Source organism: Pseudomonas sp. MS15a(2019), assembly GCF_013277805.1.
GTDB classification, from domain to species: Bacteria; Pseudomonadota; Gammaproteobacteria; order Pseudomonadales; family Pseudomonadaceae; genus Chryseomonas; species Chryseomonas benzopyrenica.
Genome location: NZ_VBTN01000008.1, coordinates 1 through 55348 on the forward strand (window position 1 = coordinate 1; position 55348 = coordinate 55348).

The 55348-nt window shown below is 66.0% G+C and carries 54 protein-coding genes (1 of these 54 cut by a window edge); 28 read left to right on the top strand and 26 right to left on the bottom strand.

All coding sequences use genetic code 11. From position 1 onward, the window contains the following. Positions 1–318: 318 nt before the first annotated feature. A complete protein-coding gene (locus FEZ61_RS11730) occupies positions 319–1416 on the bottom strand; it encodes a hybrid-cluster NAD(P)-dependent oxidoreductase (protein ID WP_173148746.1) in 1098 nt (365 codons plus the stop codon). 328 nt (positions 1417–1744) lie between these two features. Between FEZ61_RS11730 and gbcA the strand changes: the two genes are divergently transcribed. Further along, complete coding sequence (gene gbcA / locus FEZ61_RS11735) at positions 1745–3037, top strand: glycine-betaine demethylase subunit GbcA (RefSeq protein ID WP_017641523.1); 1293 nt, start codon at positions 1745–1747, stop codon at positions 3035–3037. 119 nt (positions 3038–3156) lie between these two features. Here gbcA and FEZ61_RS24685 read toward each other — a convergent pair whose 3' ends face one another. Beyond that, positions 3157–3354 (bottom strand): hypothetical protein, encoded by a 198-nt coding sequence (locus tag FEZ61_RS24685; protein ID WP_346342864.1) that lies wholly within the window; start codon positions 3352–3354, stop codon positions 3157–3159. Between FEZ61_RS24685 and FEZ61_RS11740 the strand changes: the two genes are divergently transcribed. From FEZ61_RS11740 to FEZ61_RS11755, 4 genes are all read left to right on the top strand, one after another. Then, positions 3262–4836 (top strand): methyl-accepting chemotaxis protein, encoded by a 1575-nt coding sequence (locus FEZ61_RS11740; RefSeq protein ID WP_231356102.1) that lies wholly within the window; start codon positions 3262–3264, stop codon positions 4834–4836. The genes FEZ61_RS24685 and FEZ61_RS11740 overlap by 93 nt on opposite strands. Positions 4837–4961: 125 nt before the next feature. After that, positions 4962–6587 (top strand): methyl-accepting chemotaxis protein, encoded by a 1626-nt coding sequence (locus tag FEZ61_RS11745; protein WP_064307117.1) that lies wholly within the window; start codon positions 4962–4964, stop codon positions 6585–6587. Positions 6588–6684: 97 nt separating this feature from the next. Beyond that, a complete protein-coding gene (locus FEZ61_RS11750) occupies positions 6685–7317 on the top strand; it encodes an HAD hydrolase-like protein (protein ID WP_173148747.1) in 633 nt (210 codons plus the stop codon). A gap of 10 nt (positions 7318–7327) precedes the next feature. Beyond that, entirely contained in the window at positions 7328–7738 is a 411-nt protein-coding gene (locus FEZ61_RS11755) for a DUF2141 domain-containing protein (protein ID WP_064307115.1), read from the top strand. A 731-nt stretch (positions 7739–8469) separates the two neighbouring features. Here the strand turns inward: FEZ61_RS11755 and trpA are convergent. Both trpA and trpB read right to left on the bottom strand, forming a co-directional pair. After that, positions 8470–9276 carry a tryptophan synthase subunit alpha gene (gene trpA / locus FEZ61_RS11760; protein WP_007160173.1) on the bottom strand — a complete coding sequence of 269 codons (807 nt, stop codon included), beginning with the start codon at positions 9274–9276 and terminating at the stop codon, positions 8470–8472. Then, a complete protein-coding gene (gene trpB, locus FEZ61_RS11765; protein ID WP_133860257.1) occupies positions 9273–10481 on the bottom strand; it encodes a tryptophan synthase subunit beta in 1209 nt (402 codons plus the stop codon). Before trpB ends, trpA begins: the two co-directional genes overlap by 4 nt. Before the next feature lie 92 nt (positions 10482–10573). Here trpB and FEZ61_RS11770 point away from each other — a divergent pair, with 92 nt between their 5' ends. Further along, positions 10574–11470, top strand: coding sequence for a LysR family transcriptional regulator (locus FEZ61_RS11770; RefSeq protein WP_160922164.1), 897 nt, complete (start codon positions 10574–10576; stop codon positions 11468–11470). 39 nt (positions 11471–11509) lie between these two features. Here FEZ61_RS11770 and FEZ61_RS11775 read toward each other — a convergent pair whose 3' ends face one another. Continuing rightward, complete coding sequence (locus FEZ61_RS11775; protein WP_007160170.1) at positions 11510–11833, bottom strand: DUF883 family protein; 324 nt, start codon at positions 11831–11833, stop codon at positions 11510–11512. A gap of 218 nt (positions 11834–12051) precedes the next feature. Here FEZ61_RS11775 and FEZ61_RS11780 point away from each other — a divergent pair, with 218 nt between their 5' ends. Together FEZ61_RS11780 and FEZ61_RS11785 are read left to right on the top strand one after the other, a co-directional pair. Then, entirely contained in the window at positions 12052–12267 is a 216-nt protein-coding gene (locus FEZ61_RS11780) for a dodecin (RefSeq protein ID WP_017641514.1), read from the top strand. Between the two features lie 44 nt (positions 12268–12311). After that, positions 12312–12539, top strand: coding sequence for a DUF1161 domain-containing protein (locus FEZ61_RS11785; protein ID WP_017641513.1), 228 nt, complete (start codon positions 12312–12314; stop codon positions 12537–12539). An 87-nt stretch (positions 12540–12626) separates the two neighbouring features. Here the strand turns inward: FEZ61_RS11785 and hmpA are convergent, their stop codons facing one another. Next, on the bottom strand, positions 12627–13796 hold the full coding sequence (hmpA, locus tag FEZ61_RS11790) for an NO-inducible flavohemoprotein (RefSeq protein WP_173148749.1): 1170 nt from the start codon (positions 13794–13796) through the stop codon (positions 12627–12629). Positions 13797–13927: 131 nt separating this feature from the next. On the opposite strand from hmpA, the gene norR reads away from it, so the two are divergent. Continuing rightward, the gene (norR, locus tag FEZ61_RS11795) at positions 13928–15466 is read left to right on the top strand and encodes a nitric oxide reductase transcriptional regulator NorR (RefSeq protein ID WP_173148751.1); all 1539 of its coding nucleotides are present in this window, start codon (positions 13928–13930) and stop codon (positions 15464–15466) included. Between the two features lie 18 nt (positions 15467–15484). On the opposite strand, the gene FEZ61_RS11800 is transcribed toward norR, so the two are convergent. Together FEZ61_RS11800 and betC are read right to left on the bottom strand one after the other, a co-directional pair. Next, the gene (locus FEZ61_RS11800) at positions 15485–16402 is read right to left on the bottom strand and encodes a choline ABC transporter substrate-binding protein (protein WP_064307110.1); all 918 of its coding nucleotides are present in this window, start codon (positions 16400–16402) and stop codon (positions 15485–15487) included. A 13-nt stretch (positions 16403–16415) separates the two neighbouring features. Beyond that, positions 16416–17930, bottom strand: coding sequence for a choline-sulfatase (gene betC / locus FEZ61_RS11805; protein ID WP_173148912.1), 1515 nt, complete (start codon positions 17928–17930; stop codon positions 16416–16418). Between the two features lie 118 nt (positions 17931–18048). On the opposite strand from betC, the gene FEZ61_RS11810 reads away from it, so the two are divergent. Beyond that, complete coding sequence (locus tag FEZ61_RS11810; RefSeq protein WP_173148752.1) at positions 18049–19035, top strand: LysR substrate-binding domain-containing protein; 987 nt, start codon at positions 18049–18051, stop codon at positions 19033–19035. 7 nt (positions 19036–19042) lie between these two features. On the opposite strand, the gene FEZ61_RS11815 is transcribed toward FEZ61_RS11810, so the two are convergent. From FEZ61_RS11815 to FEZ61_RS24400, 3 genes are all read right to left on the bottom strand, one after another. Continuing rightward, a complete protein-coding gene (locus tag FEZ61_RS11815) occupies positions 19043–19432 on the bottom strand; it encodes a VOC family protein (protein WP_173148754.1) in 390 nt (129 codons plus the stop codon). Continuing rightward, positions 19432–20598, bottom strand: a complete 1167-nt coding sequence (locus tag FEZ61_RS11820; protein ID WP_093252904.1) for a lactonase family protein — start codon at positions 20596–20598, stop codon at positions 19432–19434. The genes FEZ61_RS11815 and FEZ61_RS11820 overlap by 1 nt, the downstream gene beginning before the upstream one ends. A 262-nt stretch (positions 20599–20860) precedes the next feature. Next, entirely contained in the window at positions 20861–21319 is a 459-nt protein-coding gene (locus FEZ61_RS24400; RefSeq protein WP_068384377.1) for an anti-virulence regulator CigR family protein, read from the bottom strand. A 192-nt stretch (positions 21320–21511) separates the two neighbouring features. Here FEZ61_RS24400 and FEZ61_RS11830 point away from each other — a divergent pair, with 192 nt between their 5' ends. Continuing rightward, positions 21512–21670, top strand: coding sequence for a hypothetical protein (locus tag FEZ61_RS11830; protein ID WP_160329276.1), 159 nt, complete (start codon positions 21512–21514; stop codon positions 21668–21670). 13 nt (positions 21671–21683) lie between these two features. Here FEZ61_RS11830 and FEZ61_RS11835 read toward each other — a convergent pair whose 3' ends face one another. Continuing rightward, on the bottom strand, positions 21684–21956 hold the full coding sequence (locus FEZ61_RS11835; protein ID WP_017641503.1) for a YheV family putative zinc ribbon protein: 273 nt from the start codon (positions 21954–21956) through the stop codon (positions 21684–21686). Further along, positions 21953–24049 (bottom strand): oligopeptidase A, encoded by a 2097-nt coding sequence (prlC, locus tag FEZ61_RS11840; RefSeq protein WP_173148755.1) that lies wholly within the window; start codon positions 24047–24049, stop codon positions 21953–21955. The genes FEZ61_RS11835 and prlC overlap by 4 nt, the downstream gene beginning before the upstream one ends. A 44-nt stretch (positions 24050–24093) precedes the next feature. On the opposite strand from prlC, the gene FEZ61_RS11845 reads away from it, so the two are divergent. Continuing rightward, positions 24094–24645 (top strand): gamma carbonic anhydrase family protein, encoded by a 552-nt coding sequence (locus FEZ61_RS11845; RefSeq protein WP_173148757.1) that lies wholly within the window; start codon positions 24094–24096, stop codon positions 24643–24645. Between the two features lie 178 nt (positions 24646–24823). Here the strand turns inward: FEZ61_RS11845 and FEZ61_RS11850 are convergent, their stop codons facing one another. Beyond that, a complete protein-coding gene (locus FEZ61_RS11850; RefSeq protein WP_068384381.1) occupies positions 24824–25174 on the bottom strand; it encodes a MerR family transcriptional regulator in 351 nt (116 codons plus the stop codon). Positions 25175–25245: 71 nt separating this feature from the next. Between FEZ61_RS11850 and FEZ61_RS11855 the strand changes: the two genes are divergently transcribed. Continuing rightward, entirely contained in the window at positions 25246–25671 is a 426-nt protein-coding gene (locus FEZ61_RS11855; protein ID WP_173148759.1) for a hypothetical protein, read from the top strand. Between the two features lie 103 nt (positions 25672–25774). On the opposite strand, the gene aroE is transcribed toward FEZ61_RS11855, so the two are convergent. Both aroE and hemF read right to left on the bottom strand, forming a co-directional pair. Beyond that, entirely contained in the window at positions 25775–26590 is an 816-nt protein-coding gene (gene aroE / locus FEZ61_RS11860; protein ID WP_173148761.1) for a shikimate dehydrogenase, read from the bottom strand. 4 nt (positions 26591–26594) lie between these two features. Further along, positions 26595–27524 carry an oxygen-dependent coproporphyrinogen oxidase gene (gene hemF, locus FEZ61_RS11865; RefSeq protein WP_173148763.1) on the bottom strand — a complete coding sequence of 310 codons (930 nt, stop codon included), beginning with the start codon at positions 27522–27524 and terminating at the stop codon, positions 26595–26597. A gap of 118 nt (positions 27525–27642) precedes the next feature. Here hemF and FEZ61_RS11870 point away from each other — a divergent pair, with 118 nt between their 5' ends. Together FEZ61_RS11870 and FEZ61_RS11875 are read left to right on the top strand one after the other, a co-directional pair. After that, positions 27643–28620, top strand: a complete 978-nt coding sequence (locus tag FEZ61_RS11870) for an NADPH:quinone reductase (protein WP_017641496.1) — start codon at positions 27643–27645, stop codon at positions 28618–28620. Between the two features lie 158 nt (positions 28621–28778). Next, positions 28779–32162 (top strand): PAS domain S-box protein, encoded by a 3384-nt coding sequence (locus tag FEZ61_RS11875; protein WP_068384389.1) that lies wholly within the window; start codon positions 28779–28781, stop codon positions 32160–32162. A gap of 1 nt (position 32163) precedes the next feature. On the opposite strand, the gene FEZ61_RS11880 is transcribed toward FEZ61_RS11875, so the two are convergent. The 3 genes from FEZ61_RS11880 to FEZ61_RS11890 all read right to left on the bottom strand — a co-directional run bounded on the left by FEZ61_RS11880 (position 32164) and on the right by FEZ61_RS11890 (position 34950). After that, on the bottom strand, positions 32164–32718 hold the full coding sequence (locus tag FEZ61_RS11880) for a Sua5/YciO/YrdC/YwlC family protein (protein WP_017641494.1): 555 nt from the start codon (positions 32716–32718) through the stop codon (positions 32164–32166). Between the two features lie 64 nt (positions 32719–32782). Beyond that, a complete protein-coding gene (dprA, locus tag FEZ61_RS11885; protein WP_173148765.1) occupies positions 32783–33868 on the bottom strand; it encodes a DNA-processing protein DprA in 1086 nt (361 codons plus the stop codon). Between the two features lie 50 nt (positions 33869–33918). Further along, positions 33919–34950, bottom strand: coding sequence for a LysM peptidoglycan-binding domain-containing protein (locus tag FEZ61_RS11890; RefSeq protein ID WP_026083893.1), 1032 nt, complete (start codon positions 34948–34950; stop codon positions 33919–33921). A 229-nt stretch (positions 34951–35179) separates the two neighbouring features. Between FEZ61_RS11890 and def the strand changes: the two genes are divergently transcribed. The 4 genes from def to FEZ61_RS11910 are packed head-to-tail and all read left to right on the top strand — an operon-like array spanning position 35180 to position 38316. Then, entirely contained in the window at positions 35180–35686 is a 507-nt protein-coding gene (def, locus tag FEZ61_RS11895) for a peptide deformylase (protein ID WP_160922151.1), read from the top strand. Between the two features lie 58 nt (positions 35687–35744). Next, on the top strand, positions 35745–36689 hold the full coding sequence (gene fmt, locus FEZ61_RS11900; RefSeq protein ID WP_173148767.1) for a methionyl-tRNA formyltransferase: 945 nt from the start codon (positions 35745–35747) through the stop codon (positions 36687–36689). Continuing rightward, entirely contained in the window at positions 36686–37987 is a 1302-nt protein-coding gene (rsmB, locus tag FEZ61_RS11905) for a 16S rRNA (cytosine(967)-C(5))-methyltransferase RsmB (protein ID WP_173148769.1), read from the top strand. The genes fmt and rsmB overlap by 4 nt, the downstream gene beginning before the upstream one ends. Positions 37988–37998: 11 nt before the next feature. Then, complete coding sequence (locus FEZ61_RS11910; RefSeq protein WP_064307093.1) at positions 37999–38316, top strand: tetratricopeptide repeat protein; 318 nt, start codon at positions 37999–38001, stop codon at positions 38314–38316. Here the strand turns inward: FEZ61_RS11910 and FEZ61_RS11915 are convergent. The 3 genes from FEZ61_RS11915 to FEZ61_RS11925 form a co-directional block, all read right to left on the bottom strand. Next, positions 38307–38579: a PilZ domain-containing protein gene (locus FEZ61_RS11915; protein ID WP_173148771.1), complete on the bottom strand. Its 273-nt coding sequence runs from the start codon at positions 38577–38579 to the stop codon at positions 38307–38309. The genes FEZ61_RS11910 and FEZ61_RS11915 overlap by 10 nt on opposite strands. A gap of 168 nt (positions 38580–38747) precedes the next feature. Beyond that, on the bottom strand, positions 38748–39635 hold the full coding sequence (locus tag FEZ61_RS11920) for a lysophospholipid acyltransferase (RefSeq protein WP_017641485.1): 888 nt from the start codon (positions 39633–39635) through the stop codon (positions 38748–38750). A 90-nt stretch (positions 39636–39725) separates the two neighbouring features. After that, the gene (locus FEZ61_RS11925) at positions 39726–40310 is read right to left on the bottom strand and encodes a DNA-3-methyladenine glycosylase I (RefSeq protein WP_173148773.1); all 585 of its coding nucleotides are present in this window, start codon (positions 40308–40310) and stop codon (positions 39726–39728) included. Positions 40311–40654: 344 nt separating this feature from the next. Here FEZ61_RS11925 and glyQ point away from each other — a divergent pair, with 344 nt between their 5' ends. Genes glyQ through FEZ61_RS11945 form a run of 4 tightly spaced genes read left to right on the top strand, consistent with a single transcriptional unit; the run spans position 40655 to position 44971 of the window. Beyond that, entirely contained in the window at positions 40655–41620 is a 966-nt protein-coding gene (gene glyQ, locus FEZ61_RS11930) for a glycine--tRNA ligase subunit alpha (RefSeq protein ID WP_173148775.1), read from the top strand. After that, positions 41620–43677, top strand: coding sequence for a glycine--tRNA ligase subunit beta (gene glyS, locus FEZ61_RS11935; RefSeq protein WP_173148914.1), 2058 nt, complete (start codon positions 41620–41622; stop codon positions 43675–43677). Before glyQ ends, glyS begins: the two co-directional genes overlap by 1 nt. 2 nt (positions 43678–43679) lie before the next feature. Further along, a complete protein-coding gene (gene gmhB / locus FEZ61_RS11940; RefSeq protein ID WP_173148777.1) occupies positions 43680–44222 on the top strand; it encodes a D-glycero-beta-D-manno-heptose 1,7-bisphosphate 7-phosphatase in 543 nt (180 codons plus the stop codon). After that, entirely contained in the window at positions 44222–44971 is a 750-nt protein-coding gene (locus FEZ61_RS11945; protein WP_173148779.1) for a lysophospholipid acyltransferase family protein, read from the top strand. The genes gmhB and FEZ61_RS11945 overlap by 1 nt, the downstream gene beginning before the upstream one ends. Before the next feature lie 385 nt (positions 44972–45356). On the opposite strand, the gene gyrB is transcribed toward FEZ61_RS11945, so the two are convergent. Genes gyrB through dnaA form a run of 4 tightly spaced genes read right to left on the bottom strand, consistent with a single transcriptional unit; the run spans position 45357 to position 51495 of the window. Further along, positions 45357–47777 (bottom strand): DNA topoisomerase (ATP-hydrolyzing) subunit B, encoded by a 2421-nt coding sequence (gene gyrB, locus FEZ61_RS11950; RefSeq protein ID WP_017641479.1) that lies wholly within the window; start codon positions 47775–47777, stop codon positions 45357–45359. Continuing rightward, a complete protein-coding gene (gene recF / locus FEZ61_RS11955; RefSeq protein ID WP_173148781.1) occupies positions 47774–48883 on the bottom strand; it encodes a DNA replication/repair protein RecF in 1110 nt (369 codons plus the stop codon). Before recF ends, gyrB begins: the two co-directional genes overlap by 4 nt. 10 nt (positions 48884–48893) lie before the next feature. Next, entirely contained in the window at positions 48894–49997 is a 1104-nt protein-coding gene (gene dnaN, locus FEZ61_RS11960; RefSeq protein ID WP_007160136.1) for a DNA polymerase III subunit beta, read from the bottom strand. Between the two features lie 28 nt (positions 49998–50025). Then, positions 50026–51495 carry a chromosomal replication initiator protein DnaA gene (gene dnaA / locus FEZ61_RS11965; RefSeq protein ID WP_017641477.1) on the bottom strand — a complete coding sequence of 490 codons (1470 nt, stop codon included), beginning with the start codon at positions 51493–51495 and terminating at the stop codon, positions 50026–50028. A 526-nt stretch (positions 51496–52021) separates the two neighbouring features. On the opposite strand from dnaA, the gene rpmH reads away from it, so the two are divergent. The 5 genes from rpmH to mnmE form a co-directional block, all read left to right on the top strand. Next, the gene (rpmH, locus tag FEZ61_RS11970; RefSeq protein ID WP_017641476.1) at positions 52022–52156 is read left to right on the top strand and encodes a 50S ribosomal protein L34; all 135 of its coding nucleotides are present in this window, start codon (positions 52022–52024) and stop codon (positions 52154–52156) included. A gap of 12 nt (positions 52157–52168) precedes the next feature. Continuing rightward, entirely contained in the window at positions 52169–52570 is a 402-nt protein-coding gene (rnpA, locus tag FEZ61_RS11975) for a ribonuclease P protein component (RefSeq protein ID WP_026083891.1), read from the top strand. Next, the gene (gene yidD / locus FEZ61_RS11980; RefSeq protein ID WP_081594596.1) at positions 52563–52811 is read left to right on the top strand and encodes a membrane protein insertion efficiency factor YidD; all 249 of its coding nucleotides are present in this window, start codon (positions 52563–52565) and stop codon (positions 52809–52811) included. The genes rnpA and yidD overlap by 8 nt, the downstream gene beginning before the upstream one ends. A gap of 2 nt (positions 52812–52813) precedes the next feature. Continuing rightward, on the top strand, positions 52814–54529 hold the full coding sequence (yidC, locus tag FEZ61_RS11985; RefSeq protein ID WP_064307087.1) for a membrane protein insertase YidC: 1716 nt from the start codon (positions 52814–52816) through the stop codon (positions 54527–54529). A gap of 63 nt (positions 54530–54592) precedes the next feature. Then, a protein-coding gene (gene mnmE / locus FEZ61_RS11990) for a tRNA uridine-5-carboxymethylaminomethyl(34) synthesis GTPase MnmE (protein WP_064307086.1) crosses the window boundary here: on the top strand, positions 54593–55348 show its 5' portion. Its footprint extends 609 nt past the window's final position; only the first 756 of its 1365 coding nucleotides appear in the window; it begins with the start codon at positions 54593–54595; the stop codon falls past the right edge of the window.

The window sequence follows — 55348 nt, forward strand, 5'->3', positions numbered from 1 at the left end:
TACAAGGTTGGGCTGAGACAGCTCCACCGTCGCAGCCCAACAGGGCGGGCTAGACCTGGGCAGCGTTGGGCTTCGCTGCGCTCAGCGCCAACCTACTGAAGTTCGTGATGTAGGTTGGGCTGAGACAGCTCCAGCGTCGCAGCCCAACAGGGCGGGCTCGATTTGGGCAGCGTTGGGCTTCGCTGCGCTCAGCGCCAACCTACTAGAGTTTCGTGTCGTAGGTTGGGCTGAGACAGCTCCACCGTCGCAGCCCAACAGGGCGGGCTCGATCTGGGCAGCGTTGGGCTTCGCTCAGGTTCAGCCCAACCGCCCTTCTCCTCAGAACTCGATCTGCACATCCCCCTGCGGAATACTGCAGCAGGACAGAATGTAGCCTTCGGCCTCGTCTTCCTCGGTGATGCCGCCGTTGTGGTCCATGACCACCTCGCCGCTTTTCTTGAGCACCTTGCAGGTGCCGCAGATGCCCATACCGCAGGCCTTGGGAATGTGCAGGCCGAGCTTGGCCGCGGCGCCGTGGATGGTCTCGCCGGGGCCGATGCTGACGCTCTTGTCGCTCTCGGTGAAGGAGATCAGGCACTGGGCTTCCAGGGGAATCGGCGGCAGGTCGGCGGCGGCTTCGGCCTGTTCGGCGGCCTCGACCTTGGCTTCCGGCGGCGTCGCGCCAAAGGATTCCTCGTGGTAGTGGGTCATGTCGAAGTCCAGCTCGCGGAGCATGGCCTTGACGGCGTTCATGTAGGGCGTGGGGCCGCAGCAGAAGATCTCGCGTTCACGGAAGTCCGGCGCCATCAGCTCCAGCATGCGGCGATCGAAGTAGCCGCGGAAACCGGCCCAGGACTCACCGTGCTCGGTGCGCTCGCACACCAGGTTCAGGGCGAAGTTGTCGATCCGCGCGGCCATGTGCTCCAGCTCACCCTGGTAGATGATGTCGCGCGGGGTGCGGGCGCTGTGCACGAAGACCATGTCGACGCTGGCGTTGGTGTCGTAGAACCAGCGCGCCATGGACATCACCGGGGTGATGCCCACGCCGCCGGAGAGGTAGAGCACCTTGTCGGCCGGATAATCGATGGCGTTGAACAGGCCGACCGGGCCATGCACGGCCAGGTTTTCACCGACCTTGAGGTTGTCGTGCAGCCAGTTGGATACCAGGCCGCCCGGCACGCGCTTGACGGTGATGGAGAAGCTGTAGGGCACCGAAGGCGAGCTGGAGATGGTGTAGGAGCGCATCACCTGCCGGCCATCGATCTCCAGTTCCAGGGTCACGAACTGGCCCGGCTTGAAGAAATACATCAGCGGAATTTCGGCCGTGAAGCAGAAGGTGCGCACGTCCCAGGTTTCCTGGATGACCTTGACGCAGCGCACGGGGTGGCGGCCATTGGTCCAGGTCTGGGTGGTTACGGGGTTGAGGAAGGTATTCATGACGCACCTCGACTGCCACTGGGGCTATTGGCGGCGATTCTGGGAGGGCCCCACGACCGCCACTTTCCCAATCGCGACATCCACATGCCGATGGCGACCGGCCCAGCAGTGGCAAGGGCTGGGGCGTCGTGAACAGCGTCGGCCATGTCGCCCATGAGCAAGGCCCCCTCCCGGCTCCGGCCCCACACTCCGCCCCAAGCCGAACCTGAACAGCGCGCGACGGGCGAAGCACGGGGTCATTCGGCGGCCCTGTCCTGTCGGCCAATAGCCTTGCAATACCGTGACCAACCACTTTCGCCACCCGCCGCGGTGGCCACGAGGATGTACGATGGACGTCAGCACCTTGAGTTTGGGCGACCCTCTCGATCCGGCCCGCAAGGCCACGGCCGAGATGCTGCGCACCCGCGAGCGCACCTATTCCCTGCCCCAGCCGTTCTACAACGACGAGCGCCTGTTCCAGATCGACATGCAGGAGATCTTCGGCAAGGAATGGCTGATCGCCGGCATGACCTGCGAGATCCCCACCAAGGGCAACTTCATCACCCTGCAGCTGGGTGACAATCCCATCCTGGTGGTCCGCGGTGCCGAGGGCAAGGTCCACGCCTTCCACAACGTCTGCCGTCACCGCGGTTCGCGCCTCTGCGTGAGCGACAAGGGCAAGGTCGCCAAGCTGGTCTGCCCCTACCACCAGTGGACCTACGAGCTGGACGGCCGTCTGCTGTTCGCCGGCACCGAGATGGGCGCCGACTTCAACATGGCCGACTTCAACCTCAAGCCGATCCACGTCAAGACCGCCGGCGGCTACATCTTCATCTCCCTGGCCGACGAACCGCCGGCCATCGACGACTTCCTGCGTACGCTCGAGCACTACATGGAGCCGTACGACATGGAGAACGCCAAGGTCGCGGTACGCACCGACCTGGTCGAGCAGGCCAACTGGAAGCTGGTGCTGGAAAACAACCGCGAGTGCTATCACTGCAGCGGCTCCCACCCCGAGTTGCTGAACACCCTGCTGGAATGGGACGACGTCACCGATCCGCGTGCCTCCCAGGCATTCAAGGACCAGGTCGCCGCCTGCACCACGCGCTGGGACGCCGACAACATCCCCTACGCCCATGCCAGCTTCGGCTTGCGCAACCGCATCGTGCGCATGCCACTGCTCGCCGGCACCGTGTCCATGACCCTGGACGGCAAGCCCGGCTGCCAGAAACTCATGGGTCGCATCAAGGACCCGGACCTGGGCTCCATGCGCATCCTGCACCTGCCGCACTCCTGGAACCACTGCATGGGCGATCACATGATCGTCTTCACCGTCTGGCCGCTGGGTCCGACCGAGACCGTGGTGACCACCAAGTGGCTGGTGCACAAGGACGCCGTGGAAGGCGTCGACTACGATCCGGTCAACCTGCGCAAGGTCTGGGATGCCACCAATGACCAGGATCGTCGCCTGGCCGAGGAAAACCAGCGTGGTATCAACTCCAAGGCTTACCAGCCGGGTCCCTACTCAAAGACTTACGAATTCGGCGTGATCAACTTCATCGACTGGTACAGCGAGCGGCTGCTCAACAACCTCGGCGAAGAGGCGCCAGCCGCGCATCTACGACAGGTCGGCGGTGACTGAGGAACGCGAATTCCAAGCCGCCCATGGAGCTGCAAGGGCTCCATGGGCATGCCAATAAACTGTCTTTATGTTAATGCGGTTTTTTGACGCACCCCTTTTAGCGTCTTTAATTTAAAACATCACATAAAGTTGTGAGCCTGTTCACGTTTTGAATCGTCTTTCACGGGCTCATCATGACTCTTCGCTCGCTGTCCATCGCTACTCGCAATCTGCTGTGTTTTGGCATTCTCGCGACACTCGTTGCTGCCCTCGGCTTGTTCGGTTGGTTTCAGTTGGCGCAAATCCGCCAGTTGGGTCATCAGGTAGAACAGCGCCATATCCCCACGCTCGTCGCCGCCAATGACTTGGGGATGCTGCTGGCACGAACCCGCATCGAAACCCTGCGTCTGCTGGCCATGCCCGATGCCGAAACCCTGACCAACACCCGCAAGAAGCTGGACGACCTGAGTACCGAGGTCCAGGCCGCCTTCGGGCGCTATCAGCAAGGCGCGCTGTCGCCACAGAGCCGACAGGCGCTGGACGATCTGCGCCAGGTGCACCGGGAATACATGCAGGGCGTACGGCAGCTGGCCGACCTGGCCGGTGCCGGCCAGATGGCCGAGGCGCGCCAGGTGGTCCAGCAGAACATGGCGCAACTGGGTCTCCGGATGAACGCCAGCATCGAGACGCTACGCAACGTGGTCCAGCAGGATATCCATACGGCCAGTAACGAGGCCGATACCGCCTATGCGCGCTCCACCACCGTGACCTGGCTGATGATCCTGCTGGCGCTGGCCCTCACCGCCCTGCTCGCCTGGCGGCTGACCCGCAGCATCGCGGGGCCCATCGCCCAGGCCGTTGCGGCGGCGCGTACCATCGCCACCGGCGACCTGACCCAGCCGCTGGACGCTCGCGGGCGCGACGAGGCGGCCCAGCTGCTGCAGGCCATGCAGCAGATGCAGGGCCAGTTGCGCGAGACCCTCGCGCACATCGGCGATTCGGCCACCCAGTTGGCTTCGGCCGCCGAGGAGATGACCGCGGTGACTCAGGAAAGCGCCCACGGCCTGCGCCAGCAGAACAACGAGATCGAAATGGCCGCCACGGCGGTCACCGAGATGAGCCAGGCGGTCGAAGAGGTCGCCGGCAATGCCGGCTCGACCTCCACCGCGTCGCGCCAGGCTGCCCAGACCGCGGCCCAGGGCCAGCGCCAGCTGGGCGAGACCCTCGGCGCCATCGAAGCCCTCACCGAGCAGGTCCTCGGCGCCAGCGCCCAGGCCCGTGAGCTGGAAAGCCAGACCCGCGACATCAGCCAGGTGCTGGACGTGATCCGCGCGGTGGCCGAGCAGACCAATCTGCTGGCGCTCAACGCCGCCATCGAGGCCGCCCGGGCCGGTGAGGCAGGCCGCGGCTTTGCCGTGGTGGCCGACGAGGTACGGGCCCTGGCCAAGCGTACCGGGGACTCGACCAGCGAGATCGAGAAGATGATCGGCAATATCCAGCAGGGCACTGGCCAGACCGTCGATGCGCTGCTGAGCAGTGCCGATCAGGCACGACTGACCCGGGAACAGGCCCAGGCGGCCAATGCCGGCCTCGCTGCCATCGCGGATGCGGTATCCGGCATCGACGAACGCAACCTGCTGATCGCCAGCGCCGCCGAGCAGCAGGCCCAGGTGGCCCGCGAGGTGGATCGCAATCTGGTACGCATCCGCGATCTGTCGGTGCAGACCGCCGCCGGTGCCGAGCAGACCCGGGGCGCCAGCCAGCAACTGGCGGATCTGGCAGCGACCTTGAGTGGTCAGGTACGCCGCTTCCAGTTCTGAGCGAGTGTCAGCACCTAGGCTAGAAGCCGTCGGGTCGTCAACAGTCAGCTTTAAGACGAATGACCATAAAGTCGCGGCGCCTCTAGCCGTTAAAGGAGACCTCACTCTTCACCGGGGCTGCCGCCGTGACCTTTCGTTCCTTCTCCCTCGCCATTCGCAGTGTGTTGTGTTTCGGCCTGCTGGCCATCCTCGTCGCCAGTCTGGGCCTGTTCGGCCTGCTGCAACTGTCGCAGATCCGGGCCCAGGGCCAGGTGATCGAGACCAACAATGTGCCCAGCATCGTCGAAGCCGACAACCTTGCCCTGCAACTGGCCCGCACCCGGGTCGAGGTGCTGCGCCTGCTGGCCATCCCGGACGCCGCTACCGTCGCCAACACGCGCAAGAAGATCGACAGCATCAATGCCGACATCGGCGCCGCTTTCGGTCGCTATGACAAGCTCGTCAGCAGCGACCGCGAGCGCCAGGCCTTCGAGGCCCTGCGCCAGATCCATGGCGACTATGTCCGCTACACCGCGCAACTCGCCGACCTCATCGGGGCCGGCAAGGTCGACGAGGCCCGCAGCCTGATCCAGACCAGCATGGCCCAGCTCGGCGTGCAGATGAACGAGCGCACCGAAGCCCTGCGCAAGATCAACCAGGAAGACATCAAGGCCGCCTCCCAGCACTCCGGCGACACCTATGCCCAGGCCACCTCCATCACCTGGATGGTCATCGCCCTGGCCCTGGGTCTGACCGTGCTGCTGGCCTGGCGCCTGACCCTGAGCATGACCCGGCCCATCGCCGAGGCCGTGGCCGCCGCCCGGACCATCGCCAGCGGCGATCTGACCCAGACCCTGGATACCCGCGGTCACGACGAAGCCGCCCAGCTGCTGCAAGCCATGCAGCAGATGCAGACCAATCTGCGCGACACTCTGGGGCACCTGGGCCATTCCGCTACCCAGCTGGCCTCCGCCGCCGAGGAAATGACCGCGGTCATGCAGGAGAGCGCCAACGGCCTGCAACAGCAGAACAGCGAGATTGAGATGGCGGCCACCGCGGTCACCGAGATGAGCCAGGCGGTGGACGAAGTGGCCGGCAATGCCACCTCCACCTCGTCCGAATCGCGCCAGGCCGCCGATACCGCGCGCCAGGGCCAGCGGCAGCTGGGCGATACCCTGGGCGCAATCGAGGTGCTCACCGAAAACGTGCTGGGTGCCAGCGAACAGGCCCGCCAGCTGGCTGAACAGACCCGCAACATCAGCCAGGTGCTGGACGTGATCCGCTCGGTCGCCGAACAGACCAACCTGCTGGCGCTCAACGCCGCCATCGAAGCCGCGCGTGCCGGTGATGCCGGTCGCGGCTTCGCCGTGGTCGCCGACGAGGTGCGCGCCCTGGCCCATCGCACCGGTGAATCCACCCGCGAGATCGAAGGCATGATCGGCAGCATCCAGCAGGGTACCGGGCAGACCGTCGATGCCTTGCTGACCAGCGCCGACCAGGCGCGCCAGACCCGCGAGCAGGCGCAGTCGGCCAACGCCGCCCTGGCCGCCATCGCCCAGTCGGTGTCGGGCATCGACGAGCGCAACCTGGTGATCGCCAGCGCCGCCGAAGAGCAGGCCCAGGTGGCCCGCGAGGTGGATCGCAATCTGGTACGCATCCGCGATCTGTCGGTGCAGACCGCCGCCGGTGCCGAGCAGACCCGCGCCGCCAGCCAGCAACTCTCCGAACTGGCGGTGGAGCTCAACGGCCAGATCCGCCGCTTCCGCGTGTGACCTGTCCGGCAGGGACACCCCTGCCGGACCCCGTCGCGGTGGCAAAACCGGGAGGCGACCGCTACGCTGGCGCCTTCGCCCACCGCGCCTCTCTCGCATGAGCTATCGCTACGTCATCTTCGACTTCGACGGCACCCTGGCGGACAGCCTGCCCTTTCTGCTGAGCTGCCTGGGCGAGCTGGCGCGAACCCATGGCTTTCGGCAGCCGGCTGCCGACGAGTGGCCCCGGCTGCGCGCCGCCTCCCTGACCGGCCTGCTCGACAGCCTGGGCATCCCGCTGTGGCAGGTACCGCGCATCGCCCGCCACTATCGCCGCCTGCTGGTCCAGCGCGGCGACCAGGTGGCGCCCTTCGCCGAGATTCCCGCCACCCTCGACCGCTTGCAGGCCAGCGGCCTGCAGCTGGGCCTGGCGACCTCCAATTCCGCCGCGGCCGTCCACCAGGTACTGCCCCAGGCCGGACGTCTGTTCCCCGCTGGCGAATTCGACATCCTCCTGCTGGGCAAGGCCCGACGCCTGACCCGCCTGCTGAGCCGCCAGGGTGTCGCGCCGGCCGATGCGCTCTATGTGGGCGACGAGCTACGCGACCTCCAGGCCGCGCGCCGCGCCGGTCTGGGCTGCGCGGCCGTGGCCTGGGGCTATGGCTGCCCAGCGACGCTGCGTGCGCAGCAGCCCGATCTTTTCTTCGAACACCCGGTCGAGCTGTTGCGGCTGCGGCCCTCCCCCTGCTGAAGGAATGTCCATGAAGTCTCTGTTGCTGGTCGCTGGTCTTTGTCTGAGTGGTGTGCTGCACGCCGCCGAGCTGCAGGTGCGGGTGGAGACGGTCGATGCCTCGGGGGGCCAGTTGCTGCTGGCGGTATTCGATAGCGAAGAGGCCTGGAAGGCGCACAAGACGCCGGTGGCCCAGGCACATCTCGCTGCACAGGCAGGTGCCCAGGAACAGCGCTTCGACCTGCCGCCCGGACGCTACGCCGTGTCGGTCATCCACGACAGCAACAGCAACAGCCAGCTGGATACCAATTTCATCGGCATGCCCACCGAACAATACGGCTACAGCAACAATCCGCCGCTGCGCATGCGCATGGCCACCTTCGAGGAATGTGCCTTCACCCTGCCAGCCGCAGGTCTGCGCCAACAGGTGACGCTGCGCTAGGACGCAGGCTTAGTGCACAGGCTTCCAAACAGAAAATCAACAGAGTTATCCACATGACTCTTAGCGTCGATCGCTGAACCCCGAGCTGAACAGGCGTGGATAACTCCTTGGGCTGGCAAAAGAAATCCCTTGACTCGGGCATATCCCGAAAAACTGGTCGTTATTTGATCGATCCTCTGGAGGCCGCGCCAGCTCTGGTCTCTGACACTGGACGAACAACCTATCCACAGCCCTATGCAACGCTATTGTGGGTTGTGGAAAACGCCTGAAACAGTATTGATCATTTTTTGTACGATCCTCTACAAGCCTTGCCAGCCCTGGCGTACAGATCAGGTCCCACATCTTTTCCACAGGCACGCACACAGCAGATGTGGGCAAACTAGCCAGGAGAAACGTCTTCTGGCGTCACGCATAGCCAGAGCGGAATTGGTTATTTATTGAGCAATTTTCCTTGGACAGTTGCCCCAACGGTTGCTGACAACTTGCCCAGGGCTTATCCACAGCCTTTACCTGTCAAGCAATGACGGCACGACAGGCAATCGTCCGCAGCCTGACCGGTTTGATCTGGCCGTCGCCAATTCGATCAACAAGGTCAGTATCCCCGCAGCCCCTCTGGTACGCGGCTTTGCGCCGGTAGCGAACAGACTGCCCACAACCTTATGCACAGTTTGCAAAGCATTCAGGCATAAAAAAGACCGCTTTAGGCGGTCTTTTCAAGCACTGGCAAGTGCTCAGCGCGCGGTGCGTACGCTGTCCGACAGCTGCTTGCAGAGGCCGAGCACGCCATCGATGGCAGCGCCCGAGGATTCGGCCTTGGCGATCTGGTCGACGAATGCCGAACCCACCACCACGCCATCGGCGATCCGGGCGATCACGCGGGCCTGCTCCGGGGTACGGATGCCGAAGCCGACGGCTAGCGGCAGGTCGGTGAAACGACGCAGGCGCGCCACGGCGGCCTCGACGTGCTCGGTGGTGGCCGAGCCGGCACCGGTCACGCCCGCGACGGATACGTAATAGACGAAGCCGGAGCTGGTGTTGAGTACGCGCGGCAGGCGGGCGTCATCGGTGGTCGGGGTGGTCAGACGGATGAAGTCGATACCGGCGGCCTGGGCCGGCAGCGCCAGCTCGGCGTCGTGCTCGGGCGGCAGGTCGACCACGATCAAGCCATCCACGCCCGCTTCGGCGGCTTCCGCCAGGAAGCGCTCCACGCCATAGCGATGGATGGGGTTGTAGTAGCCCATAAGCACCAGTGGCGTCTCCCCTTCCCCACGGCGGAAGTCGCGCACCATCTCCAGGGTCTTGGCCAGATTCTGGCCCGCCTGCAGGGCCCGCAGGGCAGCGGCCTGGATGGCCGGGCCGTCAGCCATGGGATCGGTGAAGGGCATGCCCAGCTCGATGACGTCGGCACCGGCCGCCGGCAGGCCCTTGAGGATGGCCAGGGCAGTGTCGTAGTCCGGATCGCCGGCGGTGGTGTAGGTGACCAGGGCGGCGCGGCCCTCGGCCTTCAGCGCAGCGAAGCGGGTTTCCAGGCGGCTCATAGCTTGTCTCCCAGGTGACTCATCACGGTCTGCATGTCCTTGTCGCCGCGGCCCGAGAGGCAGATCACCATCAGGTGGTCCTTGGGCAGGTGTGGCGCGCGCTTGTAGGCCTCGGCCAGGGCGTGAGCCGTTTCCAGCGCCGGGATGATGCCTTCCAGGCGGCAGGTCTGGTGGAAGGCCTTGAGCGCCTCGTCGTCGTTGATCGGTACGTATTCCACGCGCTTCACGTCGTGCAGGTGGGCGTGCTCCGGGCCGATGCCGGGATAGTCCAGGCCAGCGGAAATGGAATGGGCGTCGATGATCTGGCCATCATCGTCCTGCAGCAGGAAGGTACGGTTACCGTGCAGCACCCCGGGCACCCCGCCGTTGAGGCTGGAGGCATGCTTGTCGGTGTCGACGCCGTGGCCGCCGGCCTCGACGCCGATGATGGCGACGTCCTGGTCATCGAGAAATTCGTGGAACAGGCCCATGGCATTGGAGCCGCCGCCGACGCAGGCGATCAGGCTGTCGGGCAGGCGTCCTTCCTTCTCCAGGATCTGCGCGCGGGTCTCGCGACCGATCACCGCCTGGAAATCGCGGACCATGGCCGGATAGGGGTGCGGACCGGCCACGGTGCCGATCAGGTAGAAGGTGTCGGCGACATTGGTCACCCAGTCGCGCAGCGCCTCGTTCATGGCGTCCTTGAGGGTGCCGGTACCGGACGTGACCGGAATCACCTCGGCGCCCAGCAGCTTCATGCGGAAGACGTTGGCCTGCTGGCGGTCGATGTCGGTGCTGCCCATGTAGATGACGCAGGGCAGGCCAAAGCGTGCGGCGACGGTAGCGGTGGCCACGCCGTGCATGCCGGCACCGGTCTCGGCGATGATGCGGGTCTTGCCCATGCGCTTGGCCAGCAGGATCTGGCCAATGCAGTTGTTGATCTTGTGCGCGCCGGTGTGATTCAGCTCTTCGCGCTTGAGATAGATCTTGGCGCCGCCGAAGTGCTCGGTCAGGCGCTCGGCGAAGTACAGCGGATTGGGCCGACCGACGTAGTCGCGCTGGAAGTAGGCCAGCTGCTCGAGAAACGCCGGATCCTCCATGGCGGTCTCGTATTCGCGCTGCAGATCGAGGATCAGCGGCATCAGGGTTTCGGCGACATAGCGGCCACCGAACTGGCCGAACATGCCTTGAGCGTCGGGGCCCTGGCGATAAGCGAACTGGGTCATGGGATTCTCCTGCGAAGATGGATCTACCTTACCTGCTTGAGTGCCGGTGATAAATCGATAAGATCGCCATGACCCGTCAGGAAATCTCACAGATGAGCGATGCCCGCGACCTGCCTCCCCTGAATGCCCTACGTGCCTTCGAAGCCACCGCTCGTCTGGGCGGTATGAGTCGCGCCGGAGACGAACTGCATGTGACCCATGGCGCCGTGAGTCGCCAGATCCGTGCCCTGGAGGAACAGCTCGGGGTGGCGCTGTTTCGCCGTGAAGGTCGGGGGCTGGCGCTGACCGAGGCCGGGCTGCGCCTGCGCGAGGTGAGCGGTGAGGTTTTCGAACGGTTACGCGAGGTGTGCGCTGAACTCAAGGCTGGCAGTCGCCAAGGACCCTTCGTGCTGGGCTGCCCGGGCAGCCTGGTGGCCCGCTGGTTCATTCCGCGACTGGATCGCCTCAATCGCGATCTGCCGGAGTTGCGCCTGCACCTTTCGACCCGTACCGACGATACCCCGCTGGCCGCTGCCGGTCTGGACGCCAGCCTGTTGTTCACCGAGACGGCGCCGCCCCAGGACGTGATGCCCTATCACCTGGCGCCCGAGCGGATCGGGCCGGTGCTGAGTCCCTACTGTCCGGCCTATCTGCGGCTCAGGGACGGTGATCTGCAGGCCTTGCTGGCGGAGCGACTGCTGCACACCCTGTCGCGGCCCCAGGCCTGGCCACAGTGGTTCGCCACCCAGGGCCTGGCGGCACCGGTGCTGGAGTACGGGCAGGGCTTCGAGCACCTCTATTACCTGCTGGAGGCGGCGCTTTCGGGATTGGGGGTGGCGATCGCCCCGGAACCACTGGTGGCGGCAGATCTGAAGGCGGGCAGGCTGGTCGCACCTTGGGGCTTCGCGACGACCGGTGCGGAGTTGGCGCTATGGGCGCCGGGTCGGTTGGCGGATGAGCGGGTGGAGCGGTTGGCGGCTTGGCTCAGACAGGAGCTGGCCGAGCGCTAGCGCCCGAGGCATCCCGTGGGATGCCTCGAACTGCCACGATCAGTGGTCGCCGCGCAGCAGCGCCCAGCCGACCAGAACGGTCACGCCAGCGGCGATGCCGACGGTGGCCCAGGGATGTTCGCGCGCCACGCCACTGGCGGCACGGCCGTACTGACGGGTCAGGCGACGCACGTCGTCATAGACTTCTTCCAGCGAATCGCCCGAATGATGCAGGGCTTCGCGAGCGGTGCTCTTGAAGGAGTTCAGGCTGCTGCGGGATTCGCGCGCCGCGTTCTTCTTCAGCGATGCCAGCGAGTCGAGCAGGCTGTTGATTTCGTTCTCGATGCTGGCGATGGACGCCTGGTAGTCGGTGTTACGGGCCATGACAACCTCCTGAGATGGACGGATTCAGGAAATGTGACTACCGAGCCGTTGGAAAGTGCTGCATAGCCGTATCCGAGAGCCTGGGCAGTGAACTTATCGGGACCTTTCGCAGCCTCAAATGGCAGAGGCACCCTTCCCGGCGAGTCGACCGCGACACCGGTCAACGCGTTGCCGGCTATCCGCTGCAGCGCCCGTCATTGCTGACCCAGGAGATTTTCATGTCCGATCATCACACCTACAAGAAGCTGGAAATCGTTGGCTCTTCCACCACCAGCGTCGAGGACGCCATCAATAATGCCCTCGCCGAGACTTCCAAGTCGGTGAAGAACCTGGAATGGTTCGAAGTGGGTGAAATCCGCGGTCATATCCAGGACGCCAAGGTGGCGCACTATCAGGTCACCTTGAAGATCGGCTTCCGTATCGAAGCCAGCTGAGCAGCTATTCAAGACCTCCCTCCCCTCGCAAAAGGACAGGCAAGATGCGTAGAGTCGTGATTACCCTCGGTTTGTTGGCCCTGAGCAGCGGAGCTTTCGCCGCTGGCACCTCGTGCGACACGGTCAAGGCCGATATCGATGCCAAGCTGCAGGCCAAGCAGGTAGCGCACTACAGTCTTGAGGTGGTGGACAAGGGCAGCGCCAGCGCCTCCGCCAAGGTGGTGGGCAACTGCGAAGGCGGTAGCAAGGAAATCGTCTACCAGCGTCGCTAGGTCTCCGGCTGCCGGGTGCTGCCCCAGGTAGCGCCGGCCGCTGCCGATGCAACGCCCGCAACCGAGAGGTGGCGGGCGTTGTTGCATCTAAAGGTCCGTAGCAGGTCCGAAGAACTCGTGACGGATCTGCTGCTCCGGCACCCCCAGCTCCAGCAGATCCCGTCGCACCTGGGCCATGAAGGGCTGCGGGCCGAGAAGGTAGGCGTCCAGATCGCGATCCTTGGGCAACCAGCGCTGCAGGCGCGTCCGGTCCAATCGCGAGGCATAGGCCTCTTCCGCCACCGGCTCGCTGTAGCAGAAGTACAGCTGCAATTGCGGATGATGGGCGGCCTGCTCTTCCAGCCAGTGCCCGAAGGCCTGCACCCCGACATGGCGGGTGCAGTGGATCAGCTGGATCGGCCGGCCGCTGGGCAGGGCCGCCGATACCATGGGCAACAGCGGCGTGATGCCGACGCCGCCAGCGATCAGCAGCAGCGGTTTGGTCGATTCCTGCAGGACGAATTCGCCGGCTGGCGCGAAGACCTGCAACACGCCGCCTTCATGGGCATCGGTGTGCAAGTAACGCGAAACCACCCCACCTGGCTGATGCTTGACGCTGATGCGATAGCCCTGGCCATCGCTGGCCGCCGAGATCGAATAGTTGCGCCGGTATTCGACCCCGTCCAGGGTCAGGCTCAGACCCAGGTACTGGCCGGGCTGGGCGATGCTGGTGGGCAGGCCGTCCACCGGCTCCAGGTAGAAGGAGCTGATCTCTTCGCTTTCCGGTTCGATCCGGGCGATGCGGAACGGCCGCCCGCCACGCCAGCCACCGGGCGCCTCGGCCTGGGCCGCATAGCGCTGTTCCTCGGCACCGATCAGCAGGTTGGCCAGCTGACCATAGGCGGCAGCCCAGGCATCGATCACCGCATCGGTGGCGACCTCGGCTCCCAGCACCTCGCGAATGCTCTGCAGCAGGGCGATACCCACCAGCGGATAGTGATCCGGCTGGACCTGCAGGGAGACGTGCTTGTTGACGATCTGCTCCACCAGCGGCCCCAGGGTATCCAGGCGATCGATGTAGCGGGCGTACATCAGCACCGCCCGGGCCAGCGCCCGGGCCTGGGCGCCACTAGCCTGGTGGGCGCCATTGAACAGCGGGCGGATCTCGGGATTGTCGCCCAGCAACTTGGTGTAGAAATGCCGGGTGAGGGCCTCACCCCCGGTTTCCAGCAGGGGGACGGTAGCCGTGATGATGGCTTTTTGGTCGGATGACAGCATGGCAAGGATCTCCAAACAGGACTGCCCTGTCCCTATCACGAGTCGTGCCAGCCTAAAACTTGCCCTGGATCAGGCTTTTAGCCAGTGCGCAGGTCATAATGACCAGGTCCCTATGACTCGCCGAGGTCAAATTGACCCGCCCCACTCTGCTCGATGTGATGGTACCGCTGGTGGCGGATCTGGCCCGCGACCTGCCCGATCAACAACGCTACGCCAGTCTGCTCGATGCCCTGCGCCAGGTCCTGCCCTTCGATGCGGTGGCCCTGCTGCGCCTGGATGGCGAGGTGCTGGTGCCCCTGGCGGTGCGCGGGCTGGCAGCCGACACCCTGGGACGCCGCTTCAAGGTCGGTGAGCACCCGCGCCTGGCCCTGCTGCTGGCGAGTCGCGCGCCCACTCGCTTCGCCCTCGATTGCGACCTGCCCGATCCCTACGATGGCCTGGTGGAAGGCGTGCAGGGGCACCTGGAGGTCCATGACTGCCTGGGCTGTCCGCTCTATGTGCAGGACCAGCTCTGGGGCCTGCTGACCCTGGATTCGCTGCAGGCGCAGAATGCCCGACCCGAGGATCTCACCACCCTCGCCGCCTTCGCCGGCCTGGCCGCCGCCACCGTGGCCGCCGCCGAGCGCATCGGTCAGCTCTCCGCCCGCATCGTCAGCGAGCACGAATTGACCGTGGCCTATCAGCAATCGGTGGGGCACCAGCGGCCTCGCGAACTCATCGGCCAGAGTCCGGCCAGCCTGCGGCTGCGCCAGGAGATCGACACCGTGGCGGCCAGCGATCTGACGGTGCTGATCACCGGTGAGACCGGAGTCGGCAAGGAACTGGTGGCCGAAGCCGTGCATGCCCGCTCCCTGCGCCAGCAGCGGCCGCTGATCAGTCTCAACTGCGCGGCGCTGCCCGAGGCGCTGGTGGAAAGCGAACTCTTCGGCCATGTGCGCGGCGCCTTTTCCGGTGCCGTCAGCGAACGCCGCGGGCGCTTCGAACTGGCCGATGGCGGCACCCTGTTTCTCGACGAGGTCGGCGAATTGCCGCTGACGGTGCAGGCCAAGCTCCTGCGGGTGCTGCAGAGCGGCCAACTGCAGCGGCTGGGCTCGGATCGCGATCTCAAGGTGGACGTGCGCATCATCGCCGCCACCAACCGCGACCTGGCCGACTGCGTGCGCGCCGGACGCTTTCGCGCCGATCTATACCACCGCCTGAGCGTCTATCCGCTGGCGGTACCGGCCCTGCGCGAGCGTGGCCGGGATGTCCTGCTGCTGGCCGGTTTCTACCTGGAGCAGAATCGCGCCCGCCTGGGCCTGCGCGGCCTCCGGCTGACACCCGCGGCGCAGCGCACCCTGCTGGCCTACGCCTGGCCGGGCAACGTGCGCGAACTGTCGCACCTCATCAGCCGGGCGGCGCTCAAGGCCCATGCCGGCAGCGAGGAACGCGGCGGCATCCTGACCCTGGACAGCGATCAGCTCGGCCTGCCACTGGGCAGCACGGCCCTGCCCGACGAGGATCCCGCCCCGCCCGCCGCCTCCCTGCGCGAAGCCACGGAGGCCTTCCAGCGGCAGACCATCACCCTGGCCCTGGAACAGCATGGGCAGAACTGGACCCTGGCCGCCGCCGCCCTGGGGCTGGACCGCGCCAACCTCGCCCGCCTGGCGCGGCGGCTCGGGCTCAAGTAGCGCTTGGAGAATTAGCGGTCAGAGCGCTTTCTGTACCGCCGGCAGACCGGGCTGGCCGTCGCGGGTGGTGACGCCCTGCAGCCAGGGCTCCAGCACCTGGGGATGGGCCTTGAGCCAGGCCTTGGCGGCGGCATCGTAGCTGCCGCCCTTGTCCCGTGCGGCGCTCATGACGGCGTTTTCCATGTCCAGGGTGAATTTCATGTTGGTCAGCAACCGGGCCGGATTGGGGCACTGCTCGGCGTAGCCGTTGCGTGTCAGGGTGTTCACCGTACCGGCGGTACCAAAGTACTTGTCACCCCCGGTCAGGTACTTGATCGGGTAGTCGACGTTCATGGGGTGCGGCGTCCAGCCGAGAAAGACCACCCACTTGTCACGCTTCACCGCGCGCCCTACCTGGGACAGCATGGCCTGCTCGCTGGATTCCACCAGCTGCCAGCCGCCCAGGCCGAATTCGTTGTCCTGGATGATCTTCTGCAGCGACTGGTTGGCCGGCGCGCCGGCCCCGATGCCGTAGATCTTCTTGCCGAACTGGTCGGCATGCTTGGCCAGATCGTCGAAGCTCTTCACCCCGCCCTCCCAGACATAGGTGGGTACGGCCAGGGTGAATTCGGTTCCGACCAGGTTCTGCGCCAGCTCGGTGACCTGGCCGGTCTTCACGAACTGGTCATAGTGCGCCTGCTGCGCCGGCATCCAGTTGCCGAGGAAGGCGTCCACCTGCCCGTTGCGCATGCCACCGTAGATGATCGGCACCGCCAGGGTCTCGACCTTGCTGGTGTAGCCCAGCGCGCCCAGGACCGCGCCGGTGAGGGCGTTGGTGGCGGCGATGTCGCTCCAGCCCGGATCGGCCAGGCGAACCGTTCCACAGGCCTGATCCTCGGCCTGGGCCGACAGGCTGACCAGGGCCAGCGTGAACGTAGCGATGATTCCGTGTTTCATGGCCGTGCTCCGGTTAGCGGTTCAGGGTTGAGGGTTGAGGGTAGCGGGCGCGCCGCTCCAGGTCGTCGAGATCGATGTGATTGCGCATGTATTGCTGGCTGGCATCGACGAAAGGCTGATGATCCCAGCTGGTCCGCTCGCCCTGCTCCAGGGCCGCCGCGACGAAGCGCCGCCGCCGCTGGCTGGCCAGTACCTCGCCATGCAGGCGCGGCAGGTCCCAGCGCTGGCGGACCTCGGCCTGGAAGCTGGCGAGCAGCTCGGCATAGTCGGGGCTGGCGGCCAGGTTTTCGCGTTCCAGCGGATCGTTCCGCAGATCGAACAGCAGCGGCGGATCCAGTTCGCAATGGATGTACTTGTAAGCGCCGCGACGGATCATCAGCAGCGGGCTGACGGTGCCCTCGGCCAGGTATTCGCCGATGACCTCGTCGTGCCCTGCCCGGCCTTCCAGGTGCGGCAATAGCGAACGACCATCCAGCGGCAACTCCGCCGGCAGCCTGCCGCCGGCCAGCTCGACGAAGGTCGGCAGCAGGTCCATGGTCGACACCGAGGCCTGCACCCGCGCCGGGGCGAAGCGGCCGGGCGCATGGATCAGCAGCGGTACCCGGGCGGCCATCTCGAACCAGTGCATCTTGTACCAGAGTCCGCGCTCCCCGAGCATGTCGCCATGGTCGCCGGAAAAGACGATCACGGTATCGTCGGCCAGACCGCATTCTTCCAGGGTCTTGAGCAGGTGGCCGACCTGGGCGTCGACGTAGCTGCAGGCACCGTAGTAGGCCTGGCGGGCGTCACGGATCTTGGCCTCGGGCAGCGGCTTGTCCCAGAGGTCGATCACCTTGAGCAGGCGCTGGCTGTGGGGGTCCTGCTCGGCCTGGGGAATGGTGCCTTCCGGCAGGGGGATGTCGACGTCGTCGTACAGGTCCCAGAATTCGCGGGGAATGGTGTAGGGGTCGTGGGGGTGGGTCAGGGACACGGTCAGGCAGAACGGCTGGTCGTCCCCGCGGCGCACGTGATCGTAGAGATACTGGCGTGCCTTGAAGACCACCTCTTCGTCGAAATCCAGCTGGTTGGTGCGCACGCAGGGCCCGGCCTGCAGCACCGAGGACATGTTGTGGTACCAGCTCGGGCGCACGTCCGCCGCGTCCCAGTTCACCGCCCAGCCATAGTCAGCTGGATAGATGTCGCTGGTCAGGCGCTCTTCGTAGCCGTGCAGCTGATCCGGTCCGCAGAAGTGCATCTTGCCCGACAGCGCGGTGCGATAGCCGAGGCGGCGCAGGTGGTGGGCATAGGTGGGGATGTCAGCAGCGAAGTCGGCGGCGTTGTCGTAGGCGCCGATCTTCGACGGCAGCTGGCCGCTCACCAGGGTGAAGCGCGAGGGCGCGCACAGCGGGCTGTTGCAGTAGGCGGAGTCGAACACCACGGCGCGCTCGGCCAGGCGTTGCAGATTCGGCAGCTTGATCGGCGAGGCGGCGTCGTACAGCGGCAGGATGGGCGCCGCCATCTGGTCGGCCATGAGAAAGAGGATGTTCATCGGCTTGGACAAGAGGGCCTCCGCTTCGAATCAGGGTTGCTTATGGATAACCCATCATCCGACGCCAGGAAAATCACGTGAAGGGCATGGAAGATGATGTTTCGGATAAGCTGGGCTTATGTCTGACCCTCACAGGATTTTCACCTTGGACGCCACGACGCCTGCCGACCGCCCTGCCCTGGCACTGGACAGCCTGCGCACCTTCGAAGTGGTGGCGCGCCGCCTGAGCTTTACCGCGGCGGCCAGCGAACTGGGCACCACCCAGCCGGCCATCAGCCAGCAGATCAAGCGCCTGGAAGCCCAGTTGCAGGTGCGGCTGTTCGATCGGGTCCATCGCGGCATCCTGCTCACCGAAGCCGGACGGCTGCTGCAGGAATACGTCGAGGCCGGCCTCGCCACCCTGGACGAAGGGGTACGCCTGGTCACCGCCCGGCCTGCCCATGAAGTCCTGCAGGTGGCCACCGACTTCGCCTTCGCCGCCTATTGGCTGCTGCCGCGCCTGCCGCGCTTTCATGCCCGCCATCCGGAGCTGGACGTCAGCCTGGTCACCAGCGATAGAGTGCCCCTGCCCGGCCCGGAGATCGACATCACCCTGGGCTTCGGCGACGGCCGCTTCAAGCATGGCGAGGCCTGGCCGCTGTTTCGCGAAGAGGTCTTTCCGGTGTGCAGTCCGCGGCTGCTCCAGGGCCGGCAACCGCCGCTGCCCGCCACGGGGCTGGGGCGCTGGCCGCTGCTGCACCTCAAGGCGGCGCCCAACAGTCGCTGGTACGACTGGAAGACCCTGTTGCCGGCGCTGGACCTGGCGCCCCTGCCCGCGGCACCGTCCGGCGCGGTGCTGAGCTTCGACAACTACACCCTGGTGATCCAGGCCGCCATTGCCGGCCAGGGTCTGGCGATCGGCTGGCGCCACCTGGTGGACGACCTGCTGCAGCAGGAGCTGCTCTGTCGCCCCTTCGCCGGACTGGCCACCTCGCGCTACGGCTATTACGCCATCCTGCCCGAGCGCAAGCGGCGCCAGCGGCTGGTGCAGCGCTTTCTCGACTGGCTGCTCGAAGAGCTGGAAATGCCGCGCGAGTCCCTGGCCGGCGCACGGCTGGCGACCTGAGCTGAACTCAGCGCTCGTAGACTTCCAGCGGCAGATCGTCCGGGTCGGCGAAGAAGGTGAATCTCTTGCCGGTCAACTCGTCGGTGCGGATCGGCTCGGTGACCACGCCATGGCCGTGCAGGTGGGCGACGGTGGCGTCCAGGTCGGCCACGGCGAAAGCCAGGTGGCGCAGGCCCTGGGCCTCCGGGCGCGACGGCCTGGGCGGGGCATCGGGAAAGGAGAACAGCTCCAGCTGGGCATGCGTGCCTACCGCCAGATCCAGCTTCCAGGAGCGCCGGGCCTCGCGATAGGTCTCGGCGATCACCGACAGCCCGAGGATCTCGGTGTAGAAGTGCCGGGAGCGTTCATAGTCGGCGCAGATCAGCGCCACGTGGTGCAGACGGTCGAAGTGGGTCATCAGGGTACCGCGACGAATTTGAGGTCCGCCGGGGCGCCCACATCCAGGCTCTGCAGTTCATCGCCGAGCGTGCCGCTGTCGGGATCCCGAGCGAAAACCTTGAGCTGGTTGGATTTTTGGTTGGCCACCAGCAGGTACCGCCCGGACGGGTCGATGGCGAACTCCCGTGGCGACAGGCCATTGACCGGATGGCGCTGGACAAAGGTCAGGGTGCCGTCGGGATTGACCGCGAACACCGCCAGCTGGTTGTCCGTGCCGCGACTGGCGACATAGAGGAAGCGCCCGTCGCCGGACAGGTGCAGGGCCCCGGCATCCCGCTCGCCCATGAATTCCTGGGGCGTCAGGCTGTAGCTCTGCAACTGCCGCAGCATGCCGTCCTGATGGGCGAAGGCCATGACCTGGCCGGCCAGCTCCAGGGTCAGGTAGGCATAGCGGCCATCGGCGCTGAACACCAGATGGCGTGGACCGCTGCCTTCCGGCACCGGGACGAAGGGCGTCTCGGCGGCCACCAGCGGCCGCTCCGGCTGCTGCGGCAGATAGCGATAGACGAACACCTTGTCGGCGCCCAGATCCGGGGCGAAGACGAAGCGGCCATCCGGGGTGGTCACCGCCGCGTGCACATGGCTGGATTGCTGGCGTGGGTGCTGTTCGCTGGGCTGATGGAATTCGATCTGGGCCACCGGGCTGAGCACGCCGCCGTCCTGGATCGGCAGCACCGCCAGGGAGCCTTCCGGCAGACTGGAGTAGTTGGCCACGAACAGGAACTTGCCATCGGTGCTGAGGCTGGAGTGAGTCGGCTCGTCGCCCAGGCTCTTGACCTGGCTGATCTGCTGCAGACGGCCATTGCCCGGTTCGAAGCGATAGGAGGTGACCCGGCCGATGCTGTCGCTACTCGAACCGCGGCCGTTCTCGTTGACGGCGAACAGGGTCCGGCCATCGCGGGACAGGGTCAGGAACGACGGATTGGAGGCCTTGACGATCCGTAGCGGGCCATCGATCTGGCCATTACGACTGTTGAAGCGGTAGACATACAGTCCCTGGCTGCTGCCCGCGGTGTAACTGCCCACCAGCAGATTGAACAGACCGGGTTCGGCGCGGGCTGGGGCGTTATGCCCCACGAGCAGGGCGAACAGGGCCAGCGGCAGCAGACGGGGCAGAGCTCTCATGGGAAATCCTTGGCGAGCGATGGGCGTTGAGACCGATACGAAGCGGCCCGGTTTCCCTACCGTCTGAAGGCGGAGGGCGGCCGCGCGCGGCGGTTATTCTACTGAAATCCGGGCTGGCACTGTGCCAGAGGTCTTTCTCCATTTATCGCCTGCGATGGCGCGCCGGCCAGTTCCGCCGGGCCGGCAGGCCCAAGGAGTCTGTGCCAGAGCCTGCGGTGAGCTCGGCACTACTCCTTGGCTACCGCTAAAAGAATCGTCCCGGTCAGTCCAGTACGCCTTGCAGGATGGCGTAGACGATCCCGGTGCCCACGGCGACCAGTACCATGTCGGCTCCCAGACGCCGCCATTCGTAGCCCGGGTAGTCCGGCAACTGGCGGGCGATACCCGGCGGCAGCGGCCGGCCATAACCAGGTGGGAGAGGGCGTCCGCGCTCCAGACGCAGCCCCGGCGGCAGGTCGCCCCCGCGACCGATCTGGCCGCGCAGCGCCTGGATACGCTCCCGCGCCGGTCCCAGATCCGGCGGGCCGCCGGCACCCGGTCCGGCACCCGGGCGACCCTGGCCACGCGACTCGGGACCCGGTCCCTTGCCATGCGGACCGCCCTGGTCCTGCCAGCCCGGGCCATGCGGCCCCTTGGGTCCTCCCGGTCCATGTTCCGGCGGCGCGGCCAGGGCCAGGTTGCCTATCAGACAGAGGACTGCAGCAGAAAGGACGGTACGCATGGGATTTCCTCGTCAGGGACGATGGCGTCGGCTATCCACTTGGAGTCTGATTGCAGGAAAAGACTCCCAAGTCATTCCAGGACTCTTCAGCCTGTGGATAAATCGGGGATAAAATCGGTATAACTTCAGGAGAAAACCCTGACGCCAATCAGAGACTCAATAAAATCCCTTTATTATCAATAGATTAAAAAGATGATCGGCTGGCTATCGAATCCGCTTTTTGTGGATAAAGCCTGGGACCCCCCTGCGCTGACGCTCGTTTTCGCCTGCACTCAAGCCGTGCGCGGATCGATTTTCCCCAGCCTGGAAACGGAAAAGCCGCGCCTGGATGACCGGGCGCGGCTTTTCTGAAGGTCGCCTTTCGCTATTCCGGCTTTTTCAGCTTGGGATTGGGAAAGAACTGCACGGCCTGCACCTTGGGATCAGGCTTCTTGGGTTTCAGCGCACTGATATTGACCCGCGTCGGCAATTCCTTGGGGACCGAATTGCCACGCTCGTCCAGGGTGTCGCTGTAGCCGCAGGAGAGGCACTCGCGGTGGGGCGTACCGTCCTGGGTCCACATCTTCAGGGTGTCCTGCGCCTGGCACGCCGGGCAGACCGCCCCGGCGATGAACCTCTTGCGGATCGGCTCGCTCACGCCGCCTCCTCGCTCAGCCCGGAATGGCGGAGCAGGGCGTCGATGCTGGGCTCGCGACCGCGGAAGTCGACGAACAGCACCATGGGCGCCTGGGAGCCGCCGCGGGCCAGGATGGCCTCGCGGAAGGCGCGCCCGGTCTCGGGGTTGAAGACGCCTTCTTCCTCGAACTTGGCGAAGGCATCGGCGGACAGCACCTCGGCCCACTTGTAGCTGTAGTAGCCCGCCGCATAACCGCCGGCGAAGATGTGGGCAAAGCTGTTGGGGAAGCGGTTGTAGGCCGGCGGCCGTACGACGGAGATCTCGTCGCGGATGCCTTCCAGCACCTCGCGCACGCTGCGACCGTCGCCATGGGTAGCGTGCAATTCGAAGTCGAACAGCGAGAATTCCAGCTGGCGCAGCATCATCAGGCCGGACTGGAAGTTCTTGGCCGCCAGCATCTTGTCCAGCAGTTCCTGGGGCAGCGGCTCGCCGGTCTCGTAGTGACCGGAGATCAGCGCCAGGCCCTCGGGCTCCCAGCACCAGTTCTCCATGAACTGGCTGGGCAGCTCCACCGCGTCCCAGGCCACGCCGTTGATGCCGGAGACGCTGGCGTGCTCGACGCGGGTCAGCAGGTGGTGCAGGCCATGGCCGAATTCGTGGAAGAGGGTGGTCACCTCGTCATGGGTCAGCAGCGCCGGCTTGCCGGGGCTGGCCGGGGTGAAGTTGCAGACCAGGTAGGCCACCGGATCGATCAGCCGGCCCTGGGCATCACGGCGCTTGTCGCGGGCACCGTCCATCCAGGCGCCACCACGCTTGTTGGCGCGAGCATAGAGATCGAAGTAGAAGCGGCCGATGGCGGTGCCGTTCTCCTTGATCTCGAACAGGCGCACGTCGGGATGCCACTTCTCGAAGTCGCGCAGCTCGGCGATCTCGATGCCATAGAGCTTCTGCACCGTGGCGAACAGGCCGGAGAGCACCTTGTCCACCGGGAACCAGGCGCGGACCTCTTCCTGGGACAGCGCGTAGCGCTGCTGGCGCAGCTTCTCGGCAAAGTAGCCGGTGTCCCAGCTCTGCAGATCCTGCACGCCCTGTTCGGCGGCGAAGGCGCGCAATTCTTCCAGGTCGCGCTGGGCGAAGGGCTTGGAGCGCACCGCCAAGTCGCGCAGGAAACCCAGCACCTGATCACTGCTCTCGGCCATCTTGGTGGCCAGCGACAGCTCGGCGTAGTTGGCGTAGCCCAGCAGACGCGCCAGTTCCTGGCGCAGGTCGAGCAGTTCTTCCATCACCGGGCCGTTGTCGAACTGACCGGCGTTGGGGCCCTGCTCGGAGGCGCGAGTGGCATAGGCGGCATAGACTTCCTCGCGCAGGGCACGGTCGTCGGCGTAGGTCATCACCGCGTAGTAGCTGGGGAATTCCAGGGTCACCAGCCAGCCGTCCAGCTCCTTGGCCTGGGCGGCGGCCTGCAGCTGGGCCTTGGCCGATTCAGGCAGGCCGGCAAGGGCGGCTTCATCGGTGAGGTGCTTGGTCCAGGCCTGCGTCGCGTCGAGCAACTGGTTGGAAAACTTGCTGCCCAGCTCGGACTTGCGCGCCTGGATGGCGGCATAGCGCTGCTGCTCGGCCGGCGGCAGGTCGATGCCGGACAGGCGGAAGTCACGCAGGGCGTGTTCCAGGGTGGTCTTCTGGCCGGCGTCGAAGCCCTTGGCTTCTTCGCTTTCAGCCAGGCGGCTGTAGGCCTGGAAGAGATCCTTGTTCTGGCCGATCTCGGTGGAGTAGGCCGACAGCTTGGGCAGACAGGCCTCGTAGGCGGCGCGCAGCTCGGCGCTGTTGCACACGGCGTTGAGGTGGCCGATGGGGCTCCAGGCCTGACCCAGCCGATCGTTCAGCTCGTCCATCGCCAGCACCAGGCCGGCCCAGGTGGGGTGTTCCTTCTGGGTGTCCAACAACTTGGCCAGGGCGGCACGGTTCTCGGCCAGGACGGTGTCGATGGCCGGCTCGACGTGCTCGGGCTTGATGGCGGAAAAGGGCGGCAGGTCGTAGGACTGAAGCAGCGGATTGCTGGCGCTCACGGCGTTCCCCTCGGGGCGATGGCTTTGACAGTTATATATGGAGCCCATCCTAATAGGTCTCAAGACCCTTCCGACGAGAAAAGGTATCTATCGTGACCATAAGGACCTTTCAAGGTAAGACCCCGCACCTGGGCGAACGCGCCTTCGTCGATGCCACCGCGGTGGTGATCGGCGACGTGAGCCTTGGCGCAGACAGCTCGGTGTGGCCGCTGACGGTGATCCGTGGCGACATGCACTGTATCCGGATCGGCGCCCGCACCAGCATCCAGGACGGCAGCGTGCTGCACATCACCCACGCCGGCCCCTTCAATCCGGACGGCTATCCCTTGCTGATCGGCGCCGACGTCACCGTCGGCCACCAGGTGACGCTGCACGGCTGCACGATTGGCGACCGGGTGCTGGTGGGTATGGGCAGCATCGTCATGGACGGCGCGGTGGTGGAGGATGACGTGATGATCGGCGCCGGCAGCCTGGTTCCGCCGGGCAAGCGGCTGGAAGGCGGCCACCTCTACGTCGGCCGCCCGGTCAAGCAGATCCGCCCGCTGGAGGAAAAGGAGCTCGCCTTCTTCAGCTACAGCGCCGGCAACTACGTGAAGCTCAAGGACCAGCATCTGGCTGAAGGCTACGGGGAGGAGGGGGCCTAGCAGGCCTGGTCCTGTTGGGCTTCGGCGATGGAGCCGCCTCAACCCAACCTACAACTGATCGCGGCCATGGTGGTCCGCTGATGCGGCCGCTCCTACAGGCTCCAACGCAATGGTAGGAGCGGCCCATGGCCGCTCACGGCCGTAGGTTGGGTCGAGCGCAGCGAAGCCCAACGCTCAGCTACGTCCGCAGCGGACAGGCTTCACCCAGGCGCGAATACAGCACCCCACGCAACGCCTGCAATTCGTCGATACGCGCCTCGATGACCCTGAGCTTGTCGCGCAGCAGTTCCTGCAGATAGGCGTCGGGATCGGCAGCGCGCTCGACGTCCTCCAGGTTGGCGGCGATTTCCTGCAGGCTGAAACCCAGTCGCTGGGCGGTACGGATGTAGCCCAGCCATTCCACGGCTTCGGGCGGATAGTCACGATAGCCGTTGGCCCGCCGCGGCGCCTTGAGCAGCCCCTGGCGCTCGTAGAATCTCAGGGTGTCGCGACTCAGGCCGGTGGCCTGGGCGAGGGTGCCGATACGCATCCGTTCTCCTTGACCCTGGACCTAGCTCCAGGGTCGACACTGGACTTCCTCTCGTTCAAGGAAGTCCGTCCATGTGGAAGCTTGCGCCTTATGTGCGACTGGTCCGTGCCAGCGCCCTCTATGATCTGCTGGTCACCGCGCCCTTCGCCACCCCCTGGAGTCTCGCCTGGCTGCTGCGACAGCTCGACGCCCAGGGGCAGTGGCTGGGATTCGCGCCTCTGGCGACCTTCAGCCCGGAAGCCCTACTGCTGGGCAACCTGCTCGGCTCCGTGGTATGCGTCTGGGCGGCGCTGCGGCTGGCCAGCCCCTCGGTGACGCTGGGGCGCTACGACGCCGTGGCCAGGGGCCTATTCGCCCTCTGGCAGACCTGGGCGCTGTACCAGGGTGCCAGTCCCCTGTTGGCAATGTTCCTGATGATCGAAATCGGCTTCGGCATCGCCCAGGCGTGGCCGGTGTCTCTGGCCTCGCGCAGGCGCCAGCCCCAGCTGGCGGGCTGACCGCGGCCCGTTGGGCTTCGGCAATGGAGCCGCCTCAACCCAACCTACAATGGAGTTCCGTAGGTTGGCGCTGAGCGCAGCGAAGCCCAACAGCATCCCGGAACTAACCCAGTTGCCGCCGCAACTCCGCCAGCACCGGCGCACCGTCGGGGCGCACGCCGCGCCAGAGTTCGAAGGCCTCGGCGGCCTGTTCCACCAGCATGCCCAGGCCGTCCAGGGTGTGGAAGGCGCCTTCATCCTGCGCCCAGCGATTGAAGGCGGTCAGGTCCTTGCCGTACATCATGTCGTAGGTCACGGTCTGGGGGCCGATCACCGCTTCCGAGAGCGGTGGGCGACCGCCGCCGAGGCTGGCGGAAGTGCCGTTGATGATGACGTCGAAGGGCTCGCGCAGGGTGGAGAAGGCGGCCACCTCGATGGCCCCCAGCTCGGCGAATTCCCGCGCCAGCTGCACCGCCTTGAGTTCGGTGCGGTTGGCCAGCACCAGTTGCCCGGGCTGGCAGGCCAGCAGCGGCTCCAGCACGCCGCGTACCGCGCCCCCGGCGCCCAGCACCAGGACGCGCTGGCCAGCCAGCTGCAGACCGGCGTTGACGGTGAGGTCCCGCACCAGCCCGGCGCCATCGGTGTTGTCGCCCAGCAGGCGACCGTCAGGCTGGCGCTTGAGGGTGTTGACCGCCCCGGCGCGCCGGGCGCGCGGGGTGAGGTCGTCGCACAGCTGGTAGGCCTCTTCCTTGAAGGGCACCGTGACGTTGGCGCCCAGGCCGCTCTGGAAGAAGCTGCGGGCGCTTTCGGTGAAGCCGTCCAGCGGTGCCAGCAGCGGCCCGTAGTGCAGGCGCTGACCGGTCTGGTCGGCGAACAGGCTGTGGATCAGCGGCGACTTGCTGTGGGCGATGGGGTTGCCGAAGACGGCGTAGCGATCCATGGGGCTATCCTGCAGGCGTCGGGGCGAGCGCGAGCCAGTCGCGGTCGGTGAGAAAGAAATCGGTCAGTCGCGCTTCCGGCGAGCCGGGTACGGGTTTCCAGTCATAACCCCAGCGCACCTCGGGCGGCAGCGACATGAGGATGGACTCGGTGCGGCCGCCGGATTGCAGGCCGAACAGGGTGCCACGGTCGTAGACCAGGTTGAACTCCACGTAGCGCCCACGACGATAGGCCTGGAATTCCCGCTCAGCCTGGCCATAAGGCTGGTCACGGCGGCGTTGGACGATGGGCAGGTAGGCGTCGACGAAGGCATCGCCGATGGCGCGCTGGAAGGCGAAACAGGTGTCGAAATCCCAGTCGTTCAGGTCATCGAAGAACAGGCCGCCGATACCACGTGGCTCGCCGCGGTGCTTGAGGTGAAAATAGCGGTCGCACCAGGCCTTGTAGCGCGGATAGACGTCGGCGCCGAAAGGTGCGCAGGCGTCATGGCAGACCTGGTGCCAGTGCACGCAGTCGGCCTCGTTGCCGTAGTAGGGGGTGAGGTCGAGACCGCCACCGAACCACCAGACCGGCGCTTCGCCAGGCTTTTCGGCGAGAAAGAAGCGCACATTGGCGTGGGCGGTGGGGATATACGGATTACGCGGGTGCATGACCAGCGACACGCCCATGGCCTCGAAGCTGCGCCCGGCCAGTTCCGGACGATGGGCGCTGGCCGAGGGCGGCAGGCTGTCGCCATGCACATGGGAGAAGTTCACACCGCCCTTTTCCAGCAGGGTGCCCTCGGCGATGACCCGGGTACGGCCACCACCGCCGGTCGGCCGGGTCCAGGCGTCTTCGACAAAATGCGCAGCGCCATCCTCGGCTTCCAGTGCGGCGCAGATGCGCTCCTGCAGATCGAGCAGATAGGCCTTGACGGCCTCCAGGGAGGGATTCATCGCAAGGATTTCCACAACAGGCGGGGAGGGCGGAGAGCATAACACCCGTATCCGACCGGTTGACGTGGCCCGCGGTTGCGGCTTGGATGAAGGCTCACGTCAATAAGGAACCGACAGCATGGCCCAGCGCATCCAGTTCAGCCGCACCGGTGGTCCCGAAGTACTCGAACTTGTGGATTTCGAACCCGCCGCGCCCGGCCCCGACGAGGTGCGGGTGCGCAACCACGCCATCGGCCTCAACTTCATCGAGACCTACTACCGCAGCGGCCTCTATCCGCCGCCGTCGCTGCCCTCGGGCCTGGGCACCGAGGGTGCCGGAGTGGTGGAGGCGGTGGGCAACGCCGTCACCCGCTTCAAGGCCGGCGACCGCGTCGCCTACGCTACCGGTCCGCTGGGCGCCTATGCCGAAGTCCATGTGCTGCCCGAGCGGCACCTGGTGCACCTGCCGGAAGCGGTGTCCTTCGAGCAGGGCGCCGCGGTCATGCTCAAGGGGCTGACGGTGCAGTACCTCCTGCGCCAGACCTATCCGCTGCAGGCCGGTGACACCGTGCTGTTCCATGCCGCGGCGGGTGGCGTCGGCTCCCTGGCCTGCCAATGGGCCAAGGCCCTGGGCGTACGCCTGATCGGCACCGCCGGCTCGCCGGAAAAACTGGAAAAGGCCAAGGCTCTGGGCGCCTGGGCGGTGATCGACTATCGCCAGGAAGACGTCCCGGCGCGGGTCCGCGAGCTGACCGAGGGTGCCAAGGTGCCGGTGGTCTACGACGGCGTCGGCAAGGACACCTGGGAGATGTCGTTGGACTGCCTGGCCCCGCGCGGCCTGATGGTCAGCTTTGGCAACGCCTCGGGCGCGGTCACCGGGGTCAACCTGGGCATCCTCTCGCAGAAGGGTTCGCTCTATGTAACCCGGCCGACCCTGGCTACCTACGCCGCCTCACCCGAAGCGCTGCAGGACATGGCCGATCAGCTGTTCGAGCTGATCACCGATGGCCGTATCCAGGTGGACATCGGTCGCCGCTATCCGTTGGCCGAGGTGCAGGAGGCGCACCGCGCCCTGTCAGGCCGCGAGACCAGCGGCTCGACCATCCTGCTGCCCTGAGGCTAGACGTTCGCGCGCCTGGCCGGGTAAATCGTGACGGCCATTAAGTTTCCCGTAACCAGGCGGCACGACGGGGGTAAACGCCGGTCTATCTCGGACAGTCAGGCCGCCAAGGTCTCGACGCTCTTTCCAGAATCGGCCGGATCGCTGCCCTCGTCATGCCCATCTCCAGCCCCCTCGCCAACCTGCTCGACACCGCCACGGACACGGCACTGATCACCCTGACCGCCGAAGGGTGCATCGGGCAGTGGTGCCCGGCCGTCGCCCGGCTGCTGGGCTGGAGCGCGCAGGACAAGGTCGGCGAGTCCATCGTCGGCCTGTTGCTCCCGGAACCCCCGGCGGACGGCTGGCTGACCGCCCTCGAACGCTGCCAAACCCGGGGCCTGCGCCATCGCGATGGTCATCTGGTACGCCTCGACCTGCACCTGGTGCCGCTGCGCCGGGCGGATGTCGCCGTGGGTTGGCTGCTGCACGTCTGGCAGGCCCCAGCGAGCCGGGCCCGCTTCGCCGCCCGGCGCAGCGCCGAGCGGGATCTGCCACAACGCCTGCAGGCGCTTGGCGAATGGTCGCGGCGCCTCAGCGGCACGGCGGATCTTGCCGCCCTGCGCCTGTGCGCCACCCAGGCCCTGCGTGACCTCGCCGACGATCCCCAGGCGCGGCTGCTGTCCGTGGCCGAAGCCGGCAGCCTGCCGGCGGGTCAGTCGCTCCTCCCGTTCGGCGCTGCGGCGCAGCCCCTGGGCTATCTGCAGCTGAGCAACGCCGTCGAGGCGGACACCCGGCTGTTGCTGGACCAGTTGGCCCTGCTGCTGGGCGCTCTGCTGGTGCGGCAGCAGACCCAAGACCAGGTCCGGCACCTGGAACGGCGGTTGTCGCTGGAACAGGGGCTCCTGGCCAGCGTGCTGCAGCAGGCGCCCCTGGGCATCTCCATCACCGAGGCCGGCAGCGAAGAAGCGGTGATGCTCAATGACCGCGTCGATCTCCTCCTGGGCAAGCGCCCGGCCGGTGAGACGCTGGACGAACGCTATGGCGCCATCGGCGCCCTGCATGCCAATGGCCAGCCCTATGCGGTGGACGACTATCCCACGGTCCGGGTGCTGCGCAGTGGCCAGGCGGTATCGCCCGAATTGATGCGCTATCGACGGCCCGACGGCAGCATCCGGCTGCTGGAAGTGTCCAGCGCGCCCGTTCGCTCGGCCACTGGCGAGGTGATCGCCTCGGTCACCCTGTTCGACGACGTTCAGCAACGGGTTGATGCGGAAAATGCCCTGCGCGAACACAGCGCGCGGCTGGCCAGCCTGATCAACCAGGCGGCGGTCGGCATCTGCCAGACCGACGCCCGCGGGCGCATCCTGCTCGCCAATCGCCGCTACTGCGAATTGCTCGATCGCAACGAGGTCGGGGTGCTGGAACAGACCCTGCAGGCCCAGACCCATCCCGAGGACCGGGCCATCCTGGAGCGCCATCTCGACACCCTGCGCGAGCGCGGCGACAGCTTCAAGCTGGACCAGCGCTTCCTGCGCCCGGATGGCTCGGTGGTCTGGGTCAGCCTGCATGGCTCGCCGCTGCAGTCGGAAATCGGCCAGGAGCTGTCGGTGAGTCTGGTGGTGGTGGATCTCACCCAGCGCAAGCAGGCCGAAGCCGCGCTGCACCTGTCCAACCAGCGTTTCCGCAACGCCGTGGAAGCGGTGCAGGGGGTGGTCTGGACCAGCAATGCCCAGGGGCATCTGCTCGGCGAACAACTCGCCTGGAGCACCCTGACCGGGCAGAGCTATGCCCAGTATCAGCAGGACGGCTGGGCCGCTGCCCTGCATCCCGAGGATGCCCCTCGCACCCTGCGCCGCTGGCGACTGGCGGTGCAGCAACAGGTGGACTTCCACGACGAACACCGGCTGCGCTGCCGCGACGGTCAGTGGCGCACCTTCAGCGTGCGCGCCCTGCCGGTGCGGGAAAACGGCGTGGTCTGCGAATGGGTGGGCGTGCACACCGACGTCAGCGAGATCCGCATGGCCGAACACCGCCTGCGGCGCCTGGCCGAACTGCTGGAACAGCGCGTCCATGAGCGCACCGTCGAGCGTGACCGCATGTGGCGGGTGGCCGACGACCTGCTCGGTGTCATCCAGGGGCAACGCTGGCTCAGTCGCAATCCGGCCTGGGGCCGCACCCTGGGTTGGGACGACGAGGAATTGCGCCACCAGCCGCCGACCTCGCTGGAGCACCCGGACGATCCGCCGGTGTTCCCGCGCCTGGCCGCCCTGCGCCATGGCGAGGTGCTCAGCGATCTGCCGGGCCGCCTGCGCACTCGCGACGGCCACTGGCGCCACATGATGTGGAAGGCCACCGCCGATCACGATGGCCGCATCTATGTCTTCGGCCGCGACGTCACCGTCGAGCACGACGCCGCCCTGGCTCTGCAGAACGCCGAGGCCGCGTTGCGCCAGGCACAGAAGATGGAAGCCATCGGCCATCTCACCGGCGGCATCGCCCACGACTTCAACAACCTGCTCACCGGCATCAGCGGCTCCCTGGAATTGCTGCGTCGGCGCCTGGACCAGGGCCGCCACGACAACCTGCAGCGCTACCTCGACACCGCCGAGCAATCCGCCACCCGCGCCGCCGCCCTGACCCATCGCCTGCTGGCCTTCGCGCGTCGGCAGACCCTCGACCCGCGGCCGGTGGATGTCAATGACCTGATCCTGTCCCTGGAAGAACTCTTCCAGCGCACCCTGGGCGAACGCATCAGCCTGCGCAGCAGCCTCGCGTTGCAATTGCCGCCGGCACGCACCGACACCAACCAGCTAGAGAACGCCCTGCTGAATCTGGTGATCAACGCCCGCGACGCCATGCCCGAGGGGGGTCAGCTGACCCTCGAAACCGCCCTCGATCACCTCACTGACCTGGCCGCCGAGCATGACCTGCCGCCGGGTGACTATGTGCGCCTGACCATCGCCGACACCGGCAGCGGCATGCCGGTCGAGGTGGTGGATCGCGCCTTCGATCCCTTCTTCACCACCAAGCCCATCGGCCAGGGCACCGGTCTGGGCCTGTCGATGCTCTATGGCTTCATCAAGCAGTCGGGTGGCCACGTGACCCTGGAGAGCGAACTGGGCAGCGGCACCCGGGTCAGCCTCTGGCTGCCCTGTGCCCAGCCCGAGCGACCGGCAGCGAGCGATACACCTCAGGCGGCCATCGCCCAGAGCCGGGGCGAACGCCTGCTGCTGGTAGAAGACGATGTTTCGGTGCGGCTGTTGCTGCGCGAGATGCTCACCGAGCTGGGCTATCGCGTGCGCACCGCGGCCAGTGCCTCGGCGGCGCTCACCCTGGTCGACGGCGACCTGCCCTGTGATCTGCTGATCACCGATCTCGGCCTGCCGGATCTCGACGGCGCCGACTTGGCCGGGCGCCTGCGCGAGCGCTGGCCGGAGTTGCCGGTGCTGTTCGTCAGCGGTCACGCCGAACGGCCGACCCCGAACGGTGAGCTCTCGCTGGCCAAGCCGTTCCAGATCGATGCGCTGGCGCGGCTGCTGCGCCAGTTGCTGGACTGACCTAGGGCCGGAAGACCTTGCCGGTCACCAGATCGCGAATCACGCTGGGATTCTTGCGCCCACCCAGTTCGCCCATGAGGATGCCATCCAGGTTATCGGGGAAGTACTGCTGAACCCGCAGCCGGGTGCGCGCGGCCGGGCGGCCGGCGGGATTGGCCGAGGTGGAGATCAGCGGACCGGTGAGGGCGCAGAGTTCGCCCACCAGCGGATGCTCGGAGACCCGTAGCGCCACGGTGGCGTGGGCGCCGGTCACCCAGCCGGGCAGGCGATTGTGGTGCGGCACCAGCCAGGTGTTGGGGCCGGGCCAGGTGCTGGCCAGCTTGGCCAGGGACTCTTCCGGCAGATCGTGGAGCAGGAAGTCGAACTGGCGGATGGTGTCGGCCACCAGGATCAAGCCCTTTTCCATGGGCCGCCGCTTGAGCGTCAGCAGGCGATAGACCGCGGCCTGATCCCAGGGATCGCAGCCCAGGCCCCAGACGGCCTCGGTGGGGTAGGCCAGCACGCCCCCCTCGCGCACGATTCGCGCCGCCTGCCGCACTCGCCAGCTGTTGTGCATCGCCTTGCCTCCGCCAAATCCCTGAAGTCTACCCGAGCGCGCCGCCGATGGTAGCCATCCACCGCTAGCCGAGACGCGTCCAGCTGCCCTGCTGCGCCACCACCCGGCCCTCCAGCTCCAACTCGGTCAGCTGGACCAGCACCTCCGGCAACGACAGGCGGCAGAGCCGCGCCAACTCTTCGCTGTTGAGCGGTCCGGCGGCCAGCTGCCGCAGCAGGGGGTGATCCTCGACCACCGCGCCCGTGGCGACCGGGGTCAGGCTGCGCCAGCCCTGCAGGGCTTCGAGGATATGCTCCACGCCCTCCACCAGTTGCGCCCCTTCACGGATTAGCTGATGACAGCCTCGCGCCCCGGGATGATGGATGGAGCCGGGCAGGGCGAACACCTCGCGGCCCTGCTCGGCGGCCAGCCGCGCGGTGATCAGCGAACCGCTGGAGGGGCTGGCCTCCACCACCAGAGTACCCAGGCTAAGGCCGCTGATGATCCGGTTGCGCCGCGGAAAGTTGGCGGCCTGGGGCGTGCAGTCCAGCGGCAATTCCGAAACCAGCGCCCCACCCTCGGCCAGCAGGCGCCGGGCGAGGCCCAGATGACGGCGGGGATAGAGCTGCCGGAGGCCGGTGCCCAGCACGGCCACCGTACCGCCGCCGGCGTCCAGCGCACCCTGGTGCGCCGCGCCATCGATGCCCAGCGCCAGGCCACTGGTGATGCAGAAGCCGGCCGCGGCCAGGCTGTGGGCGAAGCGCCGGGCATTGTCGAGTCCCTGGGCACTGGCCTGGCGGCTGCCGACCAGGGCCAGTTGCGGTCGTTCGAGCAACTCGACCCGTCCTTCGACGAACAGCAGCGGCGGTGGATCGGCGATCTCGGCGAGCAGCGCCGGATAGCACTCGTCGCCCAGGCAGAGCAGATGGCGCTCGGGGTCCTCCAGCCAAGCCAGGGCCTGGTCGACCCGTTCGCGGGTCGCGGGGCTGCGGCGGGCGTCCGCGGCCACCGCCGGCAGGCGCAGGGCGCGCCAGGCCGAGGCGGGGGCACTGAGGGCGGCGCTGGCACTGCCAAAGGCATCCAGCAGCAGGCGCTGGCGCACGGCACCGAGCTCCGGCAGGGCATGCAGGCGAAGCCGAGCGTCCAGCTCGGCAGGGGAGAGGCTGGCCATGCTGTCATCCTTGAGGGTGGCCGGTCGCCGTCCTGGCGACCCGGAAGAGGTTAGGGGTTGCGCACCTTGTCCATGATCGCCAGCTGGCGGGTGGCGGTCAGGACCAGGCCGTAGCTGATCTTGTCGTAGGTGCGAAAGACCATCAGCAGCCCGGCGCGCTCGTCGGGGATCTTCACCAGCTCGCCGGTGATGCGATCACGTACCGTCTCGCCGGTCTTGTTGACCGCCAGCACATTGCCCTCGGCCAGACCGTCCCGGGCGCCCTTGTTGAGGGTCACCACATCGAACTGGCCGATCTGGGTGACGCCGCGCGGCACGTCGAGGATCAGGCCATTGATGTCGCGGGCGGGGGCGCTGGGCATGAAGGTGGAATTCACCAGCCGCTCCTCGGTAGGGAACAGCCGGTCGCCCAGGCGTACCTCCTGGGTGGTGCGGGTCAGGCGCAGGGTGGCGATGTCGCCCTCCTGGGTGACCAGATCGGCGCTGCCGATGAAGTCACCATTGATGCCGAGAAAGGCACCGGTCTTGGGATCGACATAGGTCTTGCCCTGGCGGTAGATGCCATAGGCCGAGACACCCGGCTGCAGCTTGCCGCGCACATAGATGCGATCGCCGGCGCCGCTCACCACGCGCTCGGCGTTGCCGGCCACCACATAGGGCGCCGCCTGGAACTGCTCGGCCGAATCGATGGCGCGATTCTGCAAGAGGAAGCTGTTGACCGCTTCCAGCGGAATGGCCGGGATGGCTTCGGCGATGGGCGTGCTGCGCACCGTAGGTGACAGCTTGACCGTGCCACGCGAGGCGCCGCGGTTGAGCTGCAGCCGCGGCTGGCCGTCGACGTAGCTCAGCACCAGGGTATCGCCGGGATAGATGAGATGGGGATTCTTGACCTGCGGATTGGCCTGCCAGATCTCTGGCCATTCCCAGGGCTTGCTGAGGAATCTGGCGGAGATGTCCCAGAGGGTATCGCCGCGGACCACGGTATAGCTCTCCGGGTGATCCTGACGCAGGGTGACCGCTGCGTACGCCGACTGCAGGGCGCCCCCGGCGACCAGCAGCAGGGCGAACAAAGATTTCCTCATGCGTCGAATCCCTTTACACTTAGCTTTGAAGAACCGTCTTCACGCAAACGTCGGGGAATCGCCCCAGTCGTGCCCTGATCGCCACCTTCGTCGGCACCGGGCAGCGCAGGCGCTCATCCCCGTCGACCGACGTCATCCACCTTCCGGGGCCTACCCGAAGCGGGTGGAAACAACGCTGCGGCATCTTAGCAGCGCCCCTTGACTGTATTCCACAAGTGCCCTCAACGCCATGGCGATCCTAGACATCCTCGAATTTCCCGATCCCCGCCTGCGCACCGTCGCCAAGCCCATCGACGTGGTCGACGACGCCCTGCGCCAGACCATCGACGACATGTTCGAGACCATGTACGAAGCGCCCGGCATCGGTCTGGCCGCCACCCAGGTCAACGTCCATCGCCGCCTGGTGGTGATCGACGTCAGCGAAGACAAGAGCGAACCGCTGGTCTTCATCAACCCGGAAGCCGAGCCGCTCACCCAGGAACTGGGCGAGTACCAGGAAGGCTGCCTGTCGATCCCCGGGTTCTACGAAAAGGTCTGCCGTCCCGAGCGCGTCCGGGTCAAGGCCCTGGATCGCGACGGCAAGCCCTTCGAGCTGGAATGCGACGGCCTCTTGGCGGTATGCATCCAGCACGAGATCGATCACCTCGACGGCAAGCTGTTCGTCGACTATCTGTCGCCGCTCAAGCGCGATCGCATCAAGAAGAAGCTCGAAAAGCAGCAGCGCCACAAGGCCTGATCGCCCTGGCGGACGGCGTCATCGGCGTCCGCCGCTCGCCCTTTCCGCCAGGTCCGCCATGTCCAGATCCCTTCGCCTCGTCTTCGCCGGAACCCCGGAATTCGCCGCCGTGCACCTGCAGGCGCTGATCGACGCCGGTTATCCCATTGCCGCCGTCTATACCCAGCCGGACCGTCCCGCTGGGCGGGGCCAGAAACTGGCCATGAGCCCGGTCAAGCAGCTGGCACTGAGCCACGGCATTCCCGTGCAGCAGCCGCCGACCCTGCGCGATCCCGCGGCCCAGGCCACCCTGGCGGCCCTGGAACCCGACCTGCTGGTGGTAGTGGCCTACGGTCTGATCCTGCCCCAGGCGGTGCTGGATATCCCGCGCCTGGGTTGCATCAACAGCCATGCCTCGCTGCTGCCGCGCTGGCGCGGCGCCGCGCCCATCCAGCGCGCCTTGGAAGCCGGCGATGCCGAGTCCGGGGTCACCGTGATGCGCATGGAAGCCGGTCTGGATACCGGCCCCATGCTGAGCAAGGTGACCACGCCGCTGACCGCCACGGACACCGGTGGCAGCCTGCACGATCGCCTGGCCGCCTTGGGCGCCGCCGCCGTGGTCCAGGCCCTGCCGGGTCTGGCCGACGGCAGTCTGCAGGGCGAGGTACAGGACGACAACCTGGCCACCTACGCCCACAAGCTCAACAAGGACGAGGCCCGCTTGGACTGGGGTCGGCCGGCGGTGGAACTGGAGCGCCGTATCCGCGCCTTCGATCCCTGGCCGCTGTGCCACACCGCCCTGGCCGGTGAACCGCTCAAGGTTTGGGCCGCCGAACTGGCGGAAGGGCAGGGCGTTCCCGGCATGGTGCTCGACGCCGATCGCGCAGGCCTGCTGGTGGCCTGTGGCGAGGGCGCCCTGCGTCTGACCCGGCTGCAACTGCCCGGTGGCAAGCCGCTGGGCTTCGCCGATCTCTACAACGCCCGTCGCGAGCGCTTCGCTCCCGGGCAGGTGCTGGATCTATGAATCCGCGGCTGGCAGCTACCCGCGCCCTGGCGGCGGTCCTCGCCGGCCGCGCCTCCCTGGGCAGCAGCCTGCCCGAGCAACTGGCCAAGGTCGATCCGCGTGACCGCGCCCTGGCCCAGGATCTGGCCTTCGGCACCGCCCGCTGGCAGCCGCGCCTGTCGCTGCTGGCGGAAAAGCTCATGCAGAAACCCTTCAAGGCCGGCGACCGCGATCTCGAAGCCCTGTTGCTGATCGGGCTCTACCAGCTGTTCCACACCCGCATCCCGGCCCACGCCGCCATCGGCGAGACGGTGGGCTGCGTCGACAAGCTGAAGAAGTCCTCGGCCAAGGGCCTGCTCAACGCCGTGCTGCGCCGTGCCCAGCGTGAATACGACAGCCTGCTGCCGGCCCTGGAGCATGACCCCGCCGCGCGCCTGGCCCATCCGCGCTGGTTACAGAAGACGCTCAAGGCGCGCTGGCCGGCGCACTGGGAAGCCATCGCCACGGCCAACAACCTGCACCCGCCGTTGATCCTCAGGGTCAATCGCCGCCAGGGCAGTCGCGACAGCTATCTGGCCGAGCTGGCCGCCGCCGGCATCGAGGCCGTGCCCTGCGCCTTCAGCGCCGACGGCATCCGCTTGCTGCAACCCCAGGACGTCACCGCCCTGCCGGGCTTTGCCGCGGGGCGTCTCAGCGTGCAGGACGAAGCCGCGCAGTTGGCCGCCGAGCTGCTGGAGCTGGCGCCCGGACAACGGGTGCTGGACGCTTGCGCCGCGCCCGGTGGCAAGACCTGCCACCTGCTGGAACGCGAACCGGCGCTGGCTGAGGTGGTGGCGCTGGACGCCGATGCCGGTCGCCTGGAGCGCGTCGAGCAGAATCTGGCACGGCTGGGCCTCACCGCCCGCACCCTGGCCGCCGACGGCCGCGCCGTAACCGACTGGTGGGACGGCACGCCCTTCCAGCGCATCCTGCTGGACGCTCCCTGCAGCGCCACCGGGGTGATCCGCCGCCATCCGGACATCAAGCTGACCCGTCAGGCCAGCGATATCGCGCCCCTGGTGCAGTTGCAGGGCGAATTGCTGGACGCCCTCTGGCCGACGCTGGACGTCGGCGGCATCCTGGTCTACGCCACCTGCTCGGTGTTGCCGGAAGAAAACAGCAGCAACCTCGCCGCCTTTCTCGCCCGCACCCCCGGCGCCCGCGAACTGGACATCCCCGCCTCCTGGGGCCTCGCCCAGCCCCACGGCCGCCAGCTCCTGCCGCAGCCCGACGGCCATGACGGCTTCTATTATTGCAAGCTGATCAAGATCGCCAAGTAGGAGACCTCGCCATGCTCGAATCCCTGGAGAAGATGCTCGCTCGCGGCCAGGACAACGCCCTGCTCAGATTCGGTCTGGGCAAGGGCTATCTGGATGCCGGGGAGCCCGCGCGGGCGATCGAGCACCTGGCGCGCTGCGTCGAATTCGATCCGGCCTATTCGGCGGCCTGGAAACTGCTGGGCAAGGCCCATGAGGGGAGCGGCGACCCGGCCAGCGCCGAGGCGGCCTGGACCCAGGGCCTGCAGGCGGCGCAAGCCAAGGGCGACAAGCAGGCGGAAAAGGAGATGACGGTGTTTCTCAAGCGCCTGGCGCGCCGCGCTCAGTCCTGATCGCGCAGGAACCTGAGGCCCGCGCCGTCGGCGTCGGTGCGCATGACTTCCATGGTCACCTTGGGCGCTTCGATCGGCAGATCGAGTACCTGGCCGACCACGCGGGTGCCCTGCGGTAGCCGGGTCAGCTCGGGATGCACCACATAGACGCCACCATCGGACAGGTCGCGGGTCTCACCGACGATCTCGCCATTCGGATAGGCGATCCACAGCCGGCACTTGAGTGGGGTACGGGTATGTTGGCGCTGATCGCGCGAATTCATCGCCTGACTCCCTGGCTTGGGCGTTCCCTAGAGGTCCGGGCAGCTTCCGGCAAAGCCCAGCGGCTGTCAGCCGCGCGCCGACCGAACGGTCCTGGCGAAGCACCGAGCGATAGGTCATGGGACCACCGCCTGCCCCTCAGCGCCCGGGCAGGACCCGGGCGAAAGACCTCAGTACCACTTCTCCTCGCCATCCGGGCGATTCTTGAACCTCTTCATGCTCCACATGTACTGGGTCGGATAGCGCCGTACGTAGCCGGCCAGCACCTCGCTCATGGCGGCCACCGAGACCTCCGGATCCGGGTCGTACATGGCTGCGGGCGCGGCTTCCAGGATCACCTTGTAACCACTGCCGTCTGCCAGGCGCACGGCATGGAAGAACACCCCGCGGGCCTTGCCGCGCGCCAGCAGCGAGGGCACGAACTTGCTGGTCAGGGCAGTGGTGCCGAGGAAGGGCACGAAGAGGCCGGCGCTGCGACTTGGCTCGGGATCGGCCGGAATCCCCACGGCGCCGCCGCGGCGGACTTCCTTGATCACGCTGATGATGCCTTCCGGAGTGGAGGGCGCCACGCGGTTGCCCAGCTGGACCCGCTGGCGCTTGAGCAGGTCGTCCACCGCCTTCAGCTTGGGCGGCCGATAGAAGATGATCGGCTTGGCATGGGAGCAGTAGAAGTGGTTGAGCAACTCCCAGTTGCCCAGATGGCTGGTGATGCCCACCACGCCATCGCCGGAGGCCAGGGCCTCCTGCAGGACGTCCATGCCTTCCACCTCGCGCACCAGGCGTAGGGAACGCTGGGGCGACCAGATCCAGGCGCAGGCGCTCTCGGTCAGGGTCTTGCCGATGCCGCGCAGGCACTCGCGCGACAGCCGTTCCAGGCCGGCGGCATCGAGTTCGGGAAAACAATGGGCGAGGTTGATGCGGGTAACCTTGCTGGCGCGGGTCGGCAGCTTCCACATGCACCAGCCGATGAATCCACCCAGGCGCTGCACCAGCGGCCAGGGCAGCAGGGCGAAAAGGCGCAGGAAGGCGATCATCAGCGCGCCTTTGAATCTTTCCAAAAGAGGGACTCCTGTCTGAATGCGCCGACAGTTTAGCGTCTACAAGCCCCGGAAACGTTAAGAAAGCGTAAGGTTCGCGCCAACTGACGCCTATACATTCGACTTTTCCTGCGGTTCTGCCGACAAAGACGTCAGCTCGGCATGGCGGTCGCAATCGAGGGTGTGGTCCATCACCAGCCCCATGGCCTGCATGAAGGCATAGCAAATGGTCGGGCCGACAAAGGTGAAACCGGCTTTCTTGAGCGCCTTGCTCATGGCCTCGGCTTCCGGGGTGATCGCCGGTACCTCATGGCGGTCGCGAAAATGGTTGATCTTCGGCGCACCGCCGACGAAGGACCATAGCCAGCCGGCCGGGTCTTCGAGCCTGAGCCAGGCCTGGGCATTCTGACGGGCGGCGCGCAGCTTGGCGCCGTTGCGGATGATGCCCGGATCCTGCATCAGCGCCTCGATCTCGGCATCGCTCAGCTGCGCCAGGCGCCGGGGATCGAAGCCGTGCAGCACCTGGCGATAGCGCTCGCGCTTCTTCAGCACGGTGATCCACGACAGCCCGGCCTGAAAGCCTTCCAGCAAGAGAAATTCGAAGAGCACCGCCGGATCGCGCTGGGGCACGCCCCATTCGTGGTCGTGATACTCGATGTACAGCGGATCGGCGGTGCACCAGAAGCAACGCGGCATGGCGAAGACTCGGACGGCGAGGGGAGATGTCACCTTAGCGCAGTTGAGCGCCAGCGGAGGCGAGTCATAACGGCCTCTGGAATGGGTAGCACGGCGAACGCGCTGAACGCACGTTTCTAACAGACTGCAGGCGCTGCTACCGTAGTAGCAGCTACCTATATCGCGGCCATGGGCCGCTCCTACAGGCCAACCCGTACCTGTAGGAGCGGCCCATGGCCGCGATAAAGCGCGCAGCCGGTCATATCTGCCCAATACCGCCAGGCAGCCCTAATCCGCCAATGCGGCCACCTCCGGCTTTCAGCTATACTCCCCGGCTTTTCGTCGCAGCCGAACGGGTATCTTTCGTGAGCCAGTCCAAGCCCACCGTGCGCACCTTCCAAGACTTGATCCTGGCCTTGCAGCAATACTGGGCCGAGCAGGGCTGCGTGGTACTTCAGCCCTATGACATGGAAGTTGGCGCCGGTACCTTCCACACCGCCACTTTCCTGCGCGCCATCGGTCCCGAGACCTGGAACGCCGCCTATGTGCAGCCCAGCCGCCGCCCCACCGACGGCCGTTATGGCGAGAACCCCAACCGCCTGCAGCACTACTACCAGTTCCAGGTGGTCCTCAAGCCCAACCCGGACAACTTCCAGGAGCTCTACCTGGGCTCCCTGGCCGCCATCGGTCTGGATCCGCTGGTGCACGACGTGCGCTTCGTCGAGGACAACTGGGAATCTCCCACCCTGGGCGCCTGGGGTCTGGGCTGGGAAGTCTGGCTCAACGGCATGGAAGTCACCCAGTTCACCTACTTCCAGCAGGCCGGCGGTATCGAATGCTACCCGGTGACCGGCGAGATCACCTATGGCCTCGAACGCCTGGCCATGTACCTGCAGGGCGTGGACTCGGTCTATGACCTGATCTGGGCCGACGGCCCCTTCGGCACCGTGACCTACGGCGACGTCTTCCACCAGAACGAGGTGGAGCAGAGCACCTACAACTTCGAGCACGCCAATGTGCCCAAGCTGTTCGAGCTGTTCGACTTCTACGAGTCCGAGGCCAATCGCCTGATCGCCCTGGACCTGCCGCTGCCCACCTACGAGATGGTGCTCAAGGCTTCCCACACCTTCAACCTGCTGGACGCCCGCCGCGCCATCTCGGTGACCGAGCGCCAGCGTTACATCCTGCGCGTGCGCACCCTGGCGCGCAGCGTCGCCCAGGGCTACTTCAAGGCCCGTGCCCGCCTGGGCTTCCCCCTGGCCACCCCGGCGCTGCGTGACGAGGTCCTGGGTCGCGGCGATGTCCAGGCGCTGCTCAAGGAGGGCGAATGATGAGCACCACTCTGGATTTCCTGGTCGAACTGGGTACCGAAGAACTGCCGCCCAAGGCGCTCAAGACCCTCGGCGACAGCTTTCTCGCCGGCATCGAGAAGGGCCTCAAACAGGCCGGCCTTGGCTACACCAGCGCCCGCGCCTATGCCGCGCCGCGCCGCCTGGCCGTGCTGGTCGAAGCCCTGCAGACCCAGCAGCCCGAGCGTAGCGTCAACCTGGACGGCCCGCCGCTCCAGGCCGCCTTTGGCGCCGATGGCCAGCCGACCCAGGCCGCCCTGGGCTTCGCCCGCAAGTGTGGCGTCGACATCAGCGCCATCGATCGCAGCGGTCCCAAGCTGAGATTCTCCCAGAGCATCCCCGGTCAGCCCGCTGCCGCGCTGCTGCCCGGCATCGTCGAAGCCTCCCTGGCCGAGCTGCCGATTCCCAAGCGCATGCGCTGGGCCGCTCGCCGCGAGGAGTTCGTCCGGCCGACCCAGTGGCTGGTGATGCTGCTCGGTGACGAGGTCATCGACTGCGAGATCCTCACCCGCCGTGCCGGTCGTGAGTCCCGCGGCCATCGTTTCCACCATCCCGATGCCGTGCGTATCAGCGCCCCGGCCCACTACGCCGCCGACCTGCGCGCCGCCCATGTGCTGGCCGACTTCGCCGAACGCCGCCAGCTCATCGAGTCCCGCGTGGCCGAACTGGCTGCGGCGGAGCAGGGCAGTGCCGTGGTGCCGCCCGCGCTGCTGGACGAGGTGACCGCCCTGGTGGAATGGCCGGTGCCCCTGGTCTGCGCCTTCGAGGAACGCTTCCTCGAAGTACCCCAGGAAGCGCTCATCACCACCATGCAGGACAACCAGAAGTACTTCTGCTTGCTGGACGCCCAGGGCAAGCTGCTGCCGCGCTTCATCACCGTGGCCAACCTGGAGAGCAAGGATCCGGCGCAGATCGTCAGCGGCAACGAGAAGGTAGTCCGCCCCCGTCTCACCGACGCCGAGTTCTTCTTCAAGCAGGACCAGAAGCAGCCGCTGGAAAGCTTCAACGAGCGTCTCAAGAACGTGGTCTTTCAGGCCCAGCTCGGTACGGTCTACGACAAGGCCCAGCGAGTCGCTGCCCTGGCCGCGTTCATCGCCGAACGCATCGGCGGTGATGCCGAGCGCGCCCACCGCGCCGGCGTGCTCGCCAAGTGCGACCTGGCCACCGAGATGGTCGGCGAATTCCCCGAGATGCAGGGTATCGCCGGCTACTACTACGCCAGGAAGGGCGGCGAGGCGGAAGACGTGGCCCTGGCCCTCAACGAGCAGTACATGCCGCGTGGCGCTGGCGCCGAACTGCCGCAGACCCTGACCGGTGCGGCCGTGGCCCTGGCCGACAAGCTCGACACCCTGGTCGGCATCTTCGGCATCGGCATGCTGCCCACCGGCAGCAAGGATCCTTTCGCCCTGCGCCGTCAGGCCCTGGGCGTGCTGCGCATCCTCATCGAGAAGGGCCTGGAGCTGGATCTGCCGGCCGCCGTTGCCTTCGCCATCGCCGGCTACGGCGAGCGGGTCAAGGCTGCCGGCCTGCAGGAGCAGGTGCTGGACTTCGTCTTCGACCGGCTGCGCGCCCGCTACGAGGACGAAGGCATCGACACCGCCGCCTACCTGGCCGTGCGCGCCCTGCGCCCGGCCTCGGCGCTGGACTTCGACCAGCGCGTCCAGGCCGTGCAGGCCTTCCGTCGCCTCCCGGAGGCTGAAGCCCTGGCCGCCGCCAACAAGCGCGTCTCCAACCTGCTCGGCAAGTTCGAGGGCAAGGTCGCGGCCCAGGCCGATGCCGCTCTGTTCGAGACCGACGCCGAGCGCACCCTGGCCGCCGCCATCGCCGACGCCGAGCGGGATGCCGCGCCCCTGGCCGAAGCCCGCCGTTACCGCGAAGCCCTGGAACGCCTGGCCAGTCTGCGCGCCCCGGTGGATGCCTTCTTCGACGAGGTACTGGTCAACGCCGAGGACGAGCGCGTCCGCGCCAATCGCTATGCGCTGCTCGCCCACCTGCGCGGCCTGTTCCTCGGCATCGCCGACATCTCGGTGCTGGGCTAGGCATGAAGCTGATCGTGCTGGACCGCGACGGCGTCATCAATGTCGATTCCGATGACTACGTGCGCAGCGCCGAGCAGTGGCAACCGCTGCCCGGCAGCCTCGCCGCCATCGCCCGGCTGAACCGGGCCGGCTGGCAGGTGGCCGTGGCCACCAACCAGTCAGGTCTGGCCCGAAGCTATTTCACGGAAGATGACCTGGCGGCCATGCACGAGAAGCTGCAACGCCTGCTGGCGGAGGAGGGCGGCCGGGTCGACCTGATCCTGCACTGCCCCCATGGCCCGGAAGCAGGCTGTAGCTGCCGCAAGCCGCTACCCGGCCTGTTCCGCGCCATCGCCACCCATTACGGGCGCCCTGATCTCGCGGGAGTCCCCGTGGTCGGCGACAGCCTGCGCGACCTGGAAGCGGGCGTGGCCCTTGGCTGTACGCCCTACCTGGTGCGTACCGGCAAGGGCGAGCGCACCCTGGCCAAGCCCTTGCCATCCGGTACCCAGGTCTTCGCCGACCTGGCCGCGGTGGTTGATCACCTGCTTGAGGAAACGCGCTGATGCGGCTCTTGCGTACCCTGTTGTTCTACGTGCTGCTGGGGACCAGCGGCATCCTCTGGTCCTGCGTCAGCCTGCTGATCGCGCCCTTCCTGGCCTATCGCGCCCGCTATCGGCTGGTGGTCAAGGCCTGGACCGGCTTTGCCGTCTGGCTGGCCAAGGTCATCTGCGGCATTCGTTACGAAATCGAAGGGCTGGAAAACGTCCCGGCGCAGCCCTGCGTGATCGTGGCCAACCACCAGAGCACCTGGGAAACCTTCTTCCTGTCCGCCCAGTTCGAACCCACCTCCCAGGTGATCAAGCGCGAGTTGCTGCGGATTCCCTTCTTTGGCTGGGCCTTCTCGCTGCTCAAGCCCATCGCCATCGATCGCGACAACGGCAAGCTGGCTCTCCAGCAGCTGACCGAGCAGGGCGGCCGCTACCTGGCCCAAGGCTGCTGGGTACTGATCTTTCCCCAGGGCACGCGCATCGATTACGGTCAGCTGGGCAAGTTCTCCCGCGGTGGCGCCGCCCTGGCCTGCAGCCTGAACGTGCCCATCCTGCCCATCGCCCACGATGCCGGCGCCTACTGGCCCAATCGTTCCTGGATCAAGTCGCCGGGAACCATAAAGGTCAGCATCGGCCCCTTGCTCTATCCCCAGGGCCAGGATCCCCGCGCCATTGTCGATCTCAATGCCCGCTGCTTCGCCTTCATCGAACAGGCTCTCGCCCCCAAGCCCGACGCCAGCCCGGTCGAGCGCTGCGTCGCCTGATCGCCAGGCCGCAAGGCCTGGCTGTTTCCGGCAGTTTTCCTTGTGTTTCCCACAGACTTATCCACAGGAAATCCTAAGGTTTTCCTGCGTCCTGATCGTGGGCCGCTACCGCGAATCCCCTGTCATCCACAAGTACCGATAGGCTTATTCCCAGGCTTATCCACAGGATCGTCCGTTATAGCCTGTGTCTCTATGCCGCATGGCACGGCCTCTTTGTGCTGCTTTACAGGCTTTGCGAAAAGCAACTGAGGAAAACTATCCACAAAACCTCTGGCTATAAGATGAGCGGCAATCCTTCCCAGGGAACGAAACGGCATCTCCGTCTAGCCAGAATGTTTTCCACAAAAAAGCCCCGCATGGCGGGGCTTGTGCATAACCGCTGGAATCAGACGTCGAGGTTCGATACCGCCAGGGCATTGCTCTCGATGAAATCGCGACGCGGCTCCACATGATCGCCCATCAGGGTGTTGAAGATCTGGTCGGCCGCCACGGCGTCCTCGATGGTCACCTGCAACATGCGACGCACGTTCGGGTCCATGGTGGTTTCCCACAGCTGATCCGGATTCATCTCGCCCAGGCCCTTGTAGCGCTGGATGTTGAATCTCTTGCTGGTCTCGACCATCAGCCACTCCCAGGCTTCCTTGAAGGTGCTGACCGGGCGACGGCGCTCGCCGCGCTTGGCATAGGCGCCTTCTTCCAGCAGGTTGTCCAGCTGGGCAGCCAGCTCGGTCACCAGGCGGTAATCGTTGCTGCCGAAGAAATCCCGGTTGAAGGTCACGTAGCTGGACAGGCCATGGGCCCGGGTCTCGACCTCCGGCAGCCACAGGCTGCGCTCGCGATCTTCGCGCAGGCTCAAGGTGTAGGTGGTGCCATTGCGCTCGGCGGCCTTCAGGCGCGTCTCGAGAGTGGCTAGCCACTCGCGCATGGCCGCCTCGTCACCCAGCTGCTCCACGCCCACGCGGGGCAGGTACAGCAGGTGTTCGCTGACGTCGGCCGGATACAGCCGCGACAGGCGCTTGAAGGTCTTCATCACCTGGCGATAGCTGTTCACCAGCTTTTCAAGTTCCACACCGGACAGACCCGGGGCGTTCTCGTTGACGTGCAGGCTGGCTTCCTCCAGGGCGGTCTGGGTCAGGTATTCCTCCATCGCCTCGTCGTCCTTGATGTACTGCTCCTGCTTGCCACGCTTCACCTTGTACAGCGGCGGCTGGGCGATGTAGATGTAGCCCCGTTCGATCAACAGCGGCATCTGGCGGAAGAAGAAGGTCAGCAGCAGGGTACGGATGTGCGAACCGTCGACATCGGCATCGGTCATGATGATGATGTTGTGATAGCGCAGCTTGTCGATGTTGAATTCTTCGCGACCGATGCCGCAGCCCAGCGCGGTGATCAGGGTGCCCACCTCCTGGGAGGAGAGCATCTTGTCGAAGCGCGCCTTCTCGACGTTGAGGATCTTGCCCTTGAGCGGCAGGATCGCCTGGGTGCGCCGATTGCGGCCCTGCTTGGCCGAACCACCGGCGGAGTCACCCTCCACGATGTAGAGTTCGGACAGCGCCGGATCCTTTTCCTGACAGTCCGCCAGCTTGCCGGGCAGCCCGGCGATGTCCAGCGCGCCCTTGCGGCGGGTCATCTCCCGCGCCTTGCGCGCCGCTTCCCGGGCCCGGGCCGCGTCGATCATCTTACCGACCACCGCCTTGGCCTCGTTGGGATTCTCCAGCAGGAAGTCGGAGAAGTGCTTGCCCATCTCCTGTTCCACCGCGGTCTTCACCTCGGAGGAGACCAGCTTGTCCTTGGTCTGGGAGGAGAACTTGGGATCCGGCACCTTGACCGAGATGATGGCGGTCAGGCCTTCGCGGGCGTCGTCACCGGTGGTGGCCACCTTGAACTTCTTGGCCAGGCCCTCGGCCTCGATGTAGCTGTTCAGGTTGCGCGTCAGCGCCGAACGGAAGCCCGCCAGGTGGGTGCCGCCGTCGCGCTGGGGAATGTTGTTGGTGAAGCAGAGGATGTTCTCGTTGAAGCTGTCGTTCCACTGCAGGGCCACCTCCACGCCGACGCCATCGTCGTCGCGCTGCACCTGGAAGTGGAATACCTCGTTCACCGCGGTCTTGTTGGTGTTCAGGTAATCGACGAAGGCGCGCAGGCCGCCTTCGTACTTGAACAGCTCTTCCTTGCCGCTGCGCTCGTCGCGCAGGACGATGCCAACGCCGGAGTTGAGGAAGGACAGCTCGCGAATCCGCTTGGCCAGGATGTCCCAGCTGAACTGGATGTTGTTGAAGGTCTCGGCCGAAGGCTTGAAGTGCACCTGGGTACCGGTGGTGTCGGTCTCGCCGATCACCGCCAGCGGCGCCTGGGGTACGCCGTGGACATAGACCTGCTCCCACACCTGGCCGGCACGGCGAATGGTCAGCCGCAGCTCCTCGGACAGGGCGTTCACCACCGAGACGCCCACGCCGTGCAGGCCGCCGGACACCTTGTAAGTGTTGTCGTCGAACTTACCGCCGGCGTGCAGCACGGTCATGATGACCTCGGCCGCCGAGACGCCTTCTTCCTTGTGGATGTCCACCGGGATGCCGCGACCGTTGTCGCGCACGGTGATGGACTCGTCCATGTGGATGGTGATGCTGATCTCGCTGCAGAAGCCGGCCAGGGCCTCGTCGATGGAGTTGTCCACCACCTCGAAGACCATGTGGTGCAGGCCGGTGCCGTCATCGGTATCGCCGATGTACATGCCGGGGCGCTTGCGCACGGCATCCAGTCCCTTCAGCACCTTGATGCTGGAAGAGTCGTAGGTATTGGTCTCGCTCATGCTTGGCTCCCGCTAGTGTGGGTCTGCTTGATATGGCCGTGTTCCACGTGAAACACGCTGACCTCTGTCTCCGGCCGCCAGGCGGCCTGTAGCGTCTCGCGCTCGACACAGGTGATGAAGACTTGGCACTCCAGTGCCTCCAGCAGCCGGCACAAGGCCAGCCGGTGTCCCTCGTCCAGTTCCGAAGGCAGGTCGTCGATGAGATAGACGCACTGGCCCCGCTTGACCTGGTTGACCAGCCGCCCCTGGGCGATGCGCAGTGCGCACACCACCAGCTTCTGCTGGCCGCGCGACAGGATGTCCGCCGCGTTGTGGTTGCCGATGCGGATCCGCAGGTCGGCGCGCTGGGGACCGGCCTGGGTATGCCCCAGCTGCAGATCCCGTGGCAGACTGTCTGCCAGCACCTCGCGCAAATCGCGCTCGCGGTCCCAGCCGCGGTAGTAACTCAGGGTCAGGCCATCGAGCTGGATCAGCTCGGCCAGCACCGCGGTGAACTCCGGCTTCAGACGCTGGATATAGGCCTGGCGAAAGCCATCGATCTCGCCGCTGGCCAGGGCCAGTTCCTGATCCCAGGCGGCCTGCGCCGCAGGGTCGATTTTACCACGTCTGAGCCAGTGATTTCGCTGCCTGAGCGCCTTTTGCAAGCGTTGCCACAGGGGCAGGAAACGCTGTTCCTCGTGGAACACGCCCCAGTCGAGAAACTGCCGTCGGATCTTGGGGCTGCCTTCGAGCAGCCGGAAGCCATCGGGGTTGATCAGCTGCAGCGGCAGCACCTCGGCCAGCTGCGCCGCACTACGGGCATTCTCGCCGTTGATGCGGATCTGGTAGTCGCCACCGCGCTCGCGCTGGATGCCCAGGTTGCAGTCCTGGCCACCGGGCAGCCGCACCTGGCCAAACACCGTGCAGCTGGCCTGCTCATGCTGGATGACCGGCGCCAGCTTGGTACTGCGAAAGGAGCGGGCCAGCCCCAGCAGGTGGATGGCTTCCAGCAGGCTGGTCTTGCCGCTGCCGTTGGCGCCGTGCAGCAGATTGACCCGTGGCGAGGGCTGAAGCGTGACCGCCTGCAGATTGCGCAGGCGGTCGGCGTTGAAGCGGATCAGCGTCATCGAGCGGCGATCAGAGGCGCATCGGCATCACGACATAGGAGGAATCGTCGTTGCCCGCCTCCTGCAACAGCGCACTGCTGCTGGAATCGGACAGGGTGATGCGCACCTGGTCGGTGGTCATCACGCCCAGCACGTCAAGCAGGTAGCTGACGTTGAAACCGATCTCCAGGCTGCCGCCGTCATAGTCGACCTGCAGCTCTTCCTCGGCTTCTTCCTGCTCCGGGTTGTTGGCCTGGATTTTCATGAAGCCGTTTTCCAGCTGCAGGCGGATGCCTCGGTATTTCTCGTTGGAGAGAATGGCAGTGCGGCTGAAGGCCTCGCGCAGGTGCTGACGCTCGCCCAGTACCAGCTTGTCGCCATGCCGTGGCAGGACGCGCTCGTAATCGGGGAACTTGCCGTCCACCAGCTTGGAGGTAAAGGTGAAGTCGCCGGTGGTGGCGCGGATATGGTGCTGGCCCAGGACCACGTTGACCGGCTCTTCCGGTTCGGTGAGCAGGCGCGACAGCTCCAGGATGCCCTTGCGCGGCACGATGACCTGGTGCTTCTCGGCCTGGTCGACATCGGCCTCCAGCATGCACATGGCCAGGCGGTGACCGTCGGTGGCCACGGCGCGCAGGCGTCCGGTGCTGGCTTCCAGCAGCATGCCGTTGAGGTAGTAGCGCACGTCCTGCTGGGCCATGGCGAAGCCGGTGCGCTCGATCAGACGGCGCAGGCGACCCTGGGGAATGCTGAACTTCAGCGAGCCCGGACCTTCCTCCACGGTGGGAAAGTCGTTGGCCGGCAGGGTGGACAGGGTGAAACGGCTGCGTCCGGCACGGATCAGCAGCTTCTGTTCCTCGGTGCGGATGTCGATCAGCGCATCGGGCTGCAGGCTCTTACAGATGTCCATGAGCTTGCGCGCCGGCACGGTGATCTCACCGGCTTCGGCGGCTTCTTCCAGATCGACCCGGCCAACCAGCTCGACTTCCAGGTCGGTACCGGTCAGCGATAGCCGCTGGCCTTCCACGACCAGGAGTACGTTGGACAGCACCGGCAGCGTTTGCCGACGTTCCACGACACCGGCCACCAGCTGCAGCGGTTTCAACAGGGCTTCGCGTTGAATGGTGAAATGCATGGTCAGGTCCTTGCCAGGGCCGCGTCCGTCAAGTGGTCAGGGTACGCAGCAGGTTCTTGTAATCCTCGCGAATATCCGCGTCGGATTCCCGAAGTTCGGCGATCTTGCGACAGGCATGCAACACCGTCGTGTGATCGCGTCCGCCAAAGGCGTCGCCGATTTCCGGCAGGCTGTGGTTGGTCAGCTCCTTGGACAGCGCCATGGCGACCTGCCGCGGCCGGGCGACCGAACGCGAGCGGCGTTTGGACAGCAGATCGGCGATCTTGATCTTGTAGTACTCGGCCGCGGTGCGCTGGATGTTGTCGATGCTGACCAGCTTGTCCTGCAGCGCCAGCAGATCCTTGAGCGATTCGCGGATCAGCTCGATGGTGATGTCCCGGCCCATGAAGTGGGCATGGGCGATCACCCGCTTGAGCGCGCCTTCCAGTTCCCGCACGTTGGAGCGGATGCGCTGGGCGATGAAGAAGGCGGCGTCGTGGGGCAGGTCGACCTTGGCCTGGTCGGCCTTCTTCATCAGAATCGCCACCCGCGTCTCCAGCTCCGGCGGCTCCACGGCCACGGTGAGACCCCAGCCGAAGCGCGACTTGAGCCGCTCTTCCAGGCCGTCGATCTCCTTGGGATAGCGGTCGCTGGTGAGGATCACCTGTTGTCCACCTTCGAGCAGGGCGTTGAAGGTGTGGAAAAACTCTTCCTGCGAACGCTCCTTGCGGGCGAAGAACTGGATGTCGTCGATCAGCAGCGCATCCACCGAACGGTAGAAACGCTTGAATTCGTTGATGGCGTTGAGCTGCAGTGCCTTGACCATGTCGGCGACGAAGCGCTCCGAATGCAGATAGACGATCTTGGCGTTCGGATTGCGCTTGAGCAGGTGGTTGCCCACTGCGTGCATCAGGTGGGTCTTACCCAGACCCACGCCCCCATAAAGGAAGAGCGGGTTGTAGCCGTGCTTGGGATTGTCCGCCACCTGCCAGGCCGCGGCACGAGCCAGCTGGTTGGACTTGCCCTCGACGAAGTTCTCGAAGGTGAAGGTCCGGTTCAGATAGCTGGTGTGCTTGAGCGCACCCTCCACCTGCACGGTACGCTCGGTCTTGACCGCCGGCTCGTCGGCCTCGGCCAGTTCCGCGGTCACGTCTTCCAGGGCGACGCCCGCGGTGACGATATCCGACTGGATCGGTTGCGGCGCCTGCACCGGGGGTGGCAGCGGACTGCTCTGGCTGCTGGGCGTCTGGGCCGGGCGCGGCTTGTTGCTGCGCTTGCTGCCGATCAGCAGCGAAAGCACCGGCGCGATGCCGTCGTCGGCATGTTCCTCGAGCAATTCGAGGATACGGCTCAGGTACTTCTCGTTGACCCAGTCGAGCACGAAGCGGTTGGGCGCGAACACCCGCAGCTCATCCCCTTCCGCTTCCACCTGCAGTGGCCGGATCCAGGTATTGAATTGTTGCGAAGGCAGCTCGTCGCGCAGCACATCCACGCAACGTTGCCAGAGTTCGACCGACACAGCGTCTCCCAAGAACTGGAGCGGCCCGGACGGGCCATGAGCAAACGCCCATTGTATCCCTCCCCACCCGGGTTATCCACATGACCGCGCAGTTTCCCGGTAGATAGCCGTTACGGCCATCAGGGGCGGACCCATGACCGTCAGCTCTGTGGATAACGCCGTCTGACCTCTCTGGACATCCCGGGGCTTTTTGTTGTGGATAATCGTGCTGTGCGTAACAGGTCTGCTTATCCACAGCCTCTCAGCAGGCAGAGCACCCGAATTGCACCTGTTGAAAACAGACTTTCCGTTCCCGCTCAGCGCAGAGGCCATCTGCCCTGGCACGATCTATCCACAGAAATCCGCTGCACCATACATATTCACTTCAACAGTCTTTTAAAACCTTCTGACCTGTTGATTTTATTTGCCTGGTCTCCTGTCAGCCGGTGCTGGTTGGAAATTGACCTGCATCGAGGCTTTCTCTAGAATCGCCGGTCTCTTTGCGCGGGGCACTCATGCCTTGCCGCTTTCACCTAGGTAAAAGTCCATGAAACGCACCTTCCAACCCAGCACCCTGAAGCGCGCCCGTGTCCACGGTTTCCGTGCTCGTATGGCAACCAAGAACGGCCGTCAGGTTCTCGCCCGTCGCCGTGCCAAAGGCCGCAAGCGTCTGGCGATCTGATTGCCCGGTCAGGTGGTGAGTCAGGGTTTCGGTCGGGACAGGCGCTTACTGAGCTCCCAACAGTTCCAAGCGGTCTTTGACTCTCCCACCCACAAGGCATCCGGCAAGCACCTGCTGCTGCTCGCCCATGCCAATGGGCTCGACCATTCCCGTCTGGGGTTGGTCATCGGCAAGAAGAGCGTCAAGCTTTCTGTCGAGCGCAATCGCATCAAGCGGGTCATCCGAGATTCCTTCCGTCTGAATCAGGACCGCCTGGGCAGCTTCGATCTGGTCTTCGTCGCCCGCAAGGGACTTGGCGAAGTCGACAATCCCGAATTGCACGATCAGCTGCTGCAACTGTGGAAACGTCTCAATCGCCAGGCGAGCAAGACCGTTGCCCACCCAACCGACAGTCCCGACGGTGCTCATGCGTAAACCGGCCCTGCTGCTGATTCGCTTCTACCGTTATGCCATCAGCCCCATGATGGCCAGTCACTGTCGTTTCTATCCGACCTGTTCCGGTTACGCCCTCGAAGCCATCGAGCGCCACGGGCTGCTGCGTGGTGGCTGGCTGACCACACGGCGACTGTGCCGGTGCCATCCCTGGCACTCAGGCGGATATGATCCCGTTCCTCCCGCAAAGACCCCAGCCCCGACCTCTTCGATGGCCGAGTAAACATGGATATCAAGCGCCCGCTACTTATTGCCGCCTTGGCGATCGTGTCCTACACCCTGGTTTTCCAGTGGAACAAGGATTACGGCCAGGCCGATCTGCCCACGGCCAAGACGCAGACCAGCGTCCTGCCGGGTGACACTCCCAACGTGCCCACCGATGTTCCCGCTGACGCCAAGGCTGCGGCGCCGGTGGACAACTCGACCGCTCAGGCAAGCACTGCGCTCATCAAGGTACGTACCGACGTCCTGGATCTGGCCATCGATCCCCGCGGCGGCGACATCGTCCAGCTCGGTCTGGTGCAGTATCCCCGCCGTCAGGATCATCCCGACGTGCCCTTTATGCTGTTCGACAACGGCAACGAGCGTCTCTACCTGGCCCAGAGCGGCCTGACCGGTGCCAACGGTCCCGACGCCAACAGCGCCGGGCGTCCGCTGTACACCTCGGCCCAGTCCAGCTACGTGCTCGCCGATGGCCAACAGCAGTTGGTGGTGGATCTCAAGTACCAGGCCAACGGCGTCGACTACACCAAGAGATTCACCTTCCACCGGGGCCTGAAGGTCGATTGCTCGGACGCCGAGAAGGCGCAGAAGAAGATCACCTGCATCAACCCGAACGCCTACCAGATCCAGGTCAGCTACCTGATCGACAACCAGAGCGCCAACGCCTGGAACGGCGTGCTCTACGCCCAGCTCAAGCGGGACAAGAGCGGCGATCCCTCGGCGACCACCGCCACCGGCGTGTCCACCTACCTGGGCGCCGCCGTCGGTACCCCGGCCGAGCCCTATCGCAAGGTGTCCATGAGCGACATGGACAAGAATCGCCTGCAGGAAGCCGTGCAGGGTGGTTGGGTCGGCTGGCTGCAGCACTACTTCGTCACCGCCTGGGTGCCGAACAAGGACGAGCAGCACCAGATCACCACCCGCAAGGATGCCCAGGGCAACTACATCGTCGGCTTCACCGGTCCGCAGTTCAGCGTGCCGGCGGGTGGCAAGGGCGAGACCTCGCTGACCCTCTATGCCGGTCCGAAGATCCAGGAGCACCTCAAGACCCTGTCCCACGGTCTGGAGCTGACCGTCGACTACGGTTTCCTGTGGTTCATCGCTCAGCCGATCTTCTGGTTGCTGCAGCATATCCACAGCATCCTGGGTAACTGGGGCTGGTCGATCATCGTCCTGACCATCATCATCAAGCTGCTGTTCTTCCCGCTGTCCGCCGCCAGCTACCGCTCCATGGCGCGCATGCGCGCCGTCGGTCCGCGACTGCAGGCGCTCAAGGAGCAGCATGGCGACGATCGCCAGAAGATGTCCCAGGCGATGATGGAGCTGTACCGCAAGGAGAAGATCAATCCCCTGGGTGGCTGCTTGCCCATCGTGGTGCAGATGCCGGTGTTCCTGGCGCTGTACTGGGTGCTGCTGGAAAGCGTCGAGATGCGCCAGTCGCCCTGGATGTTCTGGATCACCGACCTGTCGGCCAAGGATCCCTTCTTCATCCTGCCGATCATCATGGGCGCCACCATGCTGGTGCAGCAGATGCTCAACCCGGCACCGCCGGATCCCATGCAGGCCAAGGTCATGAAGATGATGCCCATCGTCTTCACCTTCTTCTTCCTGTGGTTCCCGGCCGGTCTGGTGCTGTACTGGATCGTCAACAACTGCCTGTCGATCCTGCAGCAGTGGTACATTACCCGGAAGATCGAGGCGGCCAGCAAGAAGGCCTGACCTCGCTCACCCTGTCCACACGACGCCCCTTGATTGGGGCGTCGTGCTTTCTGGAGGATCGTCATGTCCCTGCCTTCCGACAGCATCGCCGCCATCGCCACCGCCACCGGGCGCGGCGGGGTCGGCATCGTCCGCGTCTCCGGTCCCCTGGCCGCCCCCTTGGCGCGGGCGATCTGCGGCCGTGAGCTGCCGCCTCGGCATGCCCACTACGGCAACTTCCTCGCCGCCGACGGCAGCGTGCTGGACGCCGGCATCGCCCTGTTCTTTCCCGGCCCCAACTCCTTCACCGGCGAAGACGTGCTGGAACTCCAGGGCCACGGCGGTCCGGTGATCCTCGACCTGCTCCTGCGCCGCACCCTGGAAGAGGGCGCACGCCTGGCCCGCCCGGGGGAATTCAGCGAACGCGCCTTTCTCAACGACAAGCTCGACCTGGCCCAGGCCGAGGCCATCGCCGACCTCATCGAGGCCAGCACCGAACAGGCGGCGCGCAATGCCCTGCGCTCGCTGCAGGGCGAATTCTCGCGCCGGGTGGAAAGCCTGGTCGAACAGCTGATCCGCCTGCGCATCTATGTCGAGGCCGCCATCGACTTTCCCGAGGAGGAGATCGACTTCCTCGCCGACGGTCGGGTGCAGGGCCTGCTGGAGGACGTCCAGGCCGAGCTGCACGAGGTCCAGCGCGAAGCCAATCGCGGCGCCCTGCTGCGCGATGGCATGACTGTGGTGATCGCCGGCCGTCCCAATGCCGGCAAGTCCAGCCTGCTCAATGCCCTGGCCGGTCGCGAAGCCGCCATCGTCACCGACATCGCCGGCACTACCCGG

What these genes read in the sequence shown, in the direction of transcription:
- FEZ61_RS11730 (WP_173148746.1), bottom strand. Translation starts at nt 1,416, where the DNA reads ATGAATACCTTCCTCAACCCCGTAACCACCCAGACCTGGACCAATGGC.
- gbcA (WP_017641523.1), top strand. Translation starts at nt 1,745, where the DNA reads ATGGACGTCAGCACCTTGAGTTTGGGCGACCCTCTCGATCCGGCCCGC.
- FEZ61_RS24685 (WP_346342864.1), bottom strand. Translation starts at nt 3,354, where the DNA reads ATGGCGCTGTTCTACCTGATGACCCAACTGGCGGATTTGCGCCAACTG.
- FEZ61_RS11750 (WP_173148747.1), top strand. Translation starts at nt 6,685, where the DNA reads ATGAGCTATCGCTACGTCATCTTCGACTTCGACGGCACCCTGGCGGAC.
- FEZ61_RS11755 (WP_064307115.1), top strand. Translation starts at nt 7,328, where the DNA reads ATGAAGTCTCTGTTGCTGGTCGCTGGTCTTTGTCTGAGTGGTGTGCTG.
- trpA (WP_007160173.1), bottom strand. Translation starts at nt 9,276, where the DNA reads ATGAGCCGCCTGGAAACCCGCTTCGCTGCGCTGAAGGCCGAGGGCCGC.
- trpB (WP_133860257.1), bottom strand. Translation starts at nt 10,481, where the DNA reads ATGACCCAGTTCGCTTATCGCCAGGGCCCCGACGCTCAAGGCATGTTC.
- FEZ61_RS11770 (WP_160922164.1), top strand. Translation starts at nt 10,574, where the DNA reads ATGAGCGATGCCCGCGACCTGCCTCCCCTGAATGCCCTACGTGCCTTC.
- FEZ61_RS11775 (WP_007160170.1), bottom strand. Translation starts at nt 11,833, where the DNA reads ATGGCCCGTAACACCGACTACCAGGCGTCCATCGCCAGCATCGAGAAC.
- FEZ61_RS11780 (WP_017641514.1), top strand. Translation starts at nt 12,052, where the DNA reads ATGTCCGATCATCACACCTACAAGAAGCTGGAAATCGTTGGCTCTTCC.
- FEZ61_RS11785 (WP_017641513.1), top strand. Translation starts at nt 12,312, where the DNA reads ATGCGTAGAGTCGTGATTACCCTCGGTTTGTTGGCCCTGAGCAGCGGA.
- hmpA (WP_173148749.1), bottom strand. Translation starts at nt 13,796, where the DNA reads ATGCTGTCATCCGACCAAAAAGCCATCATCACGGCTACCGTCCCCCTG.
- FEZ61_RS11800 (WP_064307110.1), bottom strand. Translation starts at nt 16,402, where the DNA reads ATGAAACACGGAATCATCGCTACGTTCACGCTGGCCCTGGTCAGCCTG.
- betC (WP_173148912.1), bottom strand. Translation starts at nt 17,930, where the DNA reads ATGAACATCCTCTTTCTCATGGCCGACCAGATGGCGGCGCCCATCCTG.
- FEZ61_RS11810 (WP_173148752.1), top strand. Translation starts at nt 18,049, where the DNA reads ATGTCTGACCCTCACAGGATTTTCACCTTGGACGCCACGACGCCTGCC.
- FEZ61_RS11815 (WP_173148754.1), bottom strand. Translation starts at nt 19,432, where the DNA reads ATGACCCACTTCGACCGTCTGCACCACGTGGCGCTGATCTGCGCCGAC.
- FEZ61_RS11820 (WP_093252904.1), bottom strand. Translation starts at nt 20,598, where the DNA reads ATGAGAGCTCTGCCCCGTCTGCTGCCGCTGGCCCTGTTCGCCCTGCTC.
- FEZ61_RS24400 (WP_068384377.1), bottom strand. Translation starts at nt 21,319, where the DNA reads ATGCGTACCGTCCTTTCTGCTGCAGTCCTCTGTCTGATAGGCAACCTG.
- FEZ61_RS11830 (WP_160329276.1), top strand. Translation starts at nt 21,512, where the DNA reads ATGATCGGCTGGCTATCGAATCCGCTTTTTGTGGATAAAGCCTGGGAC.
- prlC (WP_173148755.1), bottom strand. Translation starts at nt 24,049, where the DNA reads ATGGGCTCCATATATAACTGTCAAAGCCATCGCCCCGAGGGGAACGCC.
- FEZ61_RS11850 (WP_068384381.1), bottom strand. Translation starts at nt 25,174, where the DNA reads ATGCGTATCGGCACCCTCGCCCAGGCCACCGGCCTGAGTCGCGACACC.
- FEZ61_RS11855 (WP_173148759.1), top strand. Translation starts at nt 25,246, where the DNA reads ATGTGGAAGCTTGCGCCTTATGTGCGACTGGTCCGTGCCAGCGCCCTC.
- aroE (WP_173148761.1), bottom strand. Translation starts at nt 26,590, where the DNA reads ATGGATCGCTACGCCGTCTTCGGCAACCCCATCGCCCACAGCAAGTCG.
- hemF (WP_173148763.1), bottom strand. Translation starts at nt 27,524, where the DNA reads ATGAATCCCTCCCTGGAGGCCGTCAAGGCCTATCTGCTCGATCTGCAG.
- FEZ61_RS11870 (WP_017641496.1), top strand. Translation starts at nt 27,643, where the DNA reads ATGGCCCAGCGCATCCAGTTCAGCCGCACCGGTGGTCCCGAAGTACTC.
- FEZ61_RS11875 (WP_068384389.1), top strand. Translation starts at nt 28,779, where the DNA reads ATGCCCATCTCCAGCCCCCTCGCCAACCTGCTCGACACCGCCACGGAC.
- FEZ61_RS11880 (WP_017641494.1), bottom strand. Translation starts at nt 32,718, where the DNA reads ATGCACAACAGCTGGCGAGTGCGGCAGGCGGCGCGAATCGTGCGCGAG.
- dprA (WP_173148765.1), bottom strand. Translation starts at nt 33,868, where the DNA reads ATGGCCAGCCTCTCCCCTGCCGAGCTGGACGCTCGGCTTCGCCTGCAT.
- FEZ61_RS11890 (WP_026083893.1), bottom strand. Translation starts at nt 34,950, where the DNA reads ATGAGGAAATCTTTGTTCGCCCTGCTGCTGGTCGCCGGGGGCGCCCTG.
- def (WP_160922151.1), top strand. Translation starts at nt 35,180, where the DNA reads ATGGCGATCCTAGACATCCTCGAATTTCCCGATCCCCGCCTGCGCACC.
- fmt (WP_173148767.1), top strand. Translation starts at nt 35,745, where the DNA reads ATGTCCAGATCCCTTCGCCTCGTCTTCGCCGGAACCCCGGAATTCGCC.
- rsmB (WP_173148769.1), top strand. Translation starts at nt 36,686, where the DNA reads ATGAATCCGCGGCTGGCAGCTACCCGCGCCCTGGCGGCGGTCCTCGCC.
- FEZ61_RS11910 (WP_064307093.1), top strand. Translation starts at nt 37,999, where the DNA reads ATGCTCGAATCCCTGGAGAAGATGCTCGCTCGCGGCCAGGACAACGCC.
- FEZ61_RS11915 (WP_173148771.1), bottom strand. Translation starts at nt 38,579, where the DNA reads ATGAATTCGCGCGATCAGCGCCAACATACCCGTACCCCACTCAAGTGC.
- FEZ61_RS11925 (WP_173148773.1), bottom strand. Translation starts at nt 40,310, where the DNA reads ATGCCGCGTTGCTTCTGGTGCACCGCCGATCCGCTGTACATCGAGTAT.
- glyS (WP_173148914.1), top strand. Translation starts at nt 41,620, where the DNA reads ATGAGCACCACTCTGGATTTCCTGGTCGAACTGGGTACCGAAGAACTG.
- gmhB (WP_173148777.1), top strand. Translation starts at nt 43,680, where the DNA reads ATGAAGCTGATCGTGCTGGACCGCGACGGCGTCATCAATGTCGATTCC.
- FEZ61_RS11945 (WP_173148779.1), top strand. Translation starts at nt 44,222, where the DNA reads ATGCGGCTCTTGCGTACCCTGTTGTTCTACGTGCTGCTGGGGACCAGC.
- gyrB (WP_017641479.1), bottom strand. Translation starts at nt 47,777, where the DNA reads ATGAGCGAGACCAATACCTACGACTCTTCCAGCATCAAGGTGCTGAAG.
- recF (WP_173148781.1), bottom strand. Translation starts at nt 48,883, where the DNA reads ATGACGCTGATCCGCTTCAACGCCGACCGCCTGCGCAATCTGCAGGCG.
- dnaN (WP_007160136.1), bottom strand. Translation starts at nt 49,997, where the DNA reads ATGCATTTCACCATTCAACGCGAAGCCCTGTTGAAACCGCTGCAGCTG.
- rpmH (WP_017641476.1), top strand. Translation starts at nt 52,022, where the DNA reads ATGAAACGCACCTTCCAACCCAGCACCCTGAAGCGCGCCCGTGTCCAC.
- yidD (WP_081594596.1), top strand. Translation starts at nt 52,563, where the DNA reads ATGCGTAAACCGGCCCTGCTGCTGATTCGCTTCTACCGTTATGCCATC.
- yidC (WP_064307087.1), top strand. Translation starts at nt 52,814, where the DNA reads ATGGATATCAAGCGCCCGCTACTTATTGCCGCCTTGGCGATCGTGTCC.